We start from the raw sequence: 56,108 nt of genomic DNA on the forward strand, positions 1-56,108 counted from the left end.
GACAATCTCCGGTTCCAGTCCGTAGTAGCCATAGCTGTCGGTGGCTTCGGCCTCTTCCGCCGGTGCTTGTTCGGCGTGCACTGAAGGACAAAGCACCAGGGCCAAGATAAACATAATGTTGGCAAATCGCATTCGGCTTGTTTCTCCAATCGCACGTGTAGGTAGTCAGCGAGTCAACTCTAATACAGAGTGAGGCTTGGCTCCACAACTAGTTTTGATACTATGTGTGATGCCAATCGAATTCGCAGTCTGCCGAAGTGTGCGCAGGCGCCGCCGCAACCGGGCCGTGCCCGTCTGGCGAAAGCGGAACGACAAACAGGAGTTGTAATGACGGCGACCACCCTTAACCCCCTGAGCCATGCGGACGTTTCGCCGGCCGTCAACCTTGAACAGCCGCCGAAAAAATTGCTGCCCTGGTTGCAGGACAAGGGATCGTTGACCCTGAAACTGAAGGCGTTGTGCCGCAACTTCGAGGTGGAATTGCTGCAGGAGGGGGTGTTGCCGGCGGCCCAGCCCGGACCGGGTTGGGCGTTGGGGCAGCCGATCTGGCAGCGGGAAGTGCTGCTGAAGTTGGATGGTGTGGCCTGGGTGTACGCCAATACCGAGGTTCCGATGAGCACGCTGGATGCCTCGGAGATCGATTTCGCCTCCCTGGGGCGCCAGCCTCTGGGAGAGCGCCTGTTCGCGGCTTCAAACCTGGTTCGGGGGCCGCTCAAGGTCTGTCATTATGGCGATAACAGTACTGCGGTCTGGCAGGCCCGCAGGCTGGGTTTTCAGGCCCAAGAAGGGCTGTGGGGACGACAGCGGGAGTTTGAGTTGCAGCACCGCTGTCTGCGGATCAGTGAGGTATTTCTGCCTTCGTCTTATTCGACGCTACTTAAAACATGCTGATTTTTAATCTATTACAATCGGTTGAACTGTGAAGTACGACTCATTCTCTTTGCCGCTGTTGCGCAACAATATAACCACTTTCTAATGTAATGAGTGTCCGATGCCCCGCCTGACTGTGGTTCTGATGGTGTTTCTGTCCTTGGCCCTGATGATTCAGGGCTCGGTGGCACAGATCCATCTGGCGCCCAAGACCGAGGCCATCAGTCACCACTCGGCCGTGCTCGGAGAGTCGGCGCCGTCCCAGTCTTCTTGCTGTCAGCCATCAACGCCTCCCTGTCATGATCATAACCATCCCTGTCAGGGGGAGTGTGGTCAGTGCCAGATTCTGGTGGCACCTTCCGGTATTCTGGGGTCGATGGTGAGTATGCTGTTGACCACCGTCGGCGGCACCCCGATGCATGTCCCGGCGCATTTTGCCTCTGTGGTTCAGGAGCAGGCCCTGCGTCCTCCCATTGGTTAGCTGCGGTTGATATCAAGGCCTTTGGCCATTTCACAATTTGCTGACTAATTTTGGAGAGTTAAAATGAAAAATCTGTTTACTGCCCTGGCGCTGATGGCCGCGATGATGCTGTCTCCGCTGACTCTGGCCCATTCTGATGGTCATGGCCATGGTGCCATGACCCATAGCGCAGAGGCGGTGTACGCTTGCCCGATGCATCCCAAGGTGCAAGGCCAGCAGGGCGACGAATGCCCCAAGTGCGGCATGAAGTTGCAGGCGATGGCACAGCACCACAAGGGTTGCGATAAGGCCAACTGCCCCAAGCACCAGGGGATGCAGCAGCACCACAAGGATTGCGATAAGGCCAATTGCCCCAAGCACCAGGGGATGCAGCAGCACCACAAGGATTGCGACAAGGCCAACTGCCCCAAGCACCAGGGGATGCAGCAGCACCACAAGGGTTGCGATAAGGTCAACTGCCCTAAGCACCAGGGAATGCAGCAGCACCACAAGGATTGCGATAAGGCCAACTGTCCTAAGCACCAGGGGGTGCAGCACCACCAGGGCCACTACACCCATGCCTGCCCGATGAACCCTAAGGTGGTCGGTATGGCCGGTGACAGCTGCCCGGTGTGTGGTATGGATCTGGAGCCTGTGGCCAAAGCCGATCGTCAGGCTTACACCCACGCCTGCCCGATGAATCCGGCCATTCGTGGCTTTGCTGGTGACAGTTGCCCGAAATGCGGCATGGATCTGGAGCCTATGGCCTCGACGACTTCCGGCCATCAGCACCATTGATGAGGCCGTCTTATTGGCGCCTCGGGCTCGCTGGCGCCAATAAAGTTGAACTATTGGATGGGAAATCGTTCATAATGGTGATCCTGGCTGTGGCCTGTTAACTGGAATTCGATGTGCACTCATTGCTGAGAATCTTGAGTATGGTGGTGTTGTCTCTGGCGCTTTTGAGCCAGGGGGCAGTGGCGCGCATGCCGATGATGCCGATGGTGGATGTCGATAACTCCGCCATGATGGCAGCCATGGATTGCCACGGCAGTGCCGAGATGACCCAGAAGCAGGTGGCGGACGACGGTGATTGCTGCTGTGACCACGATGCAGAGCCGGGCAGCGTTATGAGCTGTCAGGGCGGTTGCAGCCAATGCCAGGATTGCTCACCCGGGTCTTCCTCTCTGATTGCGGCGCTGTGGACCAGTGCCGGCCCTCAGCCTCTGGAACCCCATTTCTACTTTGTCTCCTTTGACTCCGTCTACCTGGAGTCCGATGAACGACCTCCCATCGTTTAGATCTTCATAGCAATACGACGACTTTGACGTAGCGGGTGCCGTGACTGGCACCCCATTTAAGCAGCTTCGATTGCATTCGATGTTGTGACTATGAAGTACGGCTGACGGCCATGATCCGGCAGCCGAAGGAGAATCCACTATGATTCGCACCCAATACCGCCACTGGGTCTACCCGGTGCTGGCCCTGTTTCTGCTGATGCCCGCCCTTACGGCTGTGGTGCACGCCGAGTCTCATGATCATGGGGCAGTGGCGGCGCAAGCCGGTGTCTATGCCTGTCCGATGCACCCGGAGGAGACCGGGCACAAGGGCGATCGCTGCCCCAAGTGCAACATGTTCCTGACTAAAGTAGAGGCAGAGTATGCCTGCCCGATGCACCCGCAGGAGACCGGGCACAAGGGCGATCGTTGCCCCAAGTGCAACATGTTCCTGACTAAAGTAGAGGCAGAGTATGCCTGCCCGATGCACCCGCAGGAGACTGGGCACAAGGGCGATCGTTGCCCCATCTGCAACATGTTTCTGGTCGCAGAAGAGGAGGAAGAGGCAACCGAACATCAAGGCCATGACCACTCGGCCATGGATAAGGGCTCACAACCATTGGCCTCGCCGGCGACGGCTGCGCCAACGTTGATTCCCGTCGATTCCGGTCCACAAGGACAGGTGAAATACGTCTGCCCGATGCATCCGCACATCGTGTCCGATGAACCCGGTACCTGCCCCATCTGTGGCATGAACCTGGAGAAGGTGGACCTGGGTGGCAGTACCGAAGAGGTGGTGGTCGGGGTGCCCGGCGGCATGCAGCAGGCGCTGGGCATGCGGGTACAGACCATCGAGCAGGGGACCTTGTGGCGGTACATCAATACCATCGGCACGGTCGAATACGATCAAGACGCCATCAGCCACGTCCACGCCCGGGTGTCCGGCTGGATTGAGAAGCTGGGGGTGGCATCCGCCGGAGATGAGGTGAAACAGGGGGAGTTGCTGTTTGAGCTGTACAGCCCGGATTTGGTCAGTGCCCAGGACGACTTTTTGCTGGCGCTGGATACCCTGAAGCGGGATAAGCGCCGCGGCGGTGAACTGATTCGAAAGGCCCGTTTGCGACTGGAGTTGCTCGGCATGGATTCGGCCCTGATTCAGGCGTTGGAGCGCAGTGGCCAGACCCTGTATCGGGTTCCCTTCTACGCCCAGCACGACGGGGTCATCAGCGAGCTTAACGTGAGGGACGGTATGTACATTCAGCCCTCAACCGAGGTGCTCAAACTGGTGGACTTAAACCGGGTCTGGGTGATTGCCGAGGTGTTTGAAAACCAGCAGGGCTGGTTCCGTCAGGGGCAGGCGGCTGCAGTCACGGCTTCGGCGCTGGGGCTGTTTGAGCTGGATGGCAACATCGACTACATCTATCCGGAATTGGATCCGGTGACTCGGGCCATGCAGGTACGGGTAGCGCTGGCCAATCCGGAAGGCAAGCTGAAGCCCGGCTCCTTGGTGGACGTGGAGCTGTATGGTACCGCCAAGCGGAATTTGACTCTGGTCCCCACCGAGGCGCTGATTCAGACGGGTCGCAATAACCGGGTCGTGGTGCAGCAGAGCGACACCGAGTTTGTGGTCAAAGAGGTGCAGCTGGGAATGATTGCTAAGGGAATGGCTGAGGTGTTGTCCGGTGTGACTCCCGGTGATCGGGTGGTGGTGTCCGGGCAGTTTTTGCTGGACTCAGAGGCCAGCCTTAAAGGCAGTCTGATGCGCATGAGCAACGGCGCATCTGCCGGCCATAATCACTAGGGGGCGGCATGTTAGAAAAAATCATTGAAGCCTCCATTCGCCAGCGGATTATGGTGCTGGTGATCATGGCGGTGATTGCCCTGGTGGGCTGGCAGGCGCTGCGCAGCACCCCGTTGGATGCCTTGCCAGACCTGTCTGATGTGCAGGTCATCGTCAAGACCTCCTATCCGGGGCAGGCACCGCAACTGGTCGAGGACCAGATCACCTACCCATTGTCGTCGGCCATGCTGGCGGTGCCCGGGGCCAAAACCGTCCGTGGCTATTCCTTTTTCGGCGACTCTTATGTGTACGTCATCTTCGAGGATGGCACCGACATCTACTGGGCCCGGTCACGGGTTTTGGAGTACCTGTCTCAGGTTCAGGGGCAGTTGCCAGCCAGTGCCAAGCCAGAGTTGGGGCCCGACGCGTCCGGTGTGGGCTGGGTGTTTGAGTATGCGCTGGTGGACCGCAGTGGCAAACACGATTTGGCCCAGCTCCGTAGCCTGCAGGACTGGTACCTGAAGCTGGAGCTGCAGAGTGTGGCCGGCGTGTCTGAAGTCGCCACCATTGGCGGCATGGAGCAGAGCTACCAGGTGGTGGTGGATCCCCATAAACTGGCGCTGTACAAGCTGGATATTGGTCGAGTGAAGATGGCCATCGACAAGGCCAATGCCGAGGTGGGTGGCTCGGTGATCGAGATGGCCGAAGCCGAGTACATGATTCGTGCCAAAGGTTACCGCCAGAATCTGCAGGATTTTGCCGATATTCCGGTGGGCATTGTGTCGGAATCCGGCAACCCGGTACTGCTCAAAGACGTGGCGGTATTGCGGGTCGGCCCCGCATCCCGGCGCGGTATTGCCGAGCTGGACGGCGAAGGCGAGGTGGTGGGCGGCATCATCGTGATGCGCTATGGGGAAAACGCCCTGGCCACCATTGAAGCGGTAAAACAGAAGCTTGAGCAACTCAAGCCCGGTCTGCCGGACGGCGTGGAGGTGGTTACCACCTATGATCGATCCCAGTTGATTCTGGGTTCCGTGCAGAACCTGACCCACAAGGTGATCGAAGAGATGCTGGTGGTGGGGCTGGTGTGTCTGTTGTTTCTGCTGCACGCCCGCTCGACGCTGGTGGCGGTGATCACGCTGCCGCTGTCGATCCTGATCAGCTTTATTGTGATGGGGTTCATGGGGGTGAATGCCAACATCATGAGCCTGGGCGGCATTGCCATTGCCATCGGGGCGGTGGTGGATGCGGCCATTGTGATGGTGGAGAATGCCCACAAACACCTGGAGCACTACCGTGCCGACCATGGCCATGAGCCGCAGGGCGAGACCCGTTGGCAACTGATGAAAGAGGCCTCGGTGGAGGTGGGACCGGCGTTGTTCTTCAGCCTGCTGATCATTACGTTGAGCTTTATGCCGGTGTTTGTGCTGGAGGCGCAGGAGGGGCGACTGTTCCATCCGCTGGCCTACACCAAGACCTTTGCCATGGCGGCCTCGGCACTGCTGGCCATTACCCTGATCCCGGTACTGATGGGGTATTTCATTCGTGGGCGCATCCCCGACGAGCGTAAAAATCCCATCAGCCGAGTGCTGATTGCCTTGTACCAGCCGGCGTTGAAGCTGGTGCTGCGTTTTCCGCGTCTGACTCTGGTGTTGGCGTTAGTGGCCCTGTTCAGTGCCTGGTATCCGCTGAGTCAGTTGGGCTCGGAGTTTATGCCTGAGCTGGAGGAGGGCGATCTGTTGTACATGCCGACCACCCTGCCCGGCGTCAGTGCCGGCAAGGCGGCGGAGTTGTTGCAGCAGACCGACCGGCTGATTAAGACCGTGCCCGAAGTGAAACGGGTGTTTGGCAAGGTTGGCCGCGCCGAGACGGCCACCGATCCGGCGCCGCTGACCATGCTGGAAACCACCATCATGCTGAACCCCAGAGAGGAGTGGCGCGACGGCATGACGCTGGAGGGGATCATCGATGAACTGCAGCGAACGGTGAAAGTACCCGGGGTGACCAATGCCTGGGTGCAACCCATCAAGACTCGCATCGACATGTTGTCCACCGGCATCAAAACCCCCATCGGCATTAAAATCTCCGGCGCCGATGTGGACGAACTGCAGCGAATAGGCGGCGAAGTTGAGGCGATGTTGAGTCAATTGCCTGGAACGGTATCGGCGTTTGCCGAGCGGGTTGGCGGTGGTCGTTACATCGACATTGAGCCCAAGCTGGCGGTGGCCGCCCGCTATGGCATTACCCTGGAGGACGTGCAGAACGTGGTCCGAATGGCCATTGGCGGCATGCAGATTGGCGAATCGGTTCAGGGGGCCGAGCGTTACCCCATTAACCTGCGTTACCCCCGTGAGCTTCGTGACGACATCAACAAGCTCAGGGAGCTGCCGGTGGTGACCTCCAGCGGTCACTACATTCCGCTGTCAACGGTGGCCAGCATCAGCATCAGCGACGGCGCCCCGATGCTCAAGAGTGAAAACGGCCGCCTGATCTCCTGGGTGTTTGTCGACATCAAGGGCACCTCCATCGGTGAATACATCGATGAAGCCCGTACTTTGCTGGACAGCCGTTTGCAGCTGCCTCCTCGCTACAGCATCAGTTTTGCCGGTCAGTATGAGTACATGCAAAGGGTGGAGGCCAAGATGGTGCAGGTGGTGCCGATGACCCTGGCGGTGATCTTCCTGCTGCTGATGATGACCTTTGGTTCGACGCTTCAGGCCAGCATCATCATGCTCAGTCTGCCGTTTGCTCTGGTGGGCTCGGCCTGGTTGCTGTATCTGCTGGAGTTCAATCTGTCGGTGGCGGTGGCGGTGGGAATGATTGCCCTGGCCGGTGTGGCGGCAGAGTTTGGGGTGGTGATGCTGGTGTATCTGAACAATGCCATCAAGGCCCGGCAACGTGCGGATCGGTATCGACAGGAGTCGGACCTGAAGGCGGCGTTGCTGGAGGGGGCGGTGATGCGCATTCGTCCCAAGGCGATGACGGTGGCCACCATCTTCTTTGGTTTGCTGCCGATCATGTGGGGGGCAGGCTCTGGCAATGAGGTGATGCAGAAGATTGCCGCGCCTATGGTGGGGGGGATGGTCACGGCACCTTTGTTATCGCTGTTTGTGATTCCTGCGATCTATCTGCTGGTCTACCGCCGCCAACTGGATAGGGAGTAAGAGGATGAAGATTGGTCAGGTCGCCCGGGAAACCGGGCTCAGCGTGAAAACCATCCGCTACTATCACGACATTAAGTTGGTCGAAGCCCGTCGGGGCGACAATGGCTACCGTGAGTACCAACAGTCGCAGTTGGCTCAGTTACAGTTCGTGGCCCGTTGTAAGGCTCTGGGGTTCAGCCTGGAGCAGTGCGCTCAGTTGTTGTCATTGAATGCCAGCGAGGATCGCACTGCGGCGGCGGTGAAATCCGTCGCCACCGAGCAACTGCTGGTGGTGCAGGATAAGGTGCGCCAGTTGCAGCAACTGGAGCGGCAGCTATCGACCTTGGTCAATGCCTGCGACGGCAGTGATCGCCCTCAATGCGCCATTCTGGACTCCCTCAACGGCGGATCATAATCGGGTGAAATAGAAAAAAACCGGCCTCCTGGCCGGTTTTTTATTGAGGGACAGCCACGTTCAGTGGCAGTGGTTATCCCTCGTCTTTCGCCAGGAATCGGGCCATCTGCGCCATCAACTGGGTTTCAGTGAGCTGACGGGCAGGGTGTGGGGTCTTGCCCTCGAGCAGGGTAAACGTCGGTTCATTGATAAAGGCGCGAATCGCTTTGGAGTTGTTCAGCTCCGGTAACCGAACTCGGTAGTCGCCTTCCCCGGCAATGAAGCTGAGAAATACCGGGGTGGATCTGAGCAGTTCGTGCTCTTCTGGAGTGATCGTCAGCAGCTCGGTGTAGCTCAGCTGGATCACCTGCGTGCCCGGTTTCAGGGCTACTGGTTGGTCGTTGCGGGGGACGGCGTTGCCGTTTATCGACAGCAGACTGACGCCGTCCGGCAGAGACAGTGTCGCGGCCTCAAGACCAGGCGCGGACAGGATTAGGGCGAACAGAAGCGCTCTCATAAATGGTACTCCTAAAGTCAGTGATTAATTTGGGGTGAGGGTCAGGAGTATGCTTTGGGAGGTTTGGTGGCCGGTGCCACACTGAGGCCGTTGATGAGCAACAATTGAGAAAAGGGACGTTGTTCGCTGGCGGTCAGCGTCAATGCGTAGCTGACTGGCAGGCTGATGCACAAGTGGGCGGAGAAACACTGACTGGCGCATTGCTGGCATTGAACTGGATCGGACGACAGATCTGGGTGATGCCGCTGCATCTCCAGTACCTGCAGTACCACAGGGTCACTGTGGCTGACCTTGTCTATGGCCGGATTGATCTGTACCACCAACAGCAGCAGTATCATCAGTACCGTTAGTCGGGGATGGCGTGGTGAGCGCATTGCATTCATGCCGTTAAGGCTAAACCCTGGAGCGACTCCAAGGTCAATGACTTTTAAAAAAAAAGGCGGCCGAAGCCGCCGAGTCTGGTTAGCGGTCCAGTGTGTGGCGGGCCATAAGTACCAACAGCTGGCTCTGGGTCAACAGTCGGTTTTCCACCGGTCCGGCATCACTGCGCAAGGTGACCTTGGGCTGGCGGGCAAACTGGCGTACGGCTTGCTCGTCTTCAAGAATCGGCAGCAGCAACTGATAGCGTTCGCTGCCGTCGCCCTCGAAGCTGAGGTACAGTGGCGCCGAGGTAATCATCTCGTGATCCTCCGCATTCAGTTGCAACAGCTCACCGTACTTGAGTTCCACGACCTGGGGACCGTCGGTCAGTGATAGTTGGCTGGCAAACTGGGATACCGGTTTACCATTGAGGCTGACGGCCCATACCGACGAAGGCAGTGACAGGGTGGCGGCGGAAGTGGAAAAGGCACTGGCGGCGATGACGATCGCAGATAAAAACGTCTTCATAATGGGTTTCCTAAGTCTGAAAGTAAGTGAATAAAACTAAGCAGATCAGTAAACCCGGGCCGGAGGTCGCAGAGGGTGGCTGAGTGGAACCCAATAGTCGCCGGGGGCAACCAAAAAGGGGTGAATGCTCCCCATCGCCGCAACTGCCTGAGGACCGACAGACACCACGGCCATCAGGGAATTCATTGGGCAAATGCCGACGCAGCACAGGCAGCGTTCGGGGCACTCGCTTTGATGAGGATTGGCGCAGTCCATCACCACGGATTCTCCGGCCATGGCAGGCATTCCATGGCCGGTAACCGGGGCGGCCGACATAGGCAGGCTGACGGTCAGGAGTAGCGCCAGTACCCAGCCCAGTCGACGTAGCAGATGGGGAGCATTCGTTGTCATAAGGGCAGCTTAAAGCCTCCCGTTGCAGGAGGGTCAAGCCCCGACCTGGTCTTTTTTTCCGACCGTGCAGTTGTCGGTTCTACTGAACAGTGCATTCACTCTCAGGCGTTTTTCGGTGCAGGCTCGCACTCCATACTGGTACCAAATCAACACGGAGACTGCACCATGACTCATACCGAATTGCTCGAATCCGGCCGCCAACGCATTGCTTGGGCGCGGGCCAACATGCCCATCGTCCGCGCCCTGGGGGAGCAGTTTGCTCATTCCCGCCCCTTTGCCGGCCTGACACTGGGGATCTGCCTGCACGTGGAGGCAAAAACCGGGGTCTGGCTGGAGGCGCTGACCCGGGGAGGAGCCGAGGTGGTGATCACCGGTAGCCCTGGCACCACCCAGGACGACACCGTGGTCGCCATCGAGCAGGACTATGGGGTACGGGTGCTGGGTCATCGCCATGAGAGCTTTGAAGACCACATCGAACAGTGCCGCGAGGTGTTGCGGGCCGGCCCGGACCTGATCTCCGACAACGGCGCCGATCTCCATAGCCTGCTGTTTACCGAGCCGGAGTTTGCCTCCCTGCGCAGCCAGTTGCGTGGTGCCACCGAGGAGACCACCACTGGCGCCAACCGACTGCGGAAACTGGCGCCCAGCCAGAACTTCGCCACCCTGGTGATCAACGACACCCAGGCCAAGCGCATCGTCGAGAATCGCTATGGCGTCGGCAGTTCGGTGGTCGACGGCATCATGCGAGCCACCAACGTGATGCTGCATGGCAAGCGGGCCCTGGTCATCGGTTACGGCTACTGTGGCAGCGGCGTGGCGATGCGACTGCGGGGCATGGGGGCGCACGTGACCGTGGTGGAGCAGGATCCGCTGATTCGCCTCGAAGCCCATATGGAAGGGTTTCCGACTGCCGAACTGGAACAGGCCTTGCCTCAGGCGGAGTTGATCGTGACGGTGACCGGGTGCGATGGCGTGCTCAACCGCCACCATTTTGACCAGTTGAGAGAGGGGGTCATCATCGCCAATGCCGGTCATTTTGCTCGGGAGATCGAGCTCGATTACCTGCGCGCCGAGGCGGAGTCGGTGACGGTGATGCGGCAACAGGTGGAGGCGATCCGTTTTCGAGGCCGGGATCTGTATCTGCTGAGCCGGGGCAATCTGATCAATCTGGCCGCCGGGGATGGCAATCCCATCGAGATCATGGATCTGGGGCTGGCATTACAGGCACTGAGTCTGGCGGCACAGGCACAGGGGACCTTTGATGGCCCCAAGGTGGTGCAGCCGGTGCCGTCGGCGATCGAACGTCAGGTGGCGCAGTTAGCGGTGGATCATTGGATTGGCAAAGGCCTGCTGTAACCGCTGCAGCAGCGCCTCGGTCCGCGGCGGTTTATGCTGGCGGGCCGGGTAGATCACCGACAGGGACACCGGGTGGGTGCATTGACTCAACTGGGCCTGCAGACGGCCGTTGATCAGATCATCCCTGCACATGAAGTCCAGGGCGGTGGTGACGCCCAAACCGCGGCGTGCCAGGCTCAGGGCCATGGCTTCGCTGTCGGTGTGGGCCACAAACCTGGGTTTTATCAGCACCGGGTTGCCCTGCTCGTCAATGAAATCCCAGCGGCTGCCGGTGAGGCAGTGGCGATAGTGAATGCCTCGGTGCTGGCTCAGTTCGGCAACGGTGGTGGGCACGCCGGCCCGGGTCCAGTAGTCCGGGCTGGCGACCAGCATGGTGTGGATGTCGCACAGCGGCCGCCGCACCAGGGAGCTGTCGTCGACGCTGCCGATGTGCAGTGCCAAGTCGATACCACGACCGACCAGATTGTCCAGAGATTCGCCCAGAATCACTTCCAGTTCTACTCTGGGGTGGGCTTGAAGATAGGTCGCCAGCACCTGGCGCAATTGTTCTGCATCCAGTACCGCCGGAATCTGCAATCTCACCAGGCCGACCACCTCGTCACTGCGTTGTTGCATCGCCAGCTCCAGTGCCTGCGCCTGGGCCAGCAAGGGTGACAACTGTTGCATCAACGTCTGGCCCTCGTCGGTCAGAGACAGGGTTCGGGTGGTGCGGTTCAGCAGCCGGATGCCGTAGTGCTGCTCCAGCTGTTTGACGTGTCCGGACACCAGTGCCCGGGACAGATCCAAAGCCTCGGCGGCGGCGGAAAAGCTGCCGTGACTGACGACGGCGTGGAAGGTGTGCCACTGTACAAACCGGTTGCGCATACAGGTTCCTTATTGAGGCTGATGGCGACTCAATCGTTGGAACGGGTCGCCGTCCACCGGGGCATCGAGTTGATGCTTGCCGGCGTAGTACCGTTGAGAGAATACCTGAAAGTAGGCGTCCAGCACATCGGCGGCGTCTGGCTCACCGGCCAGCTCCAGTACCATGGCGGCCACTTCGGCAGTCGCCAGTTGGTGCTGATGGGCCGCTTCCCGCAGACGGTAGTTGCTGAGCCGGTCCGGATCGATGCTCAATACCGGCAGGGTTTGCAGGTAGGGGCTCTTGAAATAGATCTTCCTGGCCTGGGCCCAGGTGGCGTCCAGCAGGACAAACAGGGGGCGTTTTCCCTCTGGCCAGGGGCGCGGTGCAGCCAGCACCTCACCCTGGTCGATGTACTCGCCGGGAAACACCAGATAGGGTTGTCGATTCGGATCCTGCAGCACCGCCAGCATGGCCGGATCCGGTTCGGTACGGTCCCAGATAAAGGCGCTGGTGTCCGGCAGGATGTCGGCGATGAGTCGACCGGTATTGGTGGGTTTCAGAGGTTCTTTGCGGTGCATGACCAGGCAAAAATCCACTTGGGTCTGCTGGGGCAGCTGGTAACGGCAGGAGCAGTGGCTGACCACGGTCAGACAGCCCTGACAGCGCTCACAGGTGGCGCCTCGAGCCCGATAGGGGCGCTGCGACTCGGCCATAAGCCGTTGTCGCAGCACCAATACTGCATTGCGGGTCATTGACCGAACACCGGCAGCAGCTGCAGCTTGCTGGTAATTTCACACACCGCCACCAGCAGACCGAAGGCGATCACCACCATGATGCCCGCCTGGCCGCCGGGCGCCCGGTAGGGCGCATTGGGATAGCGGCGGCGAATGGTGCGCGCCATCAACGCCGGGACGATGGCGGCCCACAAGGTGGCCGCCAGGCCGGCAAAGCCGATGGCGTAGATGAAGCCATGGGGCCAGGCCAGCGCCAGAAGCAACGGCGGCAGGAAGGTGATGGCGGCGGTTTTGTTGCGTCCGCTGAGGGTGTTGTCGAAGCCAAACAGGTCGGCGATGAAGTCGAACAGGCCCAGCGTCACCCCGAGGAAGGAGCTGGCCACCGCCAGGTTGGCAAAGATCGACAGCACCGACCCTATGCTGCCCTGACTGTTGTGCTCCAATGCCGCCACCAGGTCGCCCATGTTGCCACCCGCCTGAATCACCGGCAGCAGTTGTTGTTGGCTGAGGTTGCCGAAGGTCAGCGTCAGCCACAGTACGTAGATGACAAACGCCAGGCCGGTGCCCAGTAGCAGCGCCTTGGCGATGGTGGCGGGCCGCTTCCCGTAGTACTTCACCAGGCTGGGGACGTTGCCGTGATAGCCAAAGGAGGCCAGCATGAACGGCAGTGCCGCCAGGCCGAAGATGGCGTACTCGGTATTGCCGCTGTCGTTCGGCCAAAGGTGCTGGGGTGAGACCCCGCTCATCAGGTCACTGCTGGCGGCGGCAAAGGTCAGAATCATGGCGCCGATCATCAGGGTGCTGATGCGGTCTACGGCGCCGGCGCCGATCCAGACGATCACCGCCAGCACGCCGGCAAAGCTCAGTGATGCCAGTCGGCTGTCCATTTCGATTCCGGTGGTGGCTTCCATCAAGTGGCTGACGATGGAGCTGCCGCCGCTGATGTAGGCGTAGGTCAGGATGTAGAGGACGAAGGCGATGGAGATGCCGTTGGCGACTCGCCACGGACGGCCCAGGGTATCGCCGACCATGGAGTCAAAGCTGGCACCATCGGGGTAGTGCAGGTTGGTTTCCAGCACAAATAAGCCGGACAGCAGCATGCACAGCCAGGCGATGGCCAAGACCAACAGGCTGTAATTGAACCACATGCCGGCGCTGGTGACCGGTAGGGAAAACATACCGGCACCGACGGTGGTGGCGGCGATGATCATGGCCCCGCCGAGCAGGGAGGGAGAGCGGTGTTTGTTCATTCTATGTCTCAAAAAAAGGGCCCCGTAGGGCCCTGATTGGCGCTGCGTTCGCTATCAGCCTACCTGGCTGATGGAGGCGCGCATGCTTACCGGCAGTTGTTTTAGCACCAGTTGTGCCAGTGCTTTGATCTTGTCGGTATCGGGTTTGTCACCGATGCAGCCCATCTCCTTGAGTCTCAGCGTCAGGGTGTTGAACACCTTCTTGTCGAAGAACTCGGGAGCACTGGTGCCGTGCAGCTTGCACAAACGTTCGGCCAGCTTGGTGCTTTCCTTCTCCAGCGCACCTCGCTCAATCTGGGGTTCCGCCTGCAGGCGGGACAGCAGAATGGCGTAGCGCTGCAGAGTCTCCTGACTGATGGCACCGAGTTGCATCAGGGCATTGCGGTGGCTTTCGACCACTCGCAGGTGATCACCGTGCTCTTCCAGGTGGCCGTTGTTGATCAGTTCGTTGATCACCGCCTGCAGGTATTCTTCCAACTCCCCATCCAGCCCCATAAACAGCTCGGCCTGCAGCAGAGGGTAGAGCTCGCTGGCCTGGTCGATCAGCTGGTTGCGGCTGAGGTGATCGGACTTCAGCGCCAGCGAAGCGATCAGGCTGGGCAGAATCATCAGATGCAGGATGTTGTTGCGGTAGTAAGTCATGGTGATCGCCTGGTTGTCGGCGATGCTGACGATCTCACCCAGCTCATCCTGGCTGAGCTGGAATTTCTCCAGATCCAGCACGGTTTTCAGGATCGACTTGCCGTCCCCGTCGGTCAGGGTGGTGTAGGGGGTGTAGGGTACCGCCTGCAGCAACTTCAGGTAGAAATCCAGCTGCTTCTCCAGGGTGGCTCGGGCCATGGCATGCTGTGGTGTGGCCAGCAGCGTGGTGGCGGTCAGGGTCACGGCGCTGACGGCGGCGGCATCGTTGATGTTGCACATCAACTGGCCGGCCAGCTCGTTGACCACCGGGGTCAGCCAGGGCTGACGTTGATCCGGATCCGCCTGAGTGTCCTGGCGCCAGTTCGGCACTTTATCGTTGAGGAACTGATGGACAGTGATCGGCTGACCAAAGTTGACATAGCCTTCGCCATAGTTGCGCAGTTTTTTGATGGCGGACAATACCTGCAGCATGCCCTCCTTCTCTTTCTTCTTTCCTTTCAGCTCCTTGTGATAGGTCGCTACCTCCATCACATGGTCATAGCCCAGGTAGATGGGCACCAGGGTGACGGGCCGTTCGATGCCGCGCAGGACGGTTTGAATGGTCATGGCGATCATGCCGGTCTTCGGCGGTAACAGCCGGCCGGTGCGAGAGCGGCCGCCCTCGCAGAAGTACTCAATGGAGTAGCCACGGGCAAACAGCTGATGCAGGTATTCTCGGAACACCTCGGCGTACAGCTTGTTGCCTTTGAAGGAGCGCCGAATGAAGAAGGCGCCGCCATGACGGAAAATCGGACCGGCGGGCCAGAAGTTCAGGTTGACCCCGGCGGCGATGTGCGGCGGCACCATCCCCTGTTGATAGATGATGTAGGACAGCAGCAGGTAGTCCATGTGGCTGCGGTGGCAGGGCACAAACACAATCTCATGGCCGTCCTGAGACAGCTGGCGGACCTGTTCGGCGCCGCGGACATTGATGCCATTGTAGATTTTGTTCCAGATCCAGGACAACAGCCGCTCACCGATACGGATCAGGTTGCTGGAGTAATCGGCGGCGATCTCCTCCAGGTATTCCAGGGCGCGTTCGCGGGCTTTCTCTTCACTGATGTTCTTGCTTTTGGCTTCTTCCCGAATCGCCTCATCCAGCCCCTTGGAGGCCAGCAGGCTACGGAACAGGGCATCGCGATCCGGCAGTCGAGGTCCGGTGGCCACGGTGCGTTGACGACCGAAATGGACTCGCGCCACCCGAGCCAGTTTCTGGGCAATGCTGTCGTCGGTGCCGTGTTTGTCGGCCATATAGCGCAGCGACACCGGGCGGGAGAAGCGAATAAAGGTATCCCGTCCCAGCATCATCAGAATGAAAAACTTGCGCAGCCAGGTGGGTTGCTCTTTGTTGAGCAGGGTGGCGCTAACGCTTTCCTCTTTGCCCGGATCACGGCCCCACATCAGCGACACCGGCACCACTTGAACGTCCAGGTCGTCGTGTTGTTGATGCAGCGACAACAGCTTCTCGAACCGTGCCAGGAAGTCGGCCTTTTTCGCTTTACCAAACAGGGGGGTGGCGCCGTTGAGCCAGACTACACGGCTGACGGACTGACCTTTGATCTGCAGAGGTTTCAACGGGCTTGGCAGGTTGGCGTTGAGGCAGGCCTCATGCAATGCCAGCAGATCCGAATGCGACTCGTGGCTCATGACGTACACCAGGGGCCGGTCGGTATCGATGTCCAGCTCGGCAATGGGGTCTTCAGGCACCAACCGGCTGTTCACTACCGGCTTTTGCAGCCAGCGTGCGCCCTTCATCCAGGGCGATAAGAATTCTTGGGTCACCGTTCTATTCGCTTTTTGTTCGTTAACTGGTTGTGATTCTACACCGAAAGCGACTCAGGCGGCAGTCTGCTGTACCGGCCAATTGTCAGCGGGTGTTCCGGCTGTGGGGATTTGGCCAGTCAAATTCAATAAATTACTGTTGAATTTATCGCCTACCTGTATATACTCACAGTGGTACTGTATAGATAAACAGGTAGAGATATGAAGCCGTTAACCCCGAGACAGACCCAGGTGCTGGAACTGATCCGCAACCATATGCAGGAGACCGGCATGCCGCCGACTCGTGCGGAGATCGCCAAACGTCTGGGGTTTCGCAGTGCCAATGCCGCCGAAGAGCATCTGAAGGCGTTGGCGCGCAAGCAGGTGATCGAGATAGTCCCCGGCACCTCGCGCGGCATTCGCCTGTTGGATACCGGTCCGGAACCGGAGCAACTGGGGTTGCCGTTGATCGGTCAGGTGGCAGCGGGGGAGCCGATTCTGGCTCAGCAGCATATCGAACAGCATTGTCAGTTGGACCCCAGCATGTTCCGTCCCAATGCCGATTATCTGTTGCGGGTGCGGGGCGACTCCATGGTCGATATCGGCATTATGGATGGGGATCTGTTGGCGGTACACAGTCAGCAGGAGGCTCACAACGGTCAGATTGTGGTGGCCAGGGTGGGCGAAGATGTGACCGTGAAGCGGTTTCAGCGTAAAGACAATCTGGTGTACCTGCACGCCGAAAACAGTGAATACCAACCCATTGTGGTGGACCTGGAGCATGAGCCTCTGAGCATTGAAGGCCTGGCGGTGGGTGTGATTCGAAACGGAGGATTGCAATAATGAAGACTCGGCAAGGAACGCAGTTTCGTCATCCCGGCCTGTGGCAGGGCAATTGGTCCACCAACCCCAGATTGACCCGACTGGACAGCGGCGCGGCGGCCCTGACTGAATTGGCACCGAAGCTGGCGGAGTTGAGCCAGAAGCAGCGCTGGTTGGTGCTGGTAAACCCACCAAGGTTCGGTTGGAAACAGATTCTGCAAAATGCCGGAGTGGCCATGGACCGCATTCTGATCGTTCGCTGTCAGGACGACGTCGAAGGCCAGTGGGCCGTCGAACAGGCGCTGTCCGGGCATACCTGCAGCGCGGTGGTGGCCTGGTTGCCTACCATTGCCGCCCGCGACTGGCGCCGGTTGGAGCTGGCCAGTCGCCGTGCCGAATGTTCCGGCTATCTGTTTCAATCTCAAACCAGCCGCATTACCACTCAACTGGTGTCGAACTGGATTCACTAACCTCGGGGAATGCTGGCTTGAGCCGTGGATTCAGGCCTGTCCTTAATAATGAACCTTGTTCGCCTTCAGTTGCTGCTGTTTAATACACCTTTTCATACCCTTAGTGTTTTCTATTGCCAATCGATAAATTAAAGAGATTTCCTCTTTTTTGCCCTTGCATACGTGGATTGAGTGCTATTCTTGATCTTGATCAAATCGAAATATGTCATTAGGTTAGAAAAGACACAGTCGAAGAACTGTGTGAGGCAGAAGTAACGGTCACGCGGAACCGCGTCGGCTGTGTGCCCAAACCGATTAAGGGGAGGGGAGCTTCATAGGGCTGAGCATTACTGTGCTGCTCTTCTCTGGATATTGCGTCATGCAATACACAGAGGAGTAGTTGATGTGAGAAGGATTGCTTTACTGGCCATCATCGCCTTGATGCCAGTGTGGGCGGTCGCCGAGTCGGATTACAATCTGACCCCGGGCGTGACCGCCATCAGTGAGCAGGTGTATGGCCTGCACATGACCATTTTCTATATCTGCTGTGCCATTGCGGCGGTGGTGTTTGGAGTGATGCTCTACTCCCTGATTGCACACCGCAAGTCCAAAGGCGCGGTGCCCGCCAATTTTCATGAAAGTACCAAGATCGAAATTCTGTGGACGGTGATTCCGTTCATTATTTTGATCGTCATGGCGGTGCCTGCCACCAAAACTCTGGTGGCGATGGAAGATCCCAGTCAGTCCGACCTCACCATTCAGATCACCGGCTCCCAATGGAAGTGGCATTACAAGTATTTCGACCAGGGTGTGGAGTTTTTCAGCCTGATGTCCACCCCTCAAAGCCAAATCAATGACGCCGAAGCCAAAGGCGAAAACTACCTGCTGGAGGTGGATAAGCCGTTGGTGATTCCCGTCAACCGCAAAGTCCGTTTCCTGATGACCTCTGACGACGTCATCCACTCCTGGTGGGTGCCGGCCTTTGCGGTGAAAAAGGACGCCAACCCGGGGTTCATCAACGAAGCCTGGACCCGGGTGGACAAGCCTGGCACCTACCGAGGTCAATGCGCCGAGTTATGTGGAAAAGACCACGGCTTCATGCCGGTGGTGGTGGAGGTGTTGCCAGAAGCGGAGTTTGATCTTTGGCTGGCCGAGCAGCAGGGGGCGGCGGCAGCGGCGGCCAAGGCGGAAACCGAAGCCCTGACCCAGACACTGACTATGGAGGAGAGCATGACCCTGGGAGAGCAGGTGTACCTGTCTCGATGCGCGGCCTGCCACATGCCTAACGGCGCGGGCCTGCAGGGGGTGTTCCCGGCTCTGAAAGACAGCCCCATCGCCCTGGGTGAGGTGAAGGCGCACATCGACATTGTGGTTCATGGCAAGGCCGGAACCGCCATGCAAGCGTTTGCGGCTCAGTTGAGTAACAAGGAGCTGGCGGCGGTGGTGACTTATGAACGAAACGCCTGGGGCAATGACACCGGCGATGTGGTACAGACGGCGGATGTAGCCGCCTCTAAGGGACAATGAGGGGCACAGTCATGACCATAGCGACACGAGAAAATCAGGCCGATGTCGGCCATATCGAAACGGAACACGACCATCACCACGCACCGCAGAAGGGCCTGAAACGATGGTTGCTGACCACCAACCACAAAGAGATCGGCACCCTGTATCTGTGGTTCAGCTTTACCATGTTTTTGGTCGGTGGGGCCATGGCGATGGTGATTCGGGCCGAGTTGTTCCAGCCGGGTCTGCAGTTGGTAGAGCCGAACTTCTTCAATCAGATGACCACGGTCCATGGACTGATTATGGTATTTGGGGCGGTGATGCCGGCGTTTACAGGGCTGGCTAACTGGATGATCCCGATGATGATCGGCGCCCCGGATATGGCACTGCCACGGCTGAACAACTGGAGTTTCTGGATCCTGCCGTTTGCCTTTGCCCTGTTGATCGGCAGTTTGTTTATGGAAGGGGGCGGTCCGGCATTCGGCTGGACTTTCTATGCGCCGTTGTCGACCACCTTCAGCGGTGATTCCACCGCGCTGTTTGTGTTTTCGGTTCACATCATGGGCATCAGCTCCATCATGGGCGCCATCAACGTCATTGTGACCATCGTCAACCTGCGTGCTCCGGGCATGACTTACATGAAGATGCCACTGTTTGTCTGGACCTGGTTGATCACCGCCTTTCTGTTGATCGCGGTGATGCCGGTACTGGCGGGGGCGGTGACCATGGTATTGACCGATAAGTACTTCGGTACCGCGTTCTTCGATGCCGCCGGCGGTGGTGACCCGGTGATGTTCCAGCACATTTTCTGGTTCTTTGGTCATCCAGAGGTGTACATCATGATTTTGCCGGCGTTTGGCATCATCTCCGCCATTGTGCCCGCGTTTTCCCGCAAGAAGTTGTTTGGCTATGCCTCCATGGTATACGCCACCGCGTCTATTGCCCTGCTGTCCTTCATCGTCTGGGCCCACCACATGTTCACCACCGGCATGCCGGTGGCGGCGGAACTGTTTTTCATGTACTGCACCATGCTGATCTCGGTGCCCACCGGGGTCAAGGTGTTTAACTGGGTGGCCACCATGTGGCGGGGCGCCATCAGCTTTGAGGCGCCGATGATGTTTGCGCTGGCGTTCATCGTGCTGTTTACCATCGGCGGCCTGTCCGGGTTGATGCTGGCCATTACGCCAGTGGATTTCCAGTACCACGATACCTACTTTGTGGTGGCCCATTTCCATTACGTGCTGGTGACCGGGGCGGTGTTTTCCATCATGGCGGCGGCCTACTACTGGCTGCCGAAATGGACCGGCCACATGTACAGCGAACGCCTGGCCAAATGGCACTTCTGGTGCTCTGTGGTGTCGGTCAATGTGCTGTTTTTCCCCATGCACTTCCTGGGACTGGCGGGGATGCCGAGACGGATTCCCGATTATGCCCTGCAGTTTGCCGATATTAATCAGATCGTTTCCATTGGTGGCTTTGCCTTTGGCTTGTCGCAACTGATCTTCCTCGCCTTGGTGATCAAGTGCATTCGCGGCGGCCAGCAGGCGCCGGCCAAGCCCTGGGACGGTGCCGAAGGGCTGGAGTGGACGGTGGCCTCTCCGGCGCCACTGCATACCTTCGATACGCCCCCTAAGGTAGCGTGAGATGACTGGCCCTAATGCCAATCGACGTCTGGTGACCCGGCTGCTGCTGGTCACGGTGGCCATGTTTGGTTTTGGCTTTGCCCTAGTGCCGCTGTACGACGTGTTCTGCGACATTACCGGCATCAATGGCAAGACTCGTCAGACCGCCGCGGCCGACAGCGAACAGGTGGACAGCCAACGCCTGGTCACCGTGGAGTTCATCACCTCGGTACACAGCGACATGCCCTGGCAGTTTGAACCCGAGGTCAACCGCATTCAGGTACACCCTGGTGAGACCCGTCAGGTGGCCTTTCTGGCTCGAAACCTTTCCCAGCGGGACATTATTGGTCAGGCCGTGCCCTCGGTCACGCCGGGGCAGGGGGCACTCTATTTCTCCAAGATCGAGTGCTTTTGCTTTAACCACCAGCCCCTGGAAGCGGGGGCAGAAACCCAGATGCCGTTGCTGTTCTATCTGGATCCGGCCCTGCCGGAGGAGATTCAGACCCTGACCCTGTCATACACGCTCTACAACGTGACCGACCAGGCCAATGAGCGTGGCTAAGGAGAGCAATTCGATGAAACATGAAAAGTATTACGTTCCCGAGCAGAGCTACTGGCCCATTGTTGGTGCCATCGGCCTGTTTCTTATCGCATTGGGAGCGGGAAACTACGTCGGCGGCCTCAAGAGCGGCGATACCGGCATCTTTGGTTACGTGCTGCTGTCCGGCATTGCGGTGATTGTGGTGATGGTGGTTGGTTGGTTTGGCACGGTGATCAACGAGTCCATGGCCGGCCTGTATTCCCGGCAGATGGACCGGTCGTTCCGACAGGGGATGTCCTGGTTTATCTTCTCTGAAGTGATGTTTTTCGGCGCTTTTTTCGGGGCCCTGTTCTATGCCCGCATGGTGGCGGTGCCCTGGTTAGGAGGCGCCGGCAACAATGCCATGACCCATGAGGTACTGTGGCCGACGTTTGAGGCGATGTGGCCGCTGGTAACCACCCCGGGAGGCGAGACCACCCAGGCCATGGGCTGGCAGGGACTGCCACTGTACAACACCCTGATTCTGTTAACCTCGTCGGTGACTTTGCACTTCGCCCACGTGGCATTGGAGCAGGATCGGCGCCGGCCTCTGACCGGCTGGTTGGCGGCCACGGTGTTGCTGGGAGTGTGCTTTCTGGCGCTGCAGGGCGAAGAGTACCTGCACGCCTATCAGGAGATGAACCTGACCCTGAGCTCCGGCGTCTATGGCAACACCTTCTTCCTGTTGACCGGGTTTCATGGCCTGCATGTGACCCTGGGAACCATCATGCTGCTGACGATGTTGGTGCGGGTGGTGAAGGGGCACTTTACGCCGCAGAAGCATTTCGCCTTTCAGGCCAGTGCCTGGTATTGGCATTTTGTGGATGTGGTGTGGTTGTTGCTGTTTGTGTTCGTCTACATCCTTTAATAGGGGCGGGGGTTAGGCTGCAGCCAGCCTCCCATTAGCGCCAGGATCAGCAGGACCACCACAAAGGCGGACAGGGCCACACGCCGCCCCAGGTACTGACTCATGTTGTGACTGCCGCTGTTGTCCTTGAGCATCAACAGCAAGGCTCGGCCCAGATTAAACACAATGAACAGCAGCAGCGCCACAAGCAGCAGTTTTAACGCAATTTGCATGGACCTTCCTTAGTCGGGATTTGTATGAAGTATTGGTGGTTCCCTCTGATTACTCTGGCGGTATTTTGTGCACTGGTCAAGTTAGGCTGGTGGCAGCTGCAGCGGGCTGACACCAAGCAGCGACTGCAACAACAACTGCAGCAACGGGGGCAACAGACGCTGAGCTGGAATCAGCTTCAGGAGGGGGGCGATGTGAGCGGATTTGGTCTGGCGGTATCGGTGCAGCCGCGGGCACTGCCGCCGCTGCTGCTGGACAACCGTACCCTCAATGGTCAGGTCGGTTACCAGTGGCTTCAGCCGGTGGTGGTGGCGGATGAGCAGCCTCTGCTGTTGCTGGATCTGGGGTTTGTGGCTGCGGGTTCTCGCCGGGATACGTTGCCGATGCTGCCGACGTTGCCGGACTCGCTGTCGGTATCGGGACGCTTGTATCGGCCTGGGCACAACCCGCTGTCCCGTCATAGTTATGGCGAACCCGGAGACAAGATCCGCATTCAGGCGGTGAATTTCGAGGAAATTGGGCAGATGTTGGAACAAGCGACGTTGCCCTATCTGCTGTTTGTCGACCAGCCGGTCGAGATTGGATTTATTCGCCAGTGGCGGCCGATTTCCATGAGTCCGGATAAGCACAAAGGCTACGCGGTGCAGTGGTTTGGCCTGGCAACGGCGTGGTTGGTAATCGTTTATCTGCTGTGGCGCCGGCAACGGCCTCTTGCGCCGCTGCCCCAAGCCAGATAGTGTGATCTGTGTCACTGTTGTTTCCCCCTAGCGGTACTGGGAGGAGCGTCTTGAATTGTCTGTAACCGGCGGCCGGCCTTGCCGAGCCCTGATGATGAGAGGAGCAATCATGAACTCCCGGAACCGCAAACCATTAATGCTGCTGCTGGTGGTGTTTCTGGCGCCATTCTTAACCGCCCTGCTGGTGCTGCAGCTGGGTTGGTATCAAGGGGGCGCCACCAACAAGGGCCAGTTACTGGCTGGCCTGCATTACCGCTCGCTGGCCCAACCCAACCCCGCCGAACGGCAGTGGCAGTTGTTGTACCTGCTGCCCTCCCAATGCGACGCCAGCTGTGAAGATCGCCTTACCGCGATGCAGAAAGTACTGCAAGCCCTCGGTCGAGAACGGGAGCGGGTGAATGCGGTGGTGTTCTATTACCAGCAGCGGCCGGAGCTGGCCGAGATCCTGACTGAGAAAGGCTTCCTTATGGCTCGGGCCAATGACGCGGTGAAATCGGCGCTGACAGAACAGACTCTGGTCATTGTCGACCCTTTGGGGCAGTGGGTGATGGGCTATGGTGACGTGCAGGGCCAGAACGCTCAGATCCTGCAGGGCAAACATCTGTTGGCGGACATGCGAAAGCTGCTGAAGCTGTCTCGAGTGGGCTAAGGGGGACCGATGAATCGATTGATCCTGGCCACGGCGGCGCTGGCCTTTGTGGTGATTGTGGTTGGGGCCTTTACCCGCCTGACTGACGCCGGCCTCGGTTGCCCGGATTGGCCCGGCTGCTATGGGTTCTTAACGCCGGTCGAGGCCAAGGCTAACGAAGCCTTGGCCCTGAGCCGCTTCCCGGATCGACCGCTGGAGATGGCCAAGGCCTGGGCCGAGATGGGGCATCGTTACATCGCCAGCCTGTTGGGACTGATGATTTTGACCATTGCGCTGCTGAGTTGGCGCACGCCGCAGCGGGGCCACGGCCTGGCGTTACTGGGGCTGGTGCTGTTTCAGGGCGCGTTGGGAATGTGGACGGTTACCCTGAACCTGATGCCGGTGGTGGTGATGGGCCATCTGCTGGGGGGACTGACGGTGTTGTCGCTGCTGGCGTTGTTATGGATGCGACGCCAACCTGAACGGTTGGAACTGCAGCAGCCCAGCTTGGTGCTGCTGGCGGCGGTGGCCTTGGTGGCCCTGGTATTTCAGGTTGCGTTGGGGGGCTGGACCTCGGCCAACTACGCGGCAGTGGTGTGCACCACGCTGCCGATATGCGAAGGCAACTGGTGGCAGCAGTGGGACCCGGCCACCGCGTTTCGGCTGATACAGCCTGCGGCCAACAGCTATGAATTTGGCACCCTGGATTATGCCGCCCGCATGACCATCCATGTCAGCCACCGACTGTGGGCGGTGGTGACGGCGTTGCTGTTGCTGTGGTTGGCACTGCGTCTGATGCGCCATCCGCAGTTGAACCGTTGGGGCATCGCAATGGTGGTGCTGACCCTGATCCAAGTGGGGTTGGGCGTGGCCAATGTGGTGTGGCAGTTGCCATTGGCGGTCGCGGTGGGCCACAACGGCGGTGCCGCACTGTTGGTGATGACCCTGGTGTGCATCAATTATCGAGTCCAAAGCCGGCAGCCGGCGGCCCTAAGGGAGAGAGTGCCATGTTGAAAGCCATAGGTTGGAGTAAGCGGAACCCGGCGTTGGCCTGGCGCGACTATCTGGAGATGACCAAACCCAAGGTGGTGTTACTGATGCTGGTGACTGCGCTGGTGGGGATGGCTCTGGCTTCTCCCGGGTGGGTGGCGTTGCCGACCCTGATCAGTGGCTTGTCCGGGATCGGCCTGATGGCCGGTGCGGCGGCGGCGGTCAACCACCTGTTGGATCGCCGTATTGATACCATCATGGCCCGGACCCACAACCGGCCAGTGGCCACAGGCCGGGTCTCTCCCTTCCATGGTGGGGTGTTTGCCGCCGTTATCGGCAGCCTGGGTTTTGTCATTCTGTATGGGTTTGTCAATCCCCTTACTGCCTGGCTGACTCTGGCAAGCTTGGTGGGCTATGCCCTGATTTACACCGGCTTTCTCAAACGGGCGACGCCGCAGAACATTGTTATCGGTGGCCTGGCGGGGGCGATGCCGCCGTTATTGGGCTGGACCAGTGTGACAGGCGATTTCCATGGCCATGGCTTGTTGCTGGTGATCATCATTTTCACCTGGACGCCGCCTCATTTCTGGGCCTTGGCTGTGCACCGCCGGGATGAATACGCCAAGGCCGACATTCCGATGTTGCCGGTTACCCATGGCATCGAATACACCAAAACCTCCATCTTGTTGTACAGCTTCCTGTTGGTGATCGCTTGCATGCTACCGGTGTTGGTGGGGATGAGTGGCGGCATCTACCTGCTGGGTTCAACGGTACTGAGCCTGTGGTTTCTGGTGAAAGCCTGGCAGCTGAAGTACAGCCCCAAGCCAGACTCCGCCATCAAGTTGTTCCTGTTCTCCATCTGGCAGCTACTGGCGCTGTTTGTGCTGTTGTTGGTGGATCACTACCTGCCGGTGGGGGTGTAATGCGTTGGGTGTATGGCGGGGTAGCCGCAGCGGCATTGCTGGCCGGAGTGTTGTTGGCCTGGAGCGGCCAGCAACCGCCAAAGGTGTCGGCGCTGTGGTTGCCGCAACCGCGGGAGTTGGTGGACTTTGAACTGATCGATGATCTGGGCCAGCCCTATGGCAATGACAGTCTGCGTGGTCACTGGACCTTGCTGTTTATGGGGTTCACCTCCTGCCCTGATGTCTGCCCCAGCACCATGGCGAGGCTGGCGTCGGCCTATCCGCCATTGGCGCAGCAGTTGGATCTGCAGGTGGTATTGATGTCGGTGGATCCGCAGCGGGACAGCAGTGAGCGGCTGCATCAGTACGTCGGCTATTTCAATCCATCATTTCGGGCCGTGACCGGTGAGCACAGTCAACTGTTTGCCTTAAGCCGCAGCCTGGGGTTGATGTACGCCATGGTCGACAGCGACGGCGCCGATGGCTACTCGGTGGACCACAGTGCCGACATCGTACTGATCAATCCCAGCGGTCAGCTGGAGGCGATTTTTCGGCCTCAAGGAGGCGTCGGCGAACTCAGGCTGGTGTCGATGACCCAGCTGAAGACAGACCTGCCGGCGATCGCCCGGTTCCGCAGTTAAGGCTGGCGCCAGAGTGCCGCTTTTGAGCCACTGCTGACTTTGATGATGGAAAGGGAACGCCAATGCGTCAGTGGTGTGTGGGGGTGCTGTTGGGGCTGCTGTGTGGCTGCAGCACCATGGTGGCCAAACGAATTACCGACTTTGACTCGGTCACTTTGGCGCCGTCCCAGCGGCAGGAATTGGCCCAACAGGGGTTCAACGACGGCCGCTTTTGTCTTCAGGGGCGTTGTCTTCATTACCTGACAGGAAAGCCGTTGCACTCGACTCGGCTGCGATCGTCGCTGCAGATCGATGGCCATGAGAGCCAGTTGCTGCTGAGTCGTGACCAGTTACCCCGCCGCGTCGGCACCGTGGTGTTGCTGCACGGGTTTCGCATGACCAAGGAGCTGATGTCGGCCAACGGCCTGTACTGGCGATTTCTTGGTTATCGGGTGTTGATTCCGGACCTGCCTGGTCACGGCGGTTCTCATTCCGACTTCAGTTTTGGCACTCAGGATGGCCGTTTGCTCAGCGCCTGGCTTGATGACCAGTCCCAATTAACCTATCCCCTGTACCTGTTTGGAAACTCTATGGGGGCGGTGGCTGCCGCCCACCTTGCGGCGGCCCGAAACGACGTTTCCGGACTGATTCTGCAGGCGCCGATGCTGGGGTTGGAACAATCGGTGCTGAACTTTCCCCGCCCCTGGTACCTGGGCTGGATTCCGGATGACAGTATGCGGCAAGGTGCCCGTCAGGCACTGACGACGCTGTCGCTGCAGGAGTCACAGCTGGACATTCGACAGTTGTTGCCTGAGTTAGCCTTGCCGACGTTGATTTTTGCTTCGGATGGCGATGCGGTGTCGCCCTATGCAGAGTTGCAACCGCTGCGCTCGAATCGAATCAAGGTGGTGAATGTGCCCAATCTGACTCATCCGCAACTGGCGCTGATTGGCAATGCCGAACATCGGCAGATACAGGCCTGGCTGCAACAGCGGCAGCATGAGAACCGCCGCCCCCCGGGCAGGGGGGCGGGTTAATCGGATTACTCTTCGGGCCAACTGCCGTCGGCACGGGCCTGCACCCAAGGCTGGGAGAACCAGTAGTAGCCGCCGCTGGTTTTGCTGGGTGCGGTGCAGTTGTAGCGGGAGCGGCCCGCCGGTAACGGCAGATCGGCCTGAATGCTGAAGCTGTGATCATCGAGCCAGATGGGCGCCTTGCCCCCCTGTCCCTGGATGTAGCACATCAGCGCATCGGTGCGGACATCGTCACCGGCCAGGGTGACGGTCAGGGTTGGCCGGTCCCGATCCACCAGTTGGGATTCCTCTCCCTCTAATTTGGTGACCGGCATATTGAGGCTGTGCAGCTTCACCTTCAGGGCCGACATATCCGCATAGGGACCGGCCACCGGATAGCGAGGGATGGCGGTTAAGCTGCTGTAAGGGCCGGCGGCACCGGAGTGCTGGCCGATGCCGACGTAATCCATATTGGCCAGCCGGGTTCTCAGGGCCTGATTGAATTCGCCGTAGGGGTAGGCCAATTGGCGAACACTGTAGCCGATTTCCCGTTCGATGATCGCTTCGGTTTGACGAATGTCGGCTTCGATGCGATCCAGCCAGGCGGCCTGGGTTTCACCGTCGAGGCGACGAATCAGATGATCATGGGCGTAGCTGTGATTGGCGATAGTGGCCCCCTCTCTGGACAGGGCTCGCAGCGCGTCCCAATCCAGCATCTCACCATAATTCTGCTCAATGGGAGCGATACTGACAAACAGGGTGTAGGGAAACTGATGGCGGCGCAGAATGGGATGGGCGTTGTCGGCCACGTTTTGATAGCCGTCATCAAAAGTGATGGCTACGGTTTTCGGGGGCAGGGCCTGGCGTTGGCGCACGGCATCGATGACGTCGTTCAGGGGGACCACGTTAAAGTCGTTGTCCGCCAGGTACGCCATCTGTTCAGCAAACTGTGCCGGGGTGACGCTGGTGCTGGCGGGGGTATCTTCGCTAACATGGTGATACTGCAGTATTACGCTGGCCAGACTTGGCCAAGCACAGAAAAGACCTGCCACGATAGCCAGTCTTACTACATTGCGATTCATATTAAGGTTCCAAGTTTCGATGACGATTCCAGCCGTACTGACTCAGCGTCAGGCTCACAGGCGCACCTTTGCGCTGGCCTGGCCGATGATTTTATCCAATGTCACTATCCCGTTGCTGGGGCTGGTGGATACGGCGGTTATCGGTCACCTCGATGAGGCCTACTACCTTGGGGGTGTGGCCGTCGGGTCCATGATTATAACCTTTCTGATGTGGATGCTGGGATTTTTACGCATGGGCACCACCGCCTTGGTGGCTCAGGGCCATGGGGCCGACGACATTCAGGCACAACTGCGGGTGTTGGCACAGGGGTTGATTCTGGCGCTGGGCCTGGCCTCAATGCTGTTGGTGTTGCAGTGGCCGATCCTGCATTGGGGGCTGCCGTTGGCGGGGGGCAGCGATCAGGTTCAGCTGTACGCCAGTCAGTATTTTCAGATTCGAATCTGGGGGGCTCCGGCCGCCTTGATCAACCTGGTATTGCTCGGGTTTCTGTTGGGGCGAGGCCAGCCTAAGGTGGCGATGTGGCAACTGATCCTGGGCAACAGCCTCAACATTGGCCTGGATCTGTTGTTCGTGGTGGGCTTTGGTTGGGGGGTGTCTGGCGCGGCCTGGGCCAGCCTGTGTGCCGAGTACGGCACCATGGCGCTGGCGGCGTACCTGGTGTGGCGGGTGTTGGTGGCCAACCGGGTCGGGCGCCTGCCTTGGTCGTTGCATGGCCTCAGTCGCCTGGTGCGCCTGAACCGGGATATTTTCCTGCGCACCTTGTGTCTGCAGCTGTGTTTGAGTTTTGTCACCATCATGGGCGCCCGCCTGGGGGATGTGGTGGTGGCTGGCAACGCGGTGCTGATGAATTTCATGTTGGTGATGGCGTACGCCCTGGACGGCTTTGCTTACAGCGCCGAGGTGGAAGTGGGACGGGCCTGGGGGCGGAATGATCGGCAGCGGTTTGTGGATGCGGTGATCCTGGGCTGGTTCTGGTCGGCCCTGACGGCAGTGGGGTTTGCGATGGTGTTTGCACTCGGCGGAGAGGCGCTGATCGGGATGTTGACGGATCTGGCGCCGGTGCAGGCCCACGCCCAAACCTACCTCCCCTGGGTCGTGGTATTGCCACTGATGGCATTCAGCTGTTTTCTGTTTGATGGGGTCTACATCGGTGCGGCACAGGGAGCCCAGATGCGCAATGCCATGCTGCTGTCGGCATTGGGGTTTTTCTTGCTGTGGTGGCTGAGCCTAGGCTGGGGCAATCATGGTTTATGGCTGGCATTGAACGGCTTTATGGCGCTGCGGGGCATCACGTTAGCCTGGCACTACTTCCGCTACCTTAAACCCGTCGCCTTGCGGCCTGAATCGGTGGTCTAGGCCTTCAGAAACGACCACGCCCGGCCAGGCCGGGCGTGGAGGATGGCATCGACTCTTAGTAGAAAGAGTGATCGCCATGCTGGTGTTCGGTGACGTCTTTAACGGCCGTCAGCTCGTTGGCAAAGGCTTCCAACAGCTGCTTTTCGATGCCGTCTTTCAGAGTGACGTCTACCATGGAGCAGCCGTTACAGCCGCCGCCGAACTGAATCACGGCCACGCCGTCGTCGGTCAACTCCACCAGAGTGATGTAACCACCGTGGCTGGCCAGTTGCGGATTTACCTGTGACTGAATTACGTAGTCCAGGCGCTCCTTCAGCGGCGCGTCGTCGGCCACTTTGCGCATCTTGGCGTTGGGGGCTTTCAGAGTCAGCTGCGAGCCCAGTTGATCGGTAACGTAGTCGATCAGTGCTTCTTCCAGAAATGGAATGCTTTTGGCGTCAACCAGGGCGTCGAAGCCATTGAATGGCAGAGTGGTGTCATCCTCTTCCACCGCATCGGATGGACAGTAAGATACGCCGCACTCCGCCTGTGGGGTGCCGGGGTTGATGACGAAAACTCGAATATTGGTGCCTTCCGGCTGCTGCTCGAGCAACTTTGAAAAGTGGCTCTGGGCGGCTTCGGTAATGGTGATCATAACTGCTCTCTACTGCGGTTAATGCCTGACTAATAAAGTCGGTTATCTGCATCATAACCCGACGGGGGAGCGGATTATAGCCCCTAATGGCGATCCGGGTCACGCTTTGGCTGGATTGCGCCGAGTGTGACTGATAGCATGTTTTTACTAAATAACAACAATAAGTTCACGGAAGATGCGCATTTTTCTTTTAGCTTTCAGCCTGATATCCGCAATGGCCCTGGCCAGGGTCGATCCGCTGCTGCCGCAGCAGGACCGCTATCTGCCGACCCTGCCGACGCCGACTCAGCAATTTGGCCACCCCATTGGCGAACGGCATTTGCGCTACGATCAGGTGTTGGCCTATTTTCAGACCCTGGCCCGGCAGTCGCCCCGTGTCAGCCTGGAGCCTGCCGGTGTCAGTCATCAGGGGCGGCAGCAGATTGCCGCGGTGATCACTTCAGAGGCCAACCAACAGCGACTGGATCAGATACTGGCCGACCGGGCTCGGGTCAGTGAGGGGGACCGGGTCGGAGGCCCCACTGTGGTGTGGCTGGCTTACAGCATTCACGGTGATGAGGCCAGTGGCCTGCACGCCGGCACCCTGTTTGCCTATTACCTGGCGGCGTCGCAATCGCCCCAGGTCCAGCGTTGGTTACAGGAGATGGTGATTCTGATCACCCCCAGCCAGAACCCGGACGGCAACGATCGCTTTGCCAACTGGGTTAACGGCTATACCGGCAGCCAACTCAACGGCAGTAACTGGCACCGCGAGCATTTTCAGGCCTGGCCCAGTGGCCGGGTGAACCACTTCCTGGCGGACCTGAATCGCGACTGGCTGTATCTGCGCCACCCGGAGAGTCGGGGCCGGGTGGCGGTGTATCAGCGCTGGCAGCCCCATGTGGTTGGTGATTATCACGAAATGGGCCACAACAGCAGCTACTTCTTTCAGCCCGGAGTACCCAGCCGCACCCATCCGTTGACTCCGGCGCAGAACCAGTCGCTGACCTCGGCGCTGGGGCGCTACCACGCCGAAGCCCTGGACGCACTGGGCCAACCCTATTTCTCCCGTGAGTCCTTTGATGACTTTTATTACGGTAAGGGCTCCACCTATCCGGACATCAATGGCGGCGTCGGCATCCTGTTTGAGCAGGCATCGGTTCGCGGGCATCTGCGGGACACCGAGTATGGCCAGCGCAGCTTTCGGGACGCCATTCGCAACCAGTTGGCCACCTCATTCTCCACCGTGCGGGGCAGTTTCGAGCAAGGGAAGGCGCTGCAGCAGTATCAACATGAGTTCTTTGTGCACTCCCTCGAGCAGGGGCAGGACCGAAACGGCGCCGGGTTGCTGGTGAGCAGTGGTGGCGATCGGGGCCGGCTTCAGGCCCTGGCAGAGATTCTGTCTGCCCATCAGGTAGAGTTTCAGTATCTGGCTAATTCGGTGACCAGTAAGGGGGGGAGCTACCCCAAGGGCAGTGTGTACATTCCGTTTGCCCAGTCCCGATATGCCTTGGTGGCGGCGTTGTTTGACCGACGGACTCAGTTTGCCGACAACACTTTCTACGATGTGTCGGCCTTCGGAGTCGATTTGGCGTTCAACCTGGAGGTGGTCACCCTGAAGCGCCGCCCCAAGGTGGTCAGCCAGTTGCCGCAACCGGCGGCCGAGGCAACCGGGCCGGCACTGGCCTGGACCCTGGATTGGAATCAACGCCAGGCGCCGGCGGCACTGGCCTATCTGTTGTCGCGGCAGATCCAGGTTCGTTTTGCCGAAGTGCCCGGGCGGCTGCAGGGCCACGACGGTGAGATTGAGGTGCATCCCGGCACCCTGCTGATGGCTGGCAATCAACCCGGCATTGCGTCGGCGCTGTCCACGCTGAGGACTACTTATGAGCTGTCACCCCAGGCAGTGGTTCGAGGACAGGCGCTGAATGGTCCGGATCTGGGCAGCCGCAAGTTCCGGCCCGCCACCGCGGCCAGGCCGTTGATTCTGGTGGGGCGCAATGTCAGCCAGTATGAGGTGGGGCAATTGTGGAGCTATCTGGATCAGCAAGTGGGGGTGGCGGCCACCCTGATCGACGCCGAGTACGCCGAGCGGGTGCCCATGGAGGAGTTCACTCACCTGTTTCTGGTGGATGGCCGCTACCGGCAGATGACTGCGGCCATTGAGGCCAGGATTCAGCGCTTTGTGCGTCAGGGTGGGGTGCTGGTGGCCTGGCAGGGCGGCGCCCGTGAGGTAGCCGACTGGAATTTGGTGGACGTCAGCATCGTGGGGCGACGGCAACTGGAGAATGAGTTTGAGGACCATCCGATTCAGTTTGCCGAGCGTTACCAGGAGGATGCCAGGCGGACCATTGGTGGGGCGATTGTCGATTGGCGGCTGGATACCAGTCACCCCCTTGGCTTCGGGCTAACCGCGAGCTTACCGATGATGAAGGATCGGGAGATGGTGCTGCAGCTGGATGGTGGTCAGGCTCATCAGGTGGCCCGGTACGCCGAGCGGCCGTTGCTGTCTGGTTTTATGGCGCCGGAGTACCAGTCATCCGTTGGCGGCCAGGCCAGTGCGGTAGTGGCGCGCAAGGATAAGGGAGCGGTCGTGTTGCTGGCGGACAACCCCTTGTTTAGGAACTTCTGGTTGGGGTCTGAGCGGTTGGTGGCCAACAGCCTGTATCTGGTGCCGGCACTGAACTGAGCCCGGTAGGTACAGGCTGGCTAGCGGCTGACGCGTTGAATGGCACTGGCCAGGGTCCAGTACTGACTGACGGCGATGCCCTGTTTCCCCAGACTGGCAGCCAGCATGGCCAGGGTGGTGCCAGTGGTGATGATGTCGTCCACCAGCGCCACCTGACTCATGCCCGAGTTGGCCTCAATGCCATAGGCCCCGCTGAGGTTCTGGCGGCGCTCGCGGCCACTGAGGCGATGCTGGGGTCGGGTGGCCTTTACCTTGGTAGCCAGGGTCTCGGCGTGAGGCACTCCCAGTCGCTGCGACAGTGCTTGGGCGATCAGGTGGGCGTGGTTGAAGCCCTGTTGCTGCAGGCGTCTTCGGTGCATGGGGACCGATACCAGCGCCTGAGGCCAGCCGATTACCCCCTGAGCGTGATAAAACAGAATTCGCTGTTGCAGCCGATCCACCATCGGGGCAATCAGTCCCCATTGGTGTTGAGTCTTGATCAAGGCGGCACAGCGCCCCGCTGGCTGGTGGTAGTCAAAGGCGCTGATTACTGGTCGCCAGCGTTTGCGACTCAAGCAGTGACCACAGCGATGAGGAGGGGTCTGGGCAAGGGGTTTGTGGCAGTGCAGACACACGGCGCCCAGCTGCCCATCGGTGCAGCAGGTTTCGCACAACCCCTGCCCCTGATGCAGCGGTTGCTGGCACAGGTAGCAGCGGTTGGGTAGACTGACGGCCACCAGCCGATCCAGAGTCTGATAGAGAATTGACATGCCATTAAGCCTAGCCGACCCCACACCATTAAGCCTGACTTGGCAGGGACAGGGCCACCCCATCGTGTTGCTGCATGGGTGGGGCATGAATGCGGCGGTGTTCGCGCCGTTTGCCGACCTGCTGGCTGAGCAGGGGTTTCGAGTGGGGTTGCTGGATCTGCCGGGCTTTGGTCTCAGCCCGCCTCTGAGTGATGGCCTGACGGTGGCCGGCTTGGCGGCGGCGGTGATCCAGACCCTCGATGACCAGTTGTCTGCGCCCTGCACCCTGCTGGGGTGGTCCATGGGGGGGCTGGTGGCCACCGAGGTGGCCCGGCATCAGCCGGCGCAGGTATCGCAGCTGGTGACGGTGGCCAGCAGCCCCTGTTTCGAGCAACGGCCGCAGTGGCCCGGGATTAAGCCAGAGGTGCTGGCGGGCTTTGCCGCCGCCTTGGAACTGGATTTTGATGGCACCTTAGATCGCTTCGTGGCCTTGCAGGCCATGGGCAGTCGCAGTGCCCGTCAGGACACCCGTTTGATTCGCGAGGCGTTGTCAAAGGCGCAGCGCCCCCATGAGGCGGCGTTAAGACAGGGGCTGGCGGTGTTGCAACAGGTGGATCAACGGGCGTCGCTGCCTCAGGTGTGCCTTCCCTGGTTGCGTCTCTATGGTCGCCTGGATGCGTTGGTGCCGGCCTCTGGAGTGCCACTGGTGGATGCTCTGGCGCCGCAGTCGGTGTCTGTGGTGCTGCCAAAAGCCGCCCATGCGCCGTTTATCTCTCATCCGCAAGAGACCCTGGCGGCATTGAAGCAGTTTCATTGTTAATAGCGGATTTTTTTACTTTTTAGTGGGATTGGAGAATAATTAACCAGGAGAGGAGAAGCGATGTTCCTGGTATCCAATTACCCACAAGTGCCGATAGTGACCACCAACCCTGCCACCGACGACGTTCGGCAGCAGGAGTTGGCTCGTGCGCCTGTGGTTCCGCCACGGGAGGCGGACAAGTCGGCGTCCGAGCGGGCTCTGGACCCGGAACACGATCGCATCAATCATCAGAAAAGCGGCAAACTGAAACGGCGCCAGTCGGACGAGGAGTCCTCCGGTGAGGAGGGGCAGCAACAGCATTCGTCTCAGTCCCCACCTCAGTTTGAGATCTGGCGTCCCCCCACGTTTGCCCGTCCTGGCGTCAGCCGCCAGGACAGTGACGGTCGAGGCCCCAGGGTCGATGCCCACCCGGGCGCTCACTTAAATGACACGGATTACCAGCGATTTACCCGCATCATTAAGCGCTTTTACACCCAAGTGGCACAGCCCGCCGAGCCGCCCGCTTTTCAGGTTAACGCTTAGCCTTGGCAAAGGCATCGGCAAAGGCGTTACCCATGGCGCCAGCCGGAGACGACGACGGGCGCGATTTGGCGTTGCCACGTGCAGACGGCGCTAACGGCTTGCGCTTGTCCTGAGGACGGCCCTTGGCTTTGCTGGCTTGCCCGGGTTCGTCATCCAGGCGCATGGACAGGCCGATACGCTTGCGTTCGATGTCCACTTCCATCACCTTCACTCGCACCACATCGCCGGTTTTGACCACCTTGCGCGGATCATCCACAAACTGGTGCGATAGGGCCGAGATGTGTACCAGACCGTCCTGATGGACACCGATGTCCACAAAGGCGCCGAAGTGGGTCACGTTGGTGACCACGCCCTGCAGCACCATCGCCGGCTGCAGATCTTTCAGTGTTTCGACGCCATCGGCAAATTGCGCGGTTTCAAACTGGCCACGGGGATCCCGTCCTGGTTTGTCCAGTTCGGCCAATACGTCGGTGACGGTGGGGATGCCAAATTGCTCGTCGGCAAACTGAGACGCCGACAGGGTCTTGAGAACCTGACTGTTGCCCAGCAGGGCGTCCAGAGGTTTGCCGCACTGGCGGCTGATGCGCTCAACCAGAGGGTAGGCTTCCGGGTGCACGCCGGAGCTGTCCAATGGGTTGCGGCCCTGATTGATGCGCAGGAAGCCGGCGCTTTGCTCAAACGCTTTGGGGCCCAGTCTTGGCACCTTGAGTAACTGTTTTCGCTCGGCAAAGGTGCCGTGCTGATCCCGGTAACTGACCAGATTGTGGGCCAGAGTCTGGCTTAATCCGGCGACCCGGGTCAGCAGGGCGGCCGAGGCGGTATTGACGTCGACGCCGACGGCGTTGACGCAGTCTTCCACCACCGCATCCAGAGAGCGGGCCAGCTGAGTCTGACTGACGTCATGCTGATATTGCCCAACGCCGATGGATTGAGGGTCAATTTTCACCAGTTCTGCCAGGGGATCCTGCAGCCGGCGGGCGATGGAGACGGCGCCGCGCAGGGACACATCCAGATCCGGGAACTCTTTGGCGGCGGTTTCGGAGGCGGAATAGACCGAGGCGCCGGCCTCGCTGACCATCACTTTCTCCAGCTTCAGTTCCGGGTGGCGCTGCTTCAGTTCCGCCGCCAGCTTGTCGGTCTCCCGTGAGGCGGTGCCGTTGCCGATGGCCACCAGCTCAACTCCATGGGTTCTGGCCAGCTTGGCCAGGGTCTGAATCGAGGCGTCCCATTGATTGCGGGGCGCGTGGGGATAGATGGTGTCGGTGGCCAGCAGTTTGCCGGTGTGATCCACCACCACCACTTTGACACCGGTGCGCAGGCCGGGATCCAGCCCCAGGGTGGTGCGGGGGCCAGCCGGGGCGGCCATCAGCAGGTCCCCCAGGTTGTCGGCGAACACCTTGATGGCGTCGGCTTCGGCCCGCTCCCGCATCTGCCCTAACAACTCGGTTTCCATCTGCAGGCTGAGTTTGACCTTCCAGGTCCACTGCACCACGCTCTTGAGCCAGGCATCGGCGGGCTGGTTGCCCAGCTTCAAGTTGAGGCGCTCGGCGATGATGGCTTCGCATTGGCTGTGTTTGCTACCGGGTTCCGCTTGCGGGTCGGCATTCAGCGTCAGGGTCAGCACGCCTTCGTTGCGGCCGCGCAACATTGCCAGCGCCCGGTGTGACGGGATGCGTTTCAAGGCCTCGTCGTGTTCAAAGTAATCGCGGAATTTGGCGCCCGCCTGCTCCTGTCCCGGGCTGACTCTCACTTCCATCTGTGCCCGCTGATTCATGTGCTCACGTACGGCGGCGATCACCTCGGCCTGTTCGGCAAACCGCTCCATTAAAATGGCGCGGGCGCCGTCCAGGGCGGCCTTGCTGGTGTCGATGCCAGCGTCGGCATTGAGGTAGTCGTTGGCGGTCTGTTGCGGATCCAGCTGGCGCTGGTTCAGCAGTGCATCCGCCAGCGGTTCCAGCCCGGCTTCCTTGGCGATCTGGCCCTTGGTGCGCCGCTTGGGCTTGTAGGGCAGATACAGATCTTCCAGCTCGGTCTTGCTGTCGGCGGCGCGGATCTTTGTAACCAGAGTTGTATCCAGCTTGCCTTGTTGGTCGATGCTTTGCAGAATCGTTTCACGGCGGGCATCCAGCTCCCGCAAGTAGTTCAGACGGCTATGCAGTTGCCGCAGCTGGGTATCATCCAGGCCGCCGGTCACCTCTTTACGGTAACGGGCGACGAAGGGCACGGTAGCACCGTCGTCCAGAAGGGCGATGGTGGCGTCCACCTGTTGAGTACGAACCTGGAGTTCCTGGGCGAGTCGTTGAGCGATGGTCTGCATAGCGAGTCAAATGGCCTTTGTCTGGTGTAGGTTGGAAATAAAAACCGACTGGCACCATAGCACACCCGGCAGGAATGTTGTGTCAGATTGAGGCGCAAAGGCTCAGGGGTTGATATCATTACAGTTCCTCGGATTGACCCGTTAAGAAATTGAAGCCAAATGAAAAAAGCCAATTTGATTACCCGTGAAGGCTGGAATCTTCTGGAGCAGGAGCTGAAGTACCTGTGGAAAGAGGAGCGCCCCAGGGTGACTCAGGCCGTACAGGAAGCGGCGGCACTGGGGGACCGATCTGAAAATGCCGAGTACATCTACGGCAAAAAGCGTCTGCGGGAGATCGACCGACGGGTGCGGTTTCTGTCCAAGCGGATGGAGGTGTTGCGCATAGTCGAGCCCGATGTCCGCCAGGAGGGCAAGGTGTTTTTCGGAGCCTGGGTGGAGTTGGAGTCCGAGGCCGGTGAGCACAGCCGATATCAGCTGGTGGGACCGGACGAATTTAATGTCAGCGAGGGTAAGGTGAGTATCGACTCGCCGCTGGCCAGAGCCTTGTTGGGCAAGCAGGTGGATGACGAGGTGATCGTTGCCACACCTGAAGGCGAACAGGTGTACTATATCAACGAAATACGCTATCGAGCAGCGGATTAAGGGAGAGGCGAATGAATCAGGAAACCTCCAAGGTACTGGTGGTGGACGATGACCTGCGGTTGCGTGGGTTGATCGAACGTTATCTGGGTGAGCAGGGCTATCAGGTGCGTGCGGCGGCCAACGCCGAACAGATGGATCGCCTGCTGGAGCGGGAGAATTTCCACCTGCTGGTGCTGGACCTGATGTTGCCTGGTGAAGATGGCCTCAGTATCTGCCGTCGTCTGCGCCAGTCCAACAATGAGATTCCCATCGTGATGTTGACCGCCAAAGGCGATGAAGTGGACCGCATCATTGGCCTGGAACTGGGGGCCGATGACTATCTGCCCAAGCCTTTTAATCCCCGTGAGTTGTTGGCACGGATTAAGGCGGTACTGCGCCGTCGCCCCGGCGAACTGCCCGGTGCCCCGTCTCAGCAGGAGCAGGAGGTGGTGTTTGGTGATTACCGTCTCAACCTGGCGACCCGGGAGATGTTTAAAGGCGATGAAGTGATTCCGCTGACCTCCGGTGAATTTGCGGTGCTCAAGGTGCTGGTGTCTCATCCCAGAGAGCCGATGAGTCGGGACAAACTGATGAACCAGGCCAGGGGCCGGGACTACAGTGCCCTGGAGCGATCCATTGATGTGCAGGTGTCGCGCCTGCGCCGGTTGATCGAAGATGACCCCAGTAACCCAAGATACATTCAGACCGTCTGGGGCCTGGGCTATGTCTTTGTTCCCGACGGCAGCTCGGCTAAGTAGCGCCAGCCGATGTTGACGCGACTGCTGCCCCGCAGCAATTTTGGTCAGACGGTGTTGCTGATTGGCTGCCTGCTGCTGATCAACCAACTGGTGTCCTATGTGTCGATGTCGATCTACGTGATTCGGCCATCGACGCAGCAGATCAACCAATTGCTGGCGCGTCAGGTGGAGCTGCTGTTTCGCGATCTGGAGCTGGATCGTACTCGGCTAACGGTGGTCGATGCGCTGCGGGACAAGCTGGAAGACGACGATTACATGGAGGTGTTCACCCAACCTGAGGCGCGCAAGAACGGCCTGAGCATGGCCCGGCGTTACTACGTGCTGTCGGATCAGATGTCCCAGTACCTGGGGGGCGATGCCGAAGTCCGCATCTCCGCCGGTGAGCAGTTCCTGATCTGGATTCGCCCGCCTCAGGCCCCGTCGGTGTGGCTGCGGGTCCCCCTGACCGGCTTCGATGAGTCGAAAATCTCTCCTCTGACTATTTACCTGATGGTGATCGGTGCCCTGTCGGTGGCCGGCGGTTGGTGGTTCGCCCGTCAACAGAGTCGTCCCCTGAGGCGGTTGCAACGGGCGGCGCTGGCGGTGTCGCGGGGGAAATTCCCGGATCCGCTGCCACTAAAGGGGCCGGCGGAAGTGGTGGCGGTGATCCAGGCATTCAACCAGATGTCCCGTTCCATGAAGCAGTTGGAAACCGACCGCCAGTTGCTGTTGGCCGGGGTGTCTCATGACCTGAGAACCCCACTGACCCGCATTCGTCTGGCCAGTGAGATGATGGGAGACCAGGACAGCTTCCTGAAAGAGGGCATCGAGCACGACATCGATGACATGAACCAGATCATCGATCAGTTCATCGAATTTGTGCGCGGCAATCCGGCGGAAGAGTTGACCGAACACAGTTTGGATCAGCTGCTGCAGGAGGCGGCACAGCAGGAGAGTCTGCGTCACACCGAGGTGAAGCTGGAATTGGGGCAGGTGCCGGCGATTCCGCTGCCGCTGGTGGCCATGAAACGGGTGCTGGCCAACCTGATTGAGAACGGCATTCGTTATGGTGGCGGCGACCTGAAATTGAGTTCTGGCTTTGATGACCAGTGGGTGTGGTTTTCGGTGGCCGACAACGGCCCAGGCATTCCACCCCAGAAAATAGAGGCGTTGTTTGAGCCCTTTACTCAGGGGGATACGGCGCGAGGGTCGGTGGGGTCAGGATTGGGCCTGGCGATCGTAAAACGCGTGGTGGATAGCGAAGGGGGCCGGGTAGAACTGGCCAATCGCAGCCATGGAGGATTGAAAGCGACAGTATGGTTACCTCGTTAATGCTGGCGGCCGCCCTGGCGGCGCCGACCACCCCCCAACTGCTGCCGCTACCGTCGGCGCTGGATGAGATCTCCGGCATCGCCTGGGACGGCCAACAGTTGTGGGCGCACAATGACAGTGGCGACAGTGCCCGACTGTTTCGTTTCTCTGCTGCGGGAGAGCCTCTGGGTCAGGTGCGCTTCAGCGGCGTTCGAGCCCGGGACTGGGAGGATGTGGCCAGCGATGGTGAGCACCTGTTTGTGGCGGACTGTGGCAACAATCGCGGCAACCGTGAGGATCTGACCATCTATCGGACGCCGATTCCCGAGGGCGATGGCCCGGTGAGTGCGATGCCGATCCATTTCAGCTTTGCCGAGCAGACCGACTTTAGCCGCAAGGGCTACACCCATAACTTTGACTGCGAAGCCCTGGTGGCCACCAGGGAGTCGCTGTGGGTGTTTTCTAAAAACTGGGGTAACGGTCGCTCGCGGGTGTATAAGTTGCCAAAAACTCCCGGCAGTTATCGAGTCGAGGCGCAGCAGTCTTTGCCGGTGTGGGGCTACATCAGCGCCGCCGACTGGCAGCCTCAGACGGGAAAGCTGGCCCTGTTGGGCTATCGTGGTGGCTTGGATTTCAATGCCTTCGTGTGGATTGCCGATCTGAACGAGCAGGGGGTCGACTGGGAGCACGCCAAGGAGTACCGGCCGGTCGCGGATGGCCAATGGGAAGCCCTGACCTGGGTTTCGCCGACGACCCTGTTATTGGGTAAGGAGTCCAGCGACGTCAGTGATGCCGGCTGGCAACTGTGGCAGCCACCGCAAGGGGCTGAGTGAGCTTAGAAGCACAAAAACAGGGCACCGAGGGGTGCCCTTTTTAATGGCTGCGAATCGAGATTATTCGTAGCTGATGGTGACCGTCAGGCCGGAGAAGGCACGATAGGCGCGAATGCCGACGTGCCAGGTGCCTGCAGACGGGTTGGAAGCCACGCAGGTTTCGTCATTGCCGTAGTCGTACGGGCGGCACTCGTAGTCACGGGTCGTCGGCTGGCTGCCAAAGCGGGTGTAGAGATCCGCATCGCCGCTGCCGCCGCTGGTGGTGACGGTCAAGGTGGTGGTGCCGGCAGGCACATCGACGCTGTAGAAGACCCAGTCCCGGCGGTCGGCAGAGACGTTCTCATGGATGATGGTGTCGCCATCCCCGTTACCGCCACCGGTGTCGCCCCCGGCCGCTGCTGCGACGGCGGCAGCGGAATCCACCAGGCCGACACCGCAGTTGGAACAGCCATCCGCCCGTGAGGTTGACTTAAGCAGGCTTTCTGCTTTGTCCGGAGTCATGCTGGGATCCGCTTCGTACATCAGCGCGACCAGGCCCGCCACGTGAGGGGCGGCCATGGAGGTGCCCTGAATGTAGTCGTAGTTGTCGGCACCCGGATTCAGGCTGCCGGCGTTGTAGGTGGACAGAACGCCGTTAGGGTCGCCAGCAAAGCTCATGGCGCCGCCGGGGGCGGACACATCCACCACGTTGCCGTAGTTGGAGTAGTAGGCGCGGTTGCCGTCACGGCCGAGGGCAGAGACGGTAATCACGCCGTCACAGTTCGCCGGGTTGTGGACACTGGCGTTTTCATTGGAGTTACCGGCGGCTACCACCACGGTGGCGCCGTTGGCTCGGGCGGTGTTGATGGCGGCTTGTGAGGTGGCGCTACAGGCTCCGCCGCCTCCCAGACTCATGTTGATGACGTCAGCAGGGTTGGCGTTGGCCGGAACTCCGGACACCGAGCCGCCAGATGCCCAGATGATGCCATCGGCGATGTCAGAGGTATAGCCGCCGCATTTACCCAGTACCCGTACCGGTACCACTTTGGCGCCGTAGGCGACACCGGTGACGCCTTGATTGTTATTGCCGACGGCGGCGACGGTACCGGCGACGTGAGTGCCGTGCCAGCTGCTGCCTTGATCGGAGGGCGGGTAGTTGTTGCCGCACTCGCCGGCCAGCACGTGGTCACCGGGATCCTGGGCGTCGCTGTCACGGCCGTCGCCGTCCACGGACACGAAGGTGTCGTTGATCATGTCGTAACCAGGCAGGATGTTGCCCACCAGATCGGCATGGGGACGGTAACCGGTGTCCAGTACGGCAACCACGGTGCCGGCACCGGTAACGCTGTCCCAGGCGGCGGGCAGGTTCATGCCGGCCGCCGCCTCATAATAGTGCCACTGATCGCTGTAGCGCGGATCGTTGGGCGTGGCCAGCGGCCGCAGGATCTGGTCAATCTCGATGGATTGGATGTTGTCATCGGCGCGCAGCATGGAATCCATCAGCTGACGAGCCTGGGTCTGATCCAGGCTCTCTTTGACGGCGAAGACGTGACGCTGGGCCAGTGCCATGCTGCGGACGAAGCGGATGTTGCTGCTCAGTTGGCTGCTAAGGACGTCGGCCTTCTGCTGCATCACCTTACCGCGCTCGGCGCTGCTCATGTTGGACATCAGCATGGGGCCGTTCAGATCCTGCTTATAGTGGACGATGAAGCGGGTTTGAGGGCCGGTGCCGGCGCGCTTGGCCAGCGCGTTGCTGGTGATGGTCAGTCCTGGCCCGGTAGCGGGTTCCCAGGCCAGAGCTGGAGTGCTCAGGGCTGCGGTCAGCGCGGCACTGAGGGCCAGCTTGGTAAAGGTCGTAGCTTGAGTCATGTTCATTCCCTTGATTGAAATAGTTGCGATCGTCAATGTTCGTCCTTCCCCATTGACTGCTCGAAAATTATCACCTGTGCATCTTTTGCTCAAACTGGCGTTTTGCCGATATCGAGGGTGCTGTAATCTCTGCTTTCCACTTGAATAGCCACTTAAAACAGAGGTTTAAACTGAGGTGGTGAGTCGGTGATCCGCAGCCGAAGGCGCTGCATCAAGGGCTGGCGGTGATGGGATAAAGTATTCAATTAAGCGGCTTTCCGTTGCTGATGTAAGCCAATGGCCATTGCCGTTGTAGTCAGCGGATCGGCCCAGCAGGCCGAATTTTTTTTACGGTGACACACAAAATGTAAAAAAGCCGCCCTCTATGGGGCGGCTCGGTGACGATATCTAAAGGTGTCAGCGTTTCGGACCGGCATCGATGATGGCTTGAGGCACGTCGTATTTGACAAAGTTCTCGCTAAACTCGGCCGCCAGCTTAGCGGCATAGCGATCGTATTCGTCCTGATCGGCCCAAGTGTTTCGGGGATTCAGCAGGCTGCTGTCGACGCCGCTGACCGCGACCGGTACCGACAGGTTCAACTGCGGCAGGTGCTCGGTCTTGGTGTCGGCCAGTTCCCCGGAGACAATGGCGTCGATGATGGCGCGGGTGGTGGGGATGTCAAACCGTTGCCCCTGACCGTAAGGCCCTCCGGTCCAGCCGGTATTCACCAGATACACCTTGGTATCGAAACTCTCAATCCGCTTCATCAGCAGCTGGGCGTACACGCCGGCGGCCCTGGGGAAGAATGGCGCGCCGAAGCAGGTGGAGAAGGTGGACTCGATGCCAGCGGAGGAACCCATCTCGGTTGAACCCACTTTGGCGGTGTATCCAGACAGGAAATGGTAGGCGGCGGCTTCTTTGCTGAGGCTGGAAACCGGCGGCAGAACGCCGGAGACGTCACAGGTGAGGAACACCACCGCGTTGGGCTCGGCGCCGCGGTTGGCGGCGATTCGGCGCTCGATGTGCTCCAGTGGGTAGGCCGCACGGCTGTTCTGGGTGAGGCGGTCATCGCCATAATCCGGGGTCCGCTGTGGTGTCAGTACCACGTTTTCCAGCACGGTACCGAAATGGATGGCGTCCCAGATGACCGGCTCATTCTTGGCCGACAGATCGATGCACTTGGCGTAACAGCCGCCCTCAATGTTGAACACCCCCCCCGGGGCCCAGCCGTGTTCATCATCGCCGATCAGAGCGCGCTTGGGGTCCGCCGACAGGGTGGTCTTTCCGGTGCCGGACAGACCGAAGAACAGGGTGGTGTCGCCGGTCTCGCCGACGTTGGCCGAGCAATGCATCGGCAGCACACCTTTGGCGGGCAGCAGGAAGTTCTGCACCGAAAACATCGACTTTTTCATCTCGCCGGCGTAGCGCATGCCGGCCAGCAGCACTTTGCGCTGAGCAAAGTTGATGATCACACAGCCGTCGGACTGGGTGCCGTCTCGTTGCGGTTGGCATTGAAAGCCCGGGGCGTTGTAGATCTGCCATTCCGGCTTATCAGACTGATTGTACTTCTTGGGCACAATGAACAGGTTGCGGGCAAACAGTTGTTGCCAGGCGGTTTCGGTAGTCACCCGTACCGGCAGGTAGTGTTCGGGGTCGGCGCCGACTTCCAGTTCAGACTGAAAACACTCCTTTTCGGCCAGATAGGCCTCCACCTGCAGCCACAAGGCATCGAATTTGTCGCTGTCGAACGGGCGGTTGACCTTGCCCCAGTCGATGTCGGCGTCGGTACTGGGTTCTCGAACGATGAAGCGGTCGTTGGGTGAGCGGCCGGTCCTGGTACCGGTTTCGACACAGAGGGCACCGTTGTCGGCGAGGACGCCCTCGCCACGTGCCAGTGCTTGCTCAACCAGTTCGCTGGTGGAGAGGTTGGGCAATACACGCATCCTGCATGTGGTCATACTGTTTTGACTCCTTGGCGCGATGGTCAGGCCATCAGCCTTATTCAATTTTTTTGGGGACTGGATTGAACATTTACTGTTCAATGAGGAGTGTAGCGAGGATGGGCGCAAAGATCGATGTTCGTGAGCGGGGTCACAGGGCGACCTGATGGTCGCCCTTATTCATTGATAGCGGGAATCTATCAGTGTTGTTGGTCAGACTGGGGGGCGCTGCCGGACCACAGCGCTTCCAGATCGATGCGATCGAAGCGGTAATTTTCGCCACAGTAGTCGCAATGGATGTTGATCTGACCCTGTTCCTCGACGATCTCCAGCAGCTCATCCTTGTGCAGGCTGGCCAGGGCGTTGAGGCTGCGCTGCTTGGAGCAGCCGCACTTGAAGCTGACGTCGGTGGCGTCAAACAGGCGCACCTGCTCCTGGTGGTAGAGGCGATGCAGTACCTGTTCTGCCTCCAGGCCAAACAGCTCGTCGGCTTTGACCGTGTCGGTCAGGGACTCCAGGTGCTCGAATTCCACATCCTGCTCTTTGTCGCTCTGAGGCAGGACCTGCAGCAGCATGCCGGCGGCGTTAACGCCATCGGCGTGCAGCCACAGTCGGGTCTTCAACTGCTCCGACTGGGCGAAGTACTGCTCCAGGCAGCCGGCGACGCTGTCTTCGCTGAGGCCGACGATGCCCTGATAGCGTTCGCCGTCGGTGGGGGTGATGGTGATCACCAGCTGGCCGGTGCCAATCAGCTCACGCAAGTCCTGCTGCTGCGGCTTCCCTTCCCAGCGAGCGATGGCGCGCAGTTGCTGGTTGTGATTGCCATTGACGGCCACCAGGCTGATGGGGCCGTTGCCCTGCAGTTGAACCGCAATTTCGCCTTCGAACTTCAGGATGGCGGTCAGCAGAGAGGTCGCGGCCAGCATTTCACCCATCAGGGTGGCGACCTGCTTGGGGTAGGGTTTGCCGGCCAGCATTTGCTGGTAGCTGTCTTGCAGCTGCACGATCTCACCACGGACGTCGGCTTGCTCGAACAGGTAGCGGTGTAATTTGTCTTGGCTCATGATGGTCTCTCGTTTACTGCTGTTTCAGCTTCATGATTTGGCGGCGTTGTTTTTTGTCGGGGCGAACCGAGGGGTTGGCCATTCCGGCTGCCAGGATGTGTCGAGATGTGGAGGCGGCCTGGCGTTTTTTCAAGCTTTGTTCGGTCTCAAGATACATTTCTTGAGCCAAAGGGGCGGATAACCGCTTCTCGGACAGGCCCTTTATTTCCACTTCTTTTTCATCATGCCCTTGCCATAGTTTTATCATTCCGCCGATAGAAACCTGACGACTGGGCTTGCATCTTTGGCCGTTATAGTGGACTTTTCCTCCACTGACCATTTCCTGGGCCAGAGCCCGGGTTTTGTAAAAACGTGCGGCCCACAGCCATTTATCCAGGCGGACAGCAGTAATTTCTGTATTGGTACGTTTTTTGGTCATGGTCAGTGTCAGATTATGAAAAGAGTGACATAACGGCAGTTTTTAAGATCAAAAACTGGGGAGGCCTCACAGCGTGATGCGGTCGCCAAAGGTAGCATAATTGGTCAAATTTGACCATTATTCGCCTATCTACTTTTATTGTCCAAGTATTATGCTTGTTCGTACGGCAGACCGTGGGTTAGCATGAATATTTGTGAAATTTCTTTCTAAATGAACTCGATAATGCTGCTGGCTGGATGAGTAAAGAGCACTAATAATATGGATTATCTGCAGCAAGGGCTTCACGGTCTTGCAAAACTGCCACAAGCGGCCATTGCCCGCGTTCTTACCCTGTTGTTGGCTGTCTATGCCATCTATATCGCGTCTCAGTTGACCTGGATGTTGGTGCCTGAGACTCAGGAACAGGCGGCGGTATGGCGACCGTCGGTGCAACAGTCCGGCCAGAGCGGGGCGTTGGACTTGACCCCGGTGCAACGGTTGTCGCTGTTCGGCGATGTTGATAAGAGTAAAGAATCCAGCAAACCTAAGCCGGTGGACACCAGCCTGATCACCGATGCTCCTAAAACCACCCTGCGCATTTTGTTGACCGGCCTGGTGGCCAGTTCCGAGCAGGAGCGCGGCATCGCGGTGATCGAAAGTGCCGGCAGCCAGGAAACCTATGGCATCGGTGACAAGATTAAGAGCACTTCGGCCAGCCTGCACGAAGTGTATGCCGATCGCGCCATTATTGTGAATCGCGGTCGCTACGAAACCCTGATGCTGGACGGCATCGAATACAGCAAAACCATCTCCGAAGAGACCAAGAGGCTGAAGACCCGTTCTTCCGAGCCGCGGACTCAGGATATGCGCAATAATAATAAGGTGTCGGCGCAACTGGACGCCGCCCGCACGGATCTGCTGACCGATCCCGGTAAGCTGACCGACTACATCTCAATCAGTCCGGTGAAAGCGGACGGTGGCCTGAAAGGTTATCGCCTGAATCCCGGTAAAGACCGCGCCCTGTTTACCGATGCCGGATTGAAATCCGGTGATCTGGCGGTGGCCATCAATGGATATGATCTCACCCAGATGTCGGAGGCGATGCAGTTACTGGCGGAGTTGCCGGAGCTGACGGAAATGGCCGTGATGGTGGAGCGTGAAGGTCAACTTACTGAAATTATGTTTAGCCTGCCCAACCAAAAATGATCGAGGCTATGGGGAATACAATGAAGACACACACACGCCGAACGCCTTGGATTCGCAATCGCATTGCTGCGGGTCTGATTGCCGGAGCTTCGATTTTTGCCATGGGTACGCCGGTGATGGCGGCTCAGTATGCGGCCAATTTTAAAGGGACAGACATTCAGGAATTTATCAATATTGTTGGTAAAAACCTGCAAAAAACCATCATCGTCGATCCGACGGTGCGCGGTAAAATCAATGTCCGCAGTTACGACCTGCTTAACGACGATCAGTATTACCAGTTCTTCCTCAGTGTGCTGCAGGTGTATGGCTACGCCGTGGTCGAAATGGACGGCGATATCATTAAGGTAATCAAGGGCAAAGACGCCAAGAACGCCAACATTCGCGTCGCGGACGAAGAACGCCCCGGTGCCGGCGACGAAATGGTGACCCGCATCGTGCCGCTGTACAACGTCGAAGCCAAACAGTTGGCACCGCTGCTGCGCCAGCTCAATGACAACAGCGGCGGCGGTAACGTCGTTAACTACGATCCTTCTAACGTACTGATGATCACCGGCCGTGCCGCGGTGGTGAACAAGCTGGTGGAGATCGTCAAGCGGGTCGATCTTCAGGGCGACACCAAGGTTCAGGTGGTGAAGCTGCAGTACGCCTCGGCGGCGGAGATGGTTCGCATCATCGATGCCTTGTACCGCAGTGGCGGCCAGCAAGGCAATGCCAGTGGCAGCATTCCCAAGGTGGTGGCCGATGAGCGCACCAACTCAGTGGTGGTCAGTGGCGACGAGAAGGCCCGCAAGCGGGCGGTGCAGTTGGTGCACTCACTGGATCAGGATATGCGCAACTCAGGGAACACCCAGGTGTTCTACCTTAAGTACGCCCAGGCGGAGGAGTTGCAAGAGGTGTTGTCCGGCTTTGCCGACAGCCTGGAGAAGGCCGACGAGGCCTCTAAGGGCAGCAGCCGTTCCGGCAGCAAGAGCCAAGGCATCACCATCATGGCCCACGCCGATTCCAATGCCCTGGTGATCAACGCCCAACCGGATCAGATGCAGGAGCTGTCGAGCGTGATTCGTCAGCTGGACATTCGCCGCGCCCAGGTGCTGGTGGAAGCGATCATCGTCGAGATCGCCGAAGGCGACGACATCGCCTTTGGGGTGCAGATGTACTCCGAGGCCGGTGGCCTGACGCAGTTTAACAATGGTACCGGCGTCACCATCGGTGAGATCGGTGCCGGCCTGTGGGATGCGCGCGATCAGCCAGGTAGCACGGTATGTACCGGTGTCGATGGCCAGAACTGTACCACCAACCCGGATACCGATGGCGATATCTCCACCCTGGCTGCGGCATTGGCCAAGGTCAACGGCATGGCCTGGGGTGTGCAGTTTGGTGACTTTGGGGCCTTGCTGCAGGCGGTGGCATCGGACACCAACTCCAACGTCCTGGCGACCCCGAGCATCACCACCCTGGACAACCAGGAAGCCAGCTTTATTGTCGGCGATGAGGTGCCGGTGATCACCGGTTCCGCTGCCAGCTCCGGCAACGACAACCCGTTCCAGACTGTAGAGCGCAAAGAGGTGGGCATCAAGCTGACCGTGCGGCCTCAGATCAACGAGGGTGACGCGGTGCAGATGGAGATCGTTCAGGAGACCTCCAACGTCAATGGCCGCACCTCGGTGGACGTGACCTTCGGTAAGCGTGAGCTGAAAACCACGGTTCTGGCGGATTCCGGCGAGACCATCGTCCTCGGTGGCTTGCTGAACGAAGACGTGCAGGAGAGTGTTTCCAAGGTGCCTTGGCTCGGTGACATCCCGTATCTGGGGGCGCTGTTTACCTCCACCAGCTCCAAGAAGACCAAGCGCAACCTGATGATCTTCATCAAGCCGACCATCATCCGTGATGGGGTCACCATGAATGGCCTGTCCGGTCGCAAGTACAACTACATCCGCGCCGAGCAGTTGGCTCAGGATGAAGAGGGCGTGGCACTGATGCCGTACACTCAGGTACCGGTATTGCCAGAATGGGTTCAGCCTCAGAACCTGACCCCGGAAGCCAAGGCGATTCTGGACAACTACCAGAATGGCAATGACATGAATACGCCGATTCGTGATGACAGTGGCTGGATGAACGAGCAACTGGATAGCCTCAAGAAAGACAAGACCAATGGCCTGGGCACCGACGTGCCGCCGGTCAAGGAGTAATCCATGAGTGAGTCGACCCACAATGACGCACTCGAGCAGGCTTTAGAGCAGGCGGAACTGGACACCGAAGCGGTGGCGGCGGATGTCGACACCGACGACGAGCTGGACGCGGGTGGTCAGCGCCTGCCGTTTGCCTTTGCCCGCCGTTTCAGCCTGGTGCTGGATGAGCTGGAGTCCGGCGAGCTGGTGCTCAGCTATGGACCGGATTGCACGCCCAAGGCGATGCTGGAGGCCCGCCGCATTGCCGGTGGCGTCATCAAGCTGCAACCCTTGGATCAGACCGCCTTCGAGCTGAAGCTGACCGAGGTGTACCAGCAGGACAGCTCCGAAGCCCAGCAGCTGATGGAAGACATCGGCAAGGACGATGATCTGACCTCGTTGGCGGATGAGCTGCCGGAAACCGAAGACCTGTTGGATGCCGAAGACGATGCGCCGATCATTCGGCTGATCAACGCCCTGCTGTCGGAAGCGATCAAGGTTGGTGCGTCGGACATTCACGTCGAAACCTACGAGAAAGAGTTGGTGGTGCGGTTCCGCGTCGACGGGGTGCTGCGTGAAGTGCTGAAACAACAGCGCAAGATCAGCTCGTTGCTGGTGTCGCGAATCAAGGTAATGGCTCGTCTCGACATCGCCGAGAAGCGGGTGCCTCAGGATGGTCGTATCTCGTTGCGCATCGGCGGCCGGGCCGTGGATGTGCGGGTGTCTACCATGCCTGGCTCTCGCGGTGAGCGGGTGGTGCTGCGTCTGTTGGACAAGAACCAGGCGATGCTGAATCTCAAACAACTGGGGATGAGCAAGCCGATTCGGGATCAGTTCGATGAATTGATCCGCAAGCCTCACGGCATTTTGCTGGTCACCGGCCCCACCGGCTCTGGTAAGTCCACCACCCTGTATGCCGGTCTGACCGAAATCAACAGCCGCGACCGCAACATCCTGACCGTCGAAGATCCCATCGAATACGAAATCGAGGGCATCGGCCAGACTCAGGTGAATACCAAAGTTGACATGACCTTTGCCCGCGGCCTGAGGGCGATTCTGCGTCAGGATCCGGACGTGGTGATGGTGGGTGAGATTCGGGACTTGGAAACGGGTTCCATTGCGGTTCAGGCGTCTCTGACCGGTCACCTGGTGATGTCGACGCTGCACACCAACACCGCCGCCGGTGCCATTACCCGATTGCAGGACATGGGGGTGGAGCCGTTCCTGGTGTCCTCTTCGTTGCTGGGCGTATTGGCGCAGCGATTGATCCGGACTCTGTGCAAAGAGTGTAAGCAGCCCCATGAAACCAATGCCCGTGAGATGGATCTGCTGGGGCTGTCTCAGCCAGCCACCATCTATCGAGCCTGTGGCTGTGACGCCTGTAACCAGACCGGTTACCGGGGTCGGACCGGTATCCATGAATTGCTGGTGGTGGACGACGCCATCCGCGAATTGATTCATGGTGGCCGCGGTGAACTGGCCATCGAGAAATACGTCCGCCAGTCGGTGCCGTCCATTCGCGCCGACGGTTGCTTTAAAGTGCTTGAGGGCCAGACCACCTTGGAAGAGGTGCTTCGGGTCACTCGGGAGGAGTAAAGCATGGCGGCGTTTGAATATAAGGCCATGGACAGCCGTGGCCGGCAGGTGAAAGGGGTAATCGAAGCCGATACCGCCCGCCAGGCCCGCAGTCAGCTGCGTGAAAAGCAGTTGGTGCCACTGGACATTCAGGTGGCCGCGGCTCGGGAAAAGAGCAAGCAGACGGCTTCCTTCACCTTGTTTAAACACAAGCTGTCCACGTCGGACCTGGCGATGCTGACGCGGCAACTGTCGACGCTGGTGGCCGGTGGCCTGCCCATTGAAGAGGCGCTGAAGGCGGTTGCCGAACAGAGTGAGCAGCCGAAAACCAAAAGCATGGTGATGTCGGTGCGCTCCAAGGTGGTGGAGGGTTACTCGCTGGCCGAGTCGATGCGTGAATTTCCCCACATCTTCGACGAGTTGTATGTGGCCATGGTGGCCTCCGGTGAGAAATCCGGTCACCTGGAAGTGGTGCTGGAGCGGTTGGCCGACTACAAGGAGCGGCAGCAGGAACTCAATTCCAAACTGATTCAGGCCATGGTCTACCCCATCATCCTGACTCTGGTGGCCATCGGCGTGGTGTCTTTCCTGTTGGTGGCGGTGGTGCCTCAGGTGGTAGAGCAGTTCAGCTCCATGGGCCAGTCGCTGCCGTGGACCACTCAGCTGTTGATCGATTCCTCGGAATTTTTACAGAACTGGGGCCTCTATATACTAGGGGTGATCCTGGTGGCGGTGATCGGCTTTAAGCAGTCGCTGCGCAATCGGGACCTGAAGGTGAAATGGCATACTACGGTGTTGAAATTGCCGGTGGTAGGCCGGGTCGCCCGCGGCCTGAATACCGCCCGCTTCGCCCGGACCCTGAGCACCCTGTCGGCGTCGGGGGTGCCGTTGCTGGAAGCGATGAGCATCGCTTCGGACGTGTTGCTGAACCTTAGGGTGCGCGACGCCGTTGCCGAAGCCACCACCAAGGTTCGTGAAGGGGCCAGCCTGCGCGCCTCCCTGCAGCACACCAAGCTGTTTCCGCCGATGATGTTGCATATGATTGCCTCCGGTGAGAAATCCGGTGAGCTGGACAACATGCTGGCTCGAGCCGCCGACAACCAGGACCGGGAGTTTGAAACTCTGGTCAGTGTGGCTCTGGCGGTGTTGCAGCCGTTGATCGTGGTGACCATGGCCGGCGTGGTGCTGTTTATTGTGGTGTCCATCATGCAACCGATGATGGCAATGAATACCCTAATTTAATTACGTCTTTAGAGGTCAGAAATGAGAAACAAACATAACCGTCAACGCGGTTTTACCCTGCTGGAAGTGATGGTGGTACTGGTGATCATCGGCATTATGGCGTCGATGATTGCCCCCAACCTGATGGGCTCCAAGGACAAGGCTGACATTCAGAAGGCGGTGGCGGACATCGTGTCGCTGGAAAACGCCATGGACATGTACCGCCTGGACAACAACATCTACCCCACCACCGAGCAGGGAGTGACCGCGTTGGTGAACCGCCCCAACTTCTCCCCGGAGCCGCGCAGCTACCGTGAAGGTGGTTACATCAAGCGTTTGCCTAAGGATCCCTGGGGCAACGATTACGTGTTGCTGAGTCCAGGTGAGAAAGGTCGCTTTGACCTGTGCTCTGCCGGTCCGGACTTCCAGCTCGGTTCTGAAGATGACATCTGCAACTGGAACCTGACGGACTACCAGTAATGCGGATCTCGCCTCGGCACCAGTCGGGATTTACCCTGCTGGAGATCATGTTAGTGCTGGTGCTGATTGGGGTGGCCGCTATGTCGGTGACCCTGACGGTGGGCGGCGATCCACGCCAGGAGGCGTTGGATAAGGCCGCCAATGAGTTTGCTTCTGTGGTGTCCATGGCTCTGGAGGAGTCGGTGTTGTCCGGTCAGGAAGTGGGCGTGGTGGTGGAAGAGGATCACTATTTCTTTGCCCGCTTCAATGTCGATAAAGACGACTGGGAACCGCTGCAGGCGGAACGCCTGTACCGGGAGCGGCAGATGCCGGAAGGGGTGCTATTGAGCCTGTCTATTGAAGGCATGCCGCTGGCACAGTCCGATGAAGAGGATGAGAGCGAGTTCGGCTTGGATGAATCGCTGTTTGAAAAATCGGACGAGGAGAAGAAAAACAATCCTGAGCCGCAATTGTTGATCCTGCCCTCCGGGGAGATCACCCCATTCTCCCTCCAGTTTGAAGACGACACGGTGCGTCCCACCCTGATGATTGAACTGGAAGGCAATGCCATCGGTGACATCGTGCGCCTGGAGGAGGAGCAGTGAAGCACCGCGGCTTTACCCTGTTGGAGGTGATGGTGGCCCTGGCGGTATTTGCCATGGCCGCGATTGCGGTGGTCAAGAGCGCCGGTGAGCAACTGGCGGCGGTGCCGATACTGCGAGAGAAAACGTTTGCCACCTTTGTGGCTCACAACCGCATGGTGGATGCGCGGTTGGAATCGGCGTTCCCCGAGCTGGGTAACAGTAAAAAAGGCCGGGTGGAACTGGCAGACCAGCAGTGGTACTGGCGCCAGGAAGTGATCAAGACCGGTGACGAGGAGTTCCGGGCCATTCGAGTTAAAGTCAGCCTGGATCCTGGTTTTGACCCCATCATCAGCGAGGTGACCACCTATGTGGCCAAACCGGACTAAGGTCTCCGGCTTTACCCTGCTGGAGATGCTGTTGGCGATGGCGATCTTTGCCCTGCTTGGGGTGGCCACGGCCGGGGTGTTGACCAATGTGCTGTCGGTGAATGAAACCAGCGAGACTCACCATCTGCGGCTAAAGCAGGTTCAGCGGGCCATGTCACTGATGCAAAGGGATTTTGAGCAGATGGTCATGCGTCCGGTCCGCGGCGAAGGCGCCGAGCCCAGCGATTCTAACTATCAGTTTGGCGATGGCTGGATCGACTCCGATGCCGATGGCATCAGTTTTTACCGATTGGGGTGGCTCAACCCCAGAGGCCAGCTGCCACGAGGCACCTTGCAGCAAGTGGGGTACCGGTTGCAGGAGAATCAACTGCAGCGGTTGCATCACATCTATCCGGATCCCATCGAGGGAGACGATCCCCAGGAGCTGGTGTTGCTGGACAAGGTGGTGGATCTGAAATTTGCCTTCTATGTGGACGACAAATGGCAGACCAAACTCAATGGCAGCCCGCTGGCCCGGGCGGTGTCGGTAAAGATGGAGTTGGAAGATTTTGGCGAAGTGGAGCGTCGTTTCCTGCTGCCGGATGGCGTCGGCAGTGCGCAGAATGACGACAGTAACGGCGGCAATAATAACGGTGGCAACAACGGCGGCAGTAATGGCGGCGATAACGGTGATAACAACTCCGGCGGCAACGAGGAGGGCAACTGAGGGTGAAACGACAACAGGGCATCGCCCTTCTCACCGTGTTGCTGGTGTTGGCCGTGATGACCACCATCGCCGCTTCGTTCAGCGAACGCAGCCGATTGGCGGTGCGACGCACGGTCAACCATAACCAGTATGAGCAGGCCTATTGGTTTGCCCTGTCGGCGGAGGAGTTGGCCAAGCGAGCGCTGAAGCAGGATATGGAAGACGCCGACGGCACCGTCCACCTGCAGCAGTATTGGGCCACCGCCGATGTGATCTACCCGGTCGAGGGCGGTCAGATCATCGGTCACCTGGATGACATGCGCAGCTGTTTTAACATCAATGCGTTGTCTCAGGGGTTAACCGACGACGAGAAAAAGGCCAATCCGAACCAGAAGCCGATGGTGCAGAAGCAGTTTCAGGCGATGTTGGAAGACATCGGGTTTGATCTCTACATGGCGGAGATGGCGGCGGAGCGACTGCACGATTACCTGGATGCGGATGATCGTACTCAGGGCAGCTATGGTGCCGAAGACGCGGACTACGAAGCGCGGGAAGTGCCTTACCGTGCCGCCAACCAGCCAATGTGGCACCACAGCGAGATGCGGGCGGTACTGGGGATCAGCCAGCCGATGTACAAAGCACTCAAGGATTACGTGTGCGTGATCCCCGGGGATTCGACTCAGATCGTCAACGTTAACACCGTGCCGGTAGAACGGGCGTCGTTGCTGGTGGGCATGTTCAATGGTGAGCTGAGTCGTTCACAAGTGGAAGATTTGATTGGCAACCGTCCCCAGGACGGTTGGGAAAGCATTGACAAGTTTTGGGAAGAATCGGCGGTGCAGGGTGTCAAGCTGGATGACAAAGCCAAGAGCAGCTTTGTGGTCGACAGCAGTCATTTTCGATTCCGTGGCGCCGCCAAGGTGGATAACACCATCTTTCGGCTTGAGAGTATTTTACAGCGGTCGGGAGGCACCCAGTTTGTGGTGTTGACCCGACAGTATGGAGGCCAACAGTGAGCGAACGATTAGTGGTGCGTCTGGGCGAGCGTGCCGATGCGCCCATTAGCTGGATAACCTGGTCAGAGGAGCAGCAGGCGGTCATTGGATCCGGGGTGTTGCGCAATGCCTCGGCTCTGTCCAGCCTGACTGAGCGAGCCGGCGGTCGGCCGGTGGATGTATTGGTGGACTCCAGTGCCTTGACCCTGACTCAGGTGACCCTGCCAGCCAAGATGGCCCGTCAGGCCATTAAGGGTCTGCCGTTTATGCTGGAGGATGAGCTGGCCGAAGACGTGGATAAGCTCCATTTTGTCACCGGCGAGCGTGACGGTGACGAGTTGGCGGTCAGCGTGGTCAGTCATCAGCAGATGGCGACCTGGTTAAACTGGCTCGGCGATGCCGAACTGGTGCCGAATCGCATCGTGCCGGACGTGCTGGCCCTGCCGTGTCCCTCTGCCTGCAGCGGTGCAGTGATGCAGTTGGAACAGCAATGGCTGTGCCGATTTGGCCTGGGGGGCAGTTGCATCGATCTGGACTGGTTGCCGATGGTGGCCGCCGAACATGCAGATACCGAGCAGCCGACGGCCATCGCCACCTTTACCCCGGCACCGGCGGCCATCGACGGCATCGACTGGCAATATCAGCAGTTGGAACTGCCGATGCAGGTATTGGCTCAGG

The 56,108-nt window shown here is 59.2% G+C and carries 55 protein-coding genes and 1 pseudogene (2 of these 56 running past the window's edge); 38 read left to right on the forward strand and 18 right to left on the reverse strand.

The features are described from left to right. On the reverse strand, positions 1-132 hold the 5' portion of the coding sequence (locus J8Z22_RS00790; RefSeq protein WP_028112632.1) for a flagellar basal body-associated protein FliL. 285 nt of this gene lie to the left of the window's left edge; only the first 132 of its 417 coding nucleotides appear in the window; the start codon lies at positions 130-132; its stop codon lies beyond the left edge, outside the window. A gap of 195 nt (positions 133-327) precedes the next feature. Here J8Z22_RS00790 and J8Z22_RS00795 point away from each other — a divergent pair, with 195 nt between their 5' ends. The 7 genes from J8Z22_RS00795 to J8Z22_RS00825 all read left to right on the forward strand — a co-directional run bounded on the left by J8Z22_RS00795 (position 328) and on the right by J8Z22_RS00825 (position 7,945). After that, on the forward strand, positions 328-891 hold the full coding sequence (locus J8Z22_RS00795) for a chorismate lyase (RefSeq protein WP_051252592.1): 564 nt from the start codon (positions 328-330) through the stop codon (positions 889-891). Between the two features lie 100 nt (positions 892-991). After that, positions 992-1,351 (forward strand): hypothetical protein, encoded by a 360-nt coding sequence (locus J8Z22_RS00800; protein ID WP_028112633.1) that lies wholly within the window; start codon positions 992-994, stop codon positions 1,349-1,351. 63 nt (positions 1,352-1,414) lie between these two features. After that, complete coding sequence (locus J8Z22_RS00805) at positions 1,415-2,128, forward strand: heavy metal-binding domain-containing protein (RefSeq protein ID WP_252008366.1); 714 nt, start codon at positions 1,415-1,417, stop codon at positions 2,126-2,128. Between the two features lie 113 nt (positions 2,129-2,241). Then, positions 2,242-2,631, forward strand: coding sequence for a hypothetical protein (locus J8Z22_RS00810; RefSeq protein WP_252008368.1), 390 nt, complete (start codon positions 2,242-2,244; stop codon positions 2,629-2,631). A gap of 139 nt (positions 2,632-2,770) precedes the next feature. After that, positions 2,771-4,408, forward strand: a complete 1,638-nt coding sequence (locus J8Z22_RS00815) for an efflux RND transporter periplasmic adaptor subunit (protein WP_252008370.1) — start codon at positions 2,771-2,773, stop codon at positions 4,406-4,408. Positions 4,409-4,416: 8 nt separating this feature from the next. Then, positions 4,417-7,551 (forward strand): efflux RND transporter permease subunit, encoded by a 3,135-nt coding sequence (locus J8Z22_RS00820; protein WP_028112636.1) that lies wholly within the window; start codon positions 4,417-4,419, stop codon positions 7,549-7,551. Between the two features lie 4 nt (positions 7,552-7,555). Beyond that, positions 7,556-7,945 (forward strand): MerR family DNA-binding protein, encoded by a 390-nt coding sequence (locus J8Z22_RS00825; protein WP_028112637.1) that lies wholly within the window; start codon positions 7,556-7,558, stop codon positions 7,943-7,945. Positions 7,946-8,018: 73 nt separating this feature from the next. Here the strand turns inward: J8Z22_RS00825 and J8Z22_RS00830 are convergent, their stop codons facing one another. From J8Z22_RS00830 to J8Z22_RS00845, 4 genes are all read right to left on the reverse strand, one after another. Further along, positions 8,019-8,441 (reverse strand): DUF2057 family protein, encoded by a 423-nt coding sequence (locus J8Z22_RS00830; protein WP_252008372.1) that lies wholly within the window; start codon positions 8,439-8,441, stop codon positions 8,019-8,021. Positions 8,442-8,482: 41 nt separating this feature from the next. Next, complete coding sequence (locus tag J8Z22_RS00835; RefSeq protein ID WP_252008374.1) at positions 8,483-8,815, reverse strand: hypothetical protein; 333 nt, start codon at positions 8,813-8,815, stop codon at positions 8,483-8,485. 88 nt (positions 8,816-8,903) lie between these two features. Then, positions 8,904-9,329, reverse strand: a complete 426-nt coding sequence (locus J8Z22_RS00840) for a DUF2057 family protein (RefSeq protein WP_028112640.1) — start codon at positions 9,327-9,329, stop codon at positions 8,904-8,906. Between the two features lie 45 nt (positions 9,330-9,374). Continuing rightward, positions 9,375-9,719: a hypothetical protein gene (locus tag J8Z22_RS00845; RefSeq protein ID WP_156896981.1), complete on the reverse strand. Its 345-nt coding sequence runs from the start codon at positions 9,717-9,719 to the stop codon at positions 9,375-9,377. A gap of 165 nt (positions 9,720-9,884) precedes the next feature. Here J8Z22_RS00845 and J8Z22_RS00850 point away from each other — a divergent pair, with 165 nt between their 5' ends. Beyond that, the gene (locus J8Z22_RS00850; RefSeq protein ID WP_252008376.1) at positions 9,885-11,075 is read left to right on the forward strand and encodes an adenosylhomocysteinase; all 1,191 of its coding nucleotides are present in this window, start codon (positions 9,885-9,887) and stop codon (positions 11,073-11,075) included. On the opposite strand, the gene J8Z22_RS00855 is transcribed toward J8Z22_RS00850, so the two are convergent. Genes J8Z22_RS00855 through plsB form a run of 4 tightly spaced genes read right to left on the reverse strand, consistent with a single transcriptional unit; the run spans position 11,037 to position 16,339 of the window. After that, a complete protein-coding gene (locus J8Z22_RS00855; RefSeq protein WP_252008378.1) occupies positions 11,037-11,939 on the reverse strand; it encodes a LysR family transcriptional regulator in 903 nt (300 codons plus the stop codon). The two genes, J8Z22_RS00850 and J8Z22_RS00855, sit on opposite strands and share 39 nt — an antisense overlap. 9 nt (positions 11,940-11,948) lie before the next feature. Next, positions 11,949-12,671: a tRNA-uridine aminocarboxypropyltransferase gene (locus tag J8Z22_RS00860; RefSeq protein WP_252008380.1), complete on the reverse strand. Its 723-nt coding sequence runs from the start codon at positions 12,669-12,671 to the stop codon at positions 11,949-11,951. After that, on the reverse strand, positions 12,668-13,915 hold the full coding sequence (locus tag J8Z22_RS00865) for an aromatic amino acid transport family protein (protein WP_371878079.1): 1,248 nt from the start codon (positions 13,913-13,915) through the stop codon (positions 12,668-12,670). The genes J8Z22_RS00860 and J8Z22_RS00865 overlap by 4 nt, the downstream gene beginning before the upstream one ends. Before the next feature lie 42 nt (positions 13,916-13,957). Next, complete coding sequence (gene plsB, locus J8Z22_RS00870; RefSeq protein WP_035415701.1) at positions 13,958-16,339, reverse strand: glycerol-3-phosphate 1-O-acyltransferase PlsB; 2,382 nt, start codon at positions 16,337-16,339, stop codon at positions 13,958-13,960. 228 nt (positions 16,340-16,567) lie between these two features. Here plsB and lexA point away from each other — a divergent pair, with 228 nt between their 5' ends. The 6 genes and pseudogenes from lexA (at position 16,568) to J8Z22_RS00900 (ending at position 22,192) form a co-directional block, all read left to right on the forward strand. After that, the gene (lexA, locus tag J8Z22_RS00875; protein WP_028112645.1) at positions 16,568-17,188 is read left to right on the forward strand and encodes a transcriptional repressor LexA; all 621 of its coding nucleotides are present in this window, start codon (positions 16,568-16,570) and stop codon (positions 17,186-17,188) included. Next, positions 17,188-17,637 carry a SulA-like leucine-rich domain-containing protein gene (locus J8Z22_RS00880; RefSeq protein ID WP_051252595.1) on the forward strand — a complete coding sequence of 150 codons (450 nt, stop codon included), beginning with the start codon at positions 17,188-17,190 and terminating at the stop codon, positions 17,635-17,637. The genes lexA and J8Z22_RS00880 overlap by 1 nt, the downstream gene beginning before the upstream one ends. Before the next feature lie 420 nt (positions 17,638-18,057). Next, positions 18,058-19,122 (forward strand): annotated as a pseudogene (coxB, locus tag J8Z22_RS00885) (cytochrome c oxidase subunit II); the annotation flags it as partial. A 32-nt stretch (positions 19,123-19,154) separates the two neighbouring features. Further along, entirely contained in the window at positions 19,155-20,765 is a 1,611-nt protein-coding gene (gene ctaD, locus J8Z22_RS00890; protein ID WP_252008382.1) for a cytochrome c oxidase subunit I, read from the forward strand. Between the two features lies 1 nt (position 20,766). Then, the gene (locus tag J8Z22_RS00895; protein WP_028112648.1) at positions 20,767-21,306 is read left to right on the forward strand and encodes a cytochrome c oxidase assembly protein; all 540 of its coding nucleotides are present in this window, start codon (positions 20,767-20,769) and stop codon (positions 21,304-21,306) included. A 13-nt stretch (positions 21,307-21,319) separates the two neighbouring features. Then, positions 21,320-22,192, forward strand: a complete 873-nt coding sequence (locus J8Z22_RS00900) for a cytochrome c oxidase subunit 3 (protein ID WP_245595576.1) — start codon at positions 21,320-21,322, stop codon at positions 22,190-22,192. Here J8Z22_RS00900 and J8Z22_RS00905 read toward each other — a convergent pair. Further along, positions 22,189-22,404 (reverse strand): DUF2909 domain-containing protein, encoded by a 216-nt coding sequence (locus J8Z22_RS00905; RefSeq protein WP_252008383.1) that lies wholly within the window; start codon positions 22,402-22,404, stop codon positions 22,189-22,191. The genes J8Z22_RS00900 and J8Z22_RS00905 overlap by 4 nt on opposite strands. 24 nt (positions 22,405-22,428) lie before the next feature. On the opposite strand from J8Z22_RS00905, the gene J8Z22_RS00910 reads away from it, so the two are divergent. From J8Z22_RS00910 to J8Z22_RS00935, 6 genes are all read left to right on the forward strand, one after another. Then, positions 22,429-23,139 carry an SURF1 family protein gene (locus J8Z22_RS00910; RefSeq protein WP_051252597.1) on the forward strand — a complete coding sequence of 237 codons (711 nt, stop codon included), beginning with the start codon at positions 22,429-22,431 and terminating at the stop codon, positions 23,137-23,139. A 109-nt stretch (positions 23,140-23,248) separates the two neighbouring features. Continuing rightward, positions 23,249-23,788 (forward strand): hypothetical protein, encoded by a 540-nt coding sequence (locus tag J8Z22_RS00915; RefSeq protein ID WP_252008384.1) that lies wholly within the window; start codon positions 23,249-23,251, stop codon positions 23,786-23,788. A 9-nt stretch (positions 23,789-23,797) separates the two neighbouring features. Beyond that, entirely contained in the window at positions 23,798-24,781 is a 984-nt protein-coding gene (locus tag J8Z22_RS00920; protein WP_252008385.1) for a heme A synthase, read from the forward strand. Beyond that, positions 24,775-25,680 carry a heme o synthase gene (cyoE, locus tag J8Z22_RS00925; RefSeq protein ID WP_252008386.1) on the forward strand — a complete coding sequence of 302 codons (906 nt, stop codon included), beginning with the start codon at positions 24,775-24,777 and terminating at the stop codon, positions 25,678-25,680. The genes J8Z22_RS00920 and cyoE overlap by 7 nt, the downstream gene beginning before the upstream one ends. Next, complete coding sequence (locus J8Z22_RS00930) at positions 25,680-26,300, forward strand: SCO family protein (protein ID WP_028112653.1); 621 nt, start codon at positions 25,680-25,682, stop codon at positions 26,298-26,300. Before cyoE ends, J8Z22_RS00930 begins: the two co-directional genes overlap by 1 nt. Positions 26,301-26,362: 62 nt before the next feature. Continuing rightward, positions 26,363-27,316, forward strand: coding sequence for an alpha/beta hydrolase (locus J8Z22_RS00935; protein ID WP_028112654.1), 954 nt, complete (start codon positions 26,363-26,365; stop codon positions 27,314-27,316). A gap of 5 nt (positions 27,317-27,321) precedes the next feature. Here the strand turns inward: J8Z22_RS00935 and J8Z22_RS00940 are convergent, their stop codons facing one another. Continuing rightward, a complete protein-coding gene (locus J8Z22_RS00940; RefSeq protein WP_252008387.1) occupies positions 27,322-28,374 on the reverse strand; it encodes a polysaccharide deacetylase family protein in 1,053 nt (350 codons plus the stop codon). A 19-nt stretch (positions 28,375-28,393) separates the two neighbouring features. Here J8Z22_RS00940 and J8Z22_RS00945 point away from each other — a divergent pair, with 19 nt between their 5' ends. Then, the gene (locus J8Z22_RS00945) at positions 28,394-29,731 is read left to right on the forward strand and encodes an MATE family efflux transporter (protein WP_028112656.1); all 1,338 of its coding nucleotides are present in this window, start codon (positions 28,394-28,396) and stop codon (positions 29,729-29,731) included. 55 nt (positions 29,732-29,786) lie between these two features. Here J8Z22_RS00945 and nfuA read toward each other — a convergent pair whose 3' ends face one another. Beyond that, the gene (nfuA, locus tag J8Z22_RS00950; RefSeq protein ID WP_028112657.1) at positions 29,787-30,365 is read right to left on the reverse strand and encodes a Fe-S biogenesis protein NfuA; all 579 of its coding nucleotides are present in this window, start codon (positions 30,363-30,365) and stop codon (positions 29,787-29,789) included. Positions 30,366-30,579: 214 nt separating this feature from the next. Between nfuA and J8Z22_RS00955 the strand changes: the two genes are divergently transcribed. Then, on the forward strand, positions 30,580-33,033 hold the full coding sequence (locus J8Z22_RS00955) for a M14 family zinc carboxypeptidase (protein WP_252008388.1): 2,454 nt from the start codon (positions 30,580-30,582) through the stop codon (positions 33,031-33,033). 20 nt (positions 33,034-33,053) lie between these two features. Here J8Z22_RS00955 and J8Z22_RS00960 read toward each other — a convergent pair whose 3' ends face one another. Then, positions 33,054-33,782: a ComF family protein gene (locus J8Z22_RS00960; RefSeq protein ID WP_252008389.1), complete on the reverse strand. Its 729-nt coding sequence runs from the start codon at positions 33,780-33,782 to the stop codon at positions 33,054-33,056. Between J8Z22_RS00960 and bioH the strand changes: the two genes are divergently transcribed. Together bioH and J8Z22_RS00970 are read left to right on the forward strand one after the other, a co-directional pair. Beyond that, positions 33,781-34,581, forward strand: a complete 801-nt coding sequence (gene bioH, locus J8Z22_RS00965; RefSeq protein WP_035415703.1) for a pimeloyl-ACP methyl ester esterase BioH — start codon at positions 33,781-33,783, stop codon at positions 34,579-34,581. The two genes, J8Z22_RS00960 and bioH, sit on opposite strands and share 2 nt — an antisense overlap. A gap of 60 nt (positions 34,582-34,641) precedes the next feature. Further along, positions 34,642-35,103 (forward strand): hypothetical protein, encoded by a 462-nt coding sequence (locus J8Z22_RS00970; RefSeq protein ID WP_028112660.1) that lies wholly within the window; start codon positions 34,642-34,644, stop codon positions 35,101-35,103. Here J8Z22_RS00970 and J8Z22_RS00975 read toward each other — a convergent pair. Next, positions 35,093-37,420, reverse strand: a complete 2,328-nt coding sequence (locus J8Z22_RS00975; protein WP_252008390.1) for a Tex family protein — start codon at positions 37,418-37,420, stop codon at positions 35,093-35,095. The two genes, J8Z22_RS00970 and J8Z22_RS00975, sit on opposite strands and share 11 nt — an antisense overlap. Before the next feature lie 159 nt (positions 37,421-37,579). Between J8Z22_RS00975 and greB the strand changes: the two genes are divergently transcribed. The 4 genes from greB to J8Z22_RS00995 are packed head-to-tail and all read left to right on the forward strand — an operon-like array spanning position 37,580 to position 40,922. Beyond that, the gene (gene greB / locus J8Z22_RS00980) at positions 37,580-38,062 is read left to right on the forward strand and encodes a transcription elongation factor GreB (protein ID WP_028112662.1); all 483 of its coding nucleotides are present in this window, start codon (positions 37,580-37,582) and stop codon (positions 38,060-38,062) included. A gap of 11 nt (positions 38,063-38,073) precedes the next feature. After that, positions 38,074-38,799, forward strand: a complete 726-nt coding sequence (gene ompR, locus J8Z22_RS00985; protein WP_028112663.1) for a two-component system response regulator OmpR — start codon at positions 38,074-38,076, stop codon at positions 38,797-38,799. Positions 38,800-38,808: 9 nt separating this feature from the next. Then, positions 38,809-40,110: a two-component system sensor histidine kinase EnvZ gene (gene envZ, locus J8Z22_RS00990; RefSeq protein WP_252008391.1), complete on the forward strand. Its 1,302-nt coding sequence runs from the start codon at positions 38,809-38,811 to the stop codon at positions 40,108-40,110. Then, a complete protein-coding gene (locus J8Z22_RS00995; RefSeq protein WP_252008392.1) occupies positions 40,095-40,922 on the forward strand; it encodes a hypothetical protein in 828 nt (275 codons plus the stop codon). The genes envZ and J8Z22_RS00995 overlap by 16 nt, the downstream gene beginning before the upstream one ends. A 60-nt stretch (positions 40,923-40,982) precedes the next feature. Here J8Z22_RS00995 and J8Z22_RS01000 read toward each other — a convergent pair whose 3' ends face one another. The 4 genes from J8Z22_RS01000 to hslR form a co-directional block, all read right to left on the reverse strand. After that, the gene (locus J8Z22_RS01000; RefSeq protein WP_252008393.1) at positions 40,983-42,770 is read right to left on the reverse strand and encodes a S8 family peptidase; all 1,788 of its coding nucleotides are present in this window, start codon (positions 42,768-42,770) and stop codon (positions 40,983-40,985) included. 396 nt (positions 42,771-43,166) lie between these two features. Continuing rightward, positions 43,167-44,708 (reverse strand): phosphoenolpyruvate carboxykinase, encoded by a 1,542-nt coding sequence (locus J8Z22_RS01005; RefSeq protein WP_252008394.1) that lies wholly within the window; start codon positions 44,706-44,708, stop codon positions 43,167-43,169. A gap of 182 nt (positions 44,709-44,890) precedes the next feature. Further along, positions 44,891-45,754, reverse strand: a complete 864-nt coding sequence (gene hslO / locus J8Z22_RS01010) for an Hsp33 family molecular chaperone HslO (protein WP_252008395.1) — start codon at positions 45,752-45,754, stop codon at positions 44,891-44,893. 13 nt (positions 45,755-45,767) lie between these two features. Continuing rightward, positions 45,768-46,172 (reverse strand): ribosome-associated heat shock protein Hsp15, encoded by a 405-nt coding sequence (hslR, locus tag J8Z22_RS01015; protein WP_028112669.1) that lies wholly within the window; start codon positions 46,170-46,172, stop codon positions 45,768-45,770. A gap of 258 nt (positions 46,173-46,430) precedes the next feature. On the opposite strand from hslR, the gene gspC reads away from it, so the two are divergent. The 10 genes in view from gspC to gspL are tightly spaced (at most 56 nt apart) and all read left to right on the forward strand, a layout consistent with a single transcriptional unit that may run on beyond the window. Continuing rightward, positions 46,431-47,357: a type II secretion system protein GspC gene (gspC, locus tag J8Z22_RS01020; RefSeq protein ID WP_028112670.1), complete on the forward strand. Its 927-nt coding sequence runs from the start codon at positions 46,431-46,433 to the stop codon at positions 47,355-47,357. A gap of 20 nt (positions 47,358-47,377) precedes the next feature. After that, a complete protein-coding gene (gene gspD, locus J8Z22_RS01025; protein ID WP_051252602.1) occupies positions 47,378-49,546 on the forward strand; it encodes a type II secretion system secretin GspD in 2,169 nt (722 codons plus the stop codon). 3 nt (positions 49,547-49,549) lie between these two features. After that, on the forward strand, positions 49,550-51,121 hold the full coding sequence (gene gspE, locus J8Z22_RS01030) for a type II secretion system ATPase GspE (RefSeq protein ID WP_028112671.1): 1,572 nt from the start codon (positions 49,550-49,552) through the stop codon (positions 51,119-51,121). Positions 51,122-51,124: 3 nt separating this feature from the next. After that, positions 51,125-52,342, forward strand: a complete 1,218-nt coding sequence (gene gspF, locus J8Z22_RS01035) for a type II secretion system inner membrane protein GspF (protein ID WP_028112672.1) — start codon at positions 51,125-51,127, stop codon at positions 52,340-52,342. A 21-nt stretch (positions 52,343-52,363) separates the two neighbouring features. Beyond that, on the forward strand, positions 52,364-52,801 hold the full coding sequence (gspG, locus tag J8Z22_RS01040; RefSeq protein ID WP_028112673.1) for a type II secretion system major pseudopilin GspG: 438 nt from the start codon (positions 52,364-52,366) through the stop codon (positions 52,799-52,801). Then, entirely contained in the window at positions 52,801-53,385 is a 585-nt protein-coding gene (gene gspH, locus J8Z22_RS01045) for a type II secretion system minor pseudopilin GspH (RefSeq protein WP_252008398.1), read from the forward strand. Before gspG ends, gspH begins: the two co-directional genes overlap by 1 nt. Before the next feature lie 29 nt (positions 53,386-53,414). Beyond that, a complete protein-coding gene (gene gspI, locus J8Z22_RS01050; protein WP_371878123.1) occupies positions 53,415-53,750 on the forward strand; it encodes a type II secretion system minor pseudopilin GspI in 336 nt (111 codons plus the stop codon). Continuing rightward, entirely contained in the window at positions 53,731-54,456 is a 726-nt protein-coding gene (gene gspJ, locus J8Z22_RS01055) for a type II secretion system minor pseudopilin GspJ (protein ID WP_028112676.1), read from the forward strand. Before gspI ends, gspJ begins: the two co-directional genes overlap by 20 nt. Positions 54,457-54,512: 56 nt before the next feature. After that, a complete protein-coding gene (gspK, locus tag J8Z22_RS01060) occupies positions 54,513-55,451 on the forward strand; it encodes a type II secretion system minor pseudopilin GspK (RefSeq protein ID WP_051252610.1) in 939 nt (312 codons plus the stop codon). Next, on the forward strand, positions 55,448-56,108 hold the 5' portion of the coding sequence (gspL, locus tag J8Z22_RS01065) for a type II secretion system protein GspL (RefSeq protein WP_252008409.1). Its footprint extends 539 nt past the window's final position; only the first 661 of its 1,200 coding nucleotides appear in the window; its start codon is at positions 55,448-55,450; its stop codon lies off the right edge, out of view. Before gspK ends, gspL begins: the two co-directional genes overlap by 4 nt.

The sequence above is a fragment of the Ferrimonas sp. SCSIO 43195 genome, from assembly GCF_023716685.1.
GTDB classification, from domain to species: domain Bacteria; phylum Pseudomonadota; class Gammaproteobacteria; order Enterobacterales; family Shewanellaceae; genus Ferrimonas; species Ferrimonas kyonanensis.

Excerpts from the sequence above, each read along its gene's own strand:
- lexA (WP_028112645.1), top strand. The coding sequence starts at position 16,568 with ATGAAGCCGTTAACCCCGAGACAGACCCAGGTGCTGGAACTGATCCGC.
- J8Z22_RS00860 (WP_252008380.1), bottom strand. The coding sequence starts at position 12,671 with ATGACCCGCAATGCAGTATTGGTGCTGCGACAACGGCTTATGGCCGAG.
- bioH (WP_035415703.1), top strand. The coding sequence starts at position 33,781 with ATGCCATTAAGCCTAGCCGACCCCACACCATTAAGCCTGACTTGGCAG.
- J8Z22_RS00880 (WP_051252595.1), top strand. The coding sequence starts at position 17,188 with ATGAAGACTCGGCAAGGAACGCAGTTTCGTCATCCCGGCCTGTGGCAG.
- J8Z22_RS00930 (WP_028112653.1), top strand. The coding sequence starts at position 25,680 with ATGCGTTGGGTGTATGGCGGGGTAGCCGCAGCGGCATTGCTGGCCGGA.
- gspI (WP_371878123.1), top strand. The coding sequence starts at position 53,415 with ATGGTGGCCCTGGCGGTATTTGCCATGGCCGCGATTGCGGTGGTCAAG.
- J8Z22_RS00830 (WP_252008372.1), bottom strand. The coding sequence starts at position 8,441 with ATGAGAGCGCTTCTGTTCGCCCTAATCCTGTCCGCGCCTGGTCTTGAG.
- gspH (WP_252008398.1), top strand. The coding sequence starts at position 52,801 with ATGCGGATCTCGCCTCGGCACCAGTCGGGATTTACCCTGCTGGAGATC.
- J8Z22_RS00920 (WP_252008385.1), top strand. The coding sequence starts at position 23,798 with ATGAATCGATTGATCCTGGCCACGGCGGCGCTGGCCTTTGTGGTGATT.
- J8Z22_RS00815 (WP_252008370.1), top strand. The coding sequence starts at position 2,771 with ATGATTCGCACCCAATACCGCCACTGGGTCTACCCGGTGCTGGCCCTG.
- ctaD (WP_252008382.1), top strand. The coding sequence starts at position 19,155 with ATGACCATAGCGACACGAGAAAATCAGGCCGATGTCGGCCATATCGAA.
- J8Z22_RS01005 (WP_252008394.1), bottom strand. The coding sequence starts at position 44,708 with ATGACCACATGCAGGATGCGTGTATTGCCCAACCTCTCCACCAGCGAA.
- J8Z22_RS00975 (WP_252008390.1), bottom strand. The coding sequence starts at position 37,420 with ATGCAGACCATCGCTCAACGACTCGCCCAGGAACTCCAGGTTCGTACT.
- J8Z22_RS00905 (WP_252008383.1), bottom strand. The coding sequence starts at position 22,404 with ATGCAAATTGCGTTAAAACTGCTGCTTGTGGCGCTGCTGCTGTTCATT.
- J8Z22_RS00805 (WP_252008366.1), top strand. The coding sequence starts at position 1,415 with ATGAAAAATCTGTTTACTGCCCTGGCGCTGATGGCCGCGATGATGCTG.
- greB (WP_028112662.1), top strand. The coding sequence starts at position 37,580 with ATGAAAAAAGCCAATTTGATTACCCGTGAAGGCTGGAATCTTCTGGAG.
- J8Z22_RS00850 (WP_252008376.1), top strand. The coding sequence starts at position 9,885 with ATGACTCATACCGAATTGCTCGAATCCGGCCGCCAACGCATTGCTTGG.
- gspK (WP_051252610.1), top strand. The coding sequence starts at position 54,513 with ATGACCACCATCGCCGCTTCGTTCAGCGAACGCAGCCGATTGGCGGTG.
- hslO (WP_252008395.1), bottom strand. The coding sequence starts at position 45,754 with ATGAGCCAAGACAAATTACACCGCTACCTGTTCGAGCAAGCCGACGTC.
- J8Z22_RS00840 (WP_028112640.1), bottom strand. The coding sequence starts at position 9,329 with ATGAAGACGTTTTTATCTGCGATCGTCATCGCCGCCAGTGCCTTTTCC.
- gspD (WP_051252602.1), top strand. The coding sequence starts at position 47,378 with ATGAAGACACACACACGCCGAACGCCTTGGATTCGCAATCGCATTGCT.
- J8Z22_RS00835 (WP_252008374.1), bottom strand. The coding sequence starts at position 8,815 with ATGCGCTCACCACGCCATCCCCGACTAACGGTACTGATGATACTGCTG.
- J8Z22_RS00825 (WP_028112637.1), top strand. The coding sequence starts at position 7,556 with ATGAAGATTGGTCAGGTCGCCCGGGAAACCGGGCTCAGCGTGAAAACC.
- gspC (WP_028112670.1), top strand. The coding sequence starts at position 46,431 with ATGGATTATCTGCAGCAAGGGCTTCACGGTCTTGCAAAACTGCCACAA.
- gspF (WP_028112672.1), top strand. The coding sequence starts at position 51,125 with ATGGCGGCGTTTGAATATAAGGCCATGGACAGCCGTGGCCGGCAGGTG.
- plsB (WP_035415701.1), bottom strand. The coding sequence starts at position 16,339 with ATGAAGGGCGCACGCTGGCTGCAAAAGCCGGTAGTGAACAGCCGGTTG.
- envZ (WP_252008391.1), top strand. The coding sequence starts at position 38,809 with ATGTTGACGCGACTGCTGCCCCGCAGCAATTTTGGTCAGACGGTGTTG.
- J8Z22_RS00910 (WP_051252597.1), top strand. The coding sequence starts at position 22,429 with ATGAAGTATTGGTGGTTCCCTCTGATTACTCTGGCGGTATTTTGTGCA.
- J8Z22_RS00855 (WP_252008378.1), bottom strand. The coding sequence starts at position 11,939 with ATGCGCAACCGGTTTGTACAGTGGCACACCTTCCACGCCGTCGTCAGT.
- J8Z22_RS00900 (WP_245595576.1), top strand. The coding sequence starts at position 21,320 with ATGAAACATGAAAAGTATTACGTTCCCGAGCAGAGCTACTGGCCCATT.
- gspJ (WP_028112676.1), top strand. The coding sequence starts at position 53,731 with ATGTGGCCAAACCGGACTAAGGTCTCCGGCTTTACCCTGCTGGAGATG.
- J8Z22_RS00915 (WP_252008384.1), top strand. The coding sequence starts at position 23,249 with ATGAACTCCCGGAACCGCAAACCATTAATGCTGCTGCTGGTGGTGTTT.
- J8Z22_RS00795 (WP_051252592.1), top strand. The coding sequence starts at position 328 with ATGACGGCGACCACCCTTAACCCCCTGAGCCATGCGGACGTTTCGCCG.
- gspG (WP_028112673.1), top strand. The coding sequence starts at position 52,364 with ATGAGAAACAAACATAACCGTCAACGCGGTTTTACCCTGCTGGAAGTG.
- hslR (WP_028112669.1), bottom strand. The coding sequence starts at position 46,172 with ATGACCAAAAAACGTACCAATACAGAAATTACTGCTGTCCGCCTGGAT.
- J8Z22_RS00895 (WP_028112648.1), top strand. The coding sequence starts at position 20,767 with ATGACTGGCCCTAATGCCAATCGACGTCTGGTGACCCGGCTGCTGCTG.
- nfuA (WP_028112657.1), bottom strand. The coding sequence starts at position 30,365 with ATGATCACCATTACCGAAGCCGCCCAGAGCCACTTTTCAAAGTTGCTC.
- J8Z22_RS01000 (WP_252008393.1), bottom strand. The coding sequence starts at position 42,770 with ATGACTCAAGCTACGACCTTTACCAAGCTGGCCCTCAGTGCCGCGCTG.
- cyoE (WP_252008386.1), top strand. The coding sequence starts at position 24,775 with ATGTTGAAAGCCATAGGTTGGAGTAAGCGGAACCCGGCGTTGGCCTGG.
- ompR (WP_028112663.1), top strand. The coding sequence starts at position 38,074 with ATGAATCAGGAAACCTCCAAGGTACTGGTGGTGGACGATGACCTGCGG.
- J8Z22_RS00800 (WP_028112633.1), top strand. The coding sequence starts at position 992 with ATGCCCCGCCTGACTGTGGTTCTGATGGTGTTTCTGTCCTTGGCCCTG.
- J8Z22_RS00935 (WP_028112654.1), top strand. The coding sequence starts at position 26,363 with ATGCGTCAGTGGTGTGTGGGGGTGCTGTTGGGGCTGCTGTGTGGCTGC.
- J8Z22_RS00845 (WP_156896981.1), bottom strand. The coding sequence starts at position 9,719 with ATGACAACGAATGCTCCCCATCTGCTACGTCGACTGGGCTGGGTACTG.
- J8Z22_RS00940 (WP_252008387.1), bottom strand. The coding sequence starts at position 28,374 with ATGAATCGCAATGTAGTAAGACTGGCTATCGTGGCAGGTCTTTTCTGT.
- J8Z22_RS00970 (WP_028112660.1), top strand. The coding sequence starts at position 34,642 with ATGTTCCTGGTATCCAATTACCCACAAGTGCCGATAGTGACCACCAAC.
- gspE (WP_028112671.1), top strand. The coding sequence starts at position 49,550 with ATGAGTGAGTCGACCCACAATGACGCACTCGAGCAGGCTTTAGAGCAG.
- J8Z22_RS00955 (WP_252008388.1), top strand. The coding sequence starts at position 30,580 with ATGGCCCTGGCCAGGGTCGATCCGCTGCTGCCGCAGCAGGACCGCTAT.
- J8Z22_RS00995 (WP_252008392.1), top strand. The coding sequence starts at position 40,095 with ATGGTTACCTCGTTAATGCTGGCGGCCGCCCTGGCGGCGCCGACCACC.
- J8Z22_RS00820 (WP_028112636.1), top strand. The coding sequence starts at position 4,417 with ATGTTAGAAAAAATCATTGAAGCCTCCATTCGCCAGCGGATTATGGTG.
- J8Z22_RS00960 (WP_252008389.1), bottom strand. The coding sequence starts at position 33,782 with ATGTCAATTCTCTATCAGACTCTGGATCGGCTGGTGGCCGTCAGTCTA.
- J8Z22_RS00945 (WP_028112656.1), top strand. The coding sequence starts at position 28,394 with ATGACGATTCCAGCCGTACTGACTCAGCGTCAGGCTCACAGGCGCACC.